At 64.3% G+C, this 46,108-nt stretch carries 42 protein-coding genes and 1 other RNA gene; 22 read left to right on the forward strand and 21 right to left on the reverse strand.

Annotated elements, in window-relative coordinates:
* The 7 genes from F4Z81_12520 to F4Z81_12550 all read left to right on the forward strand — a co-directional run.
* The coding region (locus F4Z81_12520; protein MXW05871.1) for a GTP-binding protein at positions 1–421 on the forward strand (421 nt) is incomplete at its 5' end.
* Positions 422–461: 40 nt separating this feature from the next.
* The gene (locus F4Z81_12525; GenBank protein ID MXW05872.1) at positions 462–767 is read left to right on the forward strand and encodes a nitrate reductase; all 306 of its coding nucleotides are present in this window, start codon (positions 462–464) and stop codon (positions 765–767) included.
* A gap of 12 nt (positions 768–779) precedes the next feature.
* A complete protein-coding gene (locus F4Z81_12530; protein MXW05873.1) occupies positions 780–2,126 on the forward strand; it encodes a GTP-binding protein in 1,347 nt (448 codons plus the stop codon).
* Positions 2,114–3,160, forward strand: a complete 1,047-nt coding sequence (locus F4Z81_12535; protein ID MXW05874.1) for a PQQ-binding-like beta-propeller repeat protein — start codon at positions 2,114–2,116, stop codon at positions 3,158–3,160. Before F4Z81_12530 ends, F4Z81_12535 begins: the two co-directional genes overlap by 13 nt.
* 54 nt (positions 3,161–3,214) lie before the next feature.
* A complete protein-coding gene (locus F4Z81_12540) occupies positions 3,215–3,655 on the forward strand; it encodes a (2Fe-2S) ferredoxin domain-containing protein (GenBank protein ID MXW05875.1) in 441 nt (146 codons plus the stop codon).
* Between the two features lie 174 nt (positions 3,656–3,829).
* Complete coding sequence (locus F4Z81_12545) at positions 3,830–5,935, forward strand: hypothetical protein (protein ID MXW05876.1); 2,106 nt, start codon at positions 3,830–3,832, stop codon at positions 5,933–5,935.
* A 46-nt stretch (positions 5,936–5,981) separates the two neighbouring features.
* Positions 5,982–6,833, forward strand: coding sequence for a sulfurtransferase (locus F4Z81_12550; protein MXW05877.1), 852 nt, complete (start codon positions 5,982–5,984; stop codon positions 6,831–6,833).
* A gap of 10 nt (positions 6,834–6,843) precedes the next feature.
* Here the strand turns inward: F4Z81_12550 and F4Z81_12555 are convergent, their stop codons facing one another.
* Entirely contained in the window at positions 6,844–7,545 is a 702-nt protein-coding gene (locus F4Z81_12555; protein ID MXW05878.1) for a glycosyltransferase family 2 protein, read from the reverse strand.
* A gap of 227 nt (positions 7,546–7,772) precedes the next feature.
* On the opposite strand from F4Z81_12555, the gene smc reads away from it, so the two are divergent.
* On the forward strand, positions 7,773–11,411 hold the full coding sequence (gene smc, locus F4Z81_12560; protein ID MXW05879.1) for a chromosome segregation protein SMC: 3,639 nt from the start codon (positions 7,773–7,775) through the stop codon (positions 11,409–11,411).
* A gap of 7 nt (positions 11,412–11,418) precedes the next feature.
* A complete protein-coding gene (locus F4Z81_12565; protein MXW05880.1) occupies positions 11,419–12,009 on the forward strand; it encodes a dephospho-CoA kinase in 591 nt (196 codons plus the stop codon).
* 30 nt (positions 12,010–12,039) lie between these two features.
* Here the strand turns inward: F4Z81_12565 and F4Z81_12570 are convergent, their stop codons facing one another.
* The 10 genes from F4Z81_12570 to F4Z81_12615 all read right to left on the reverse strand — a co-directional run bounded on the left by F4Z81_12570 (position 12,040) and on the right by F4Z81_12615 (position 22,065).
* On the reverse strand, positions 12,040–12,900 hold the full coding sequence (locus F4Z81_12570; GenBank protein MXW05881.1) for a nicotinate-nucleotide adenylyltransferase: 861 nt from the start codon (positions 12,898–12,900) through the stop codon (positions 12,040–12,042).
* Complete coding sequence (bamD, locus tag F4Z81_12575) at positions 12,627–13,511, reverse strand: outer membrane protein assembly factor BamD (protein ID MXW05882.1); 885 nt, start codon at positions 13,509–13,511, stop codon at positions 12,627–12,629. The genes F4Z81_12570 and bamD overlap by 274 nt, the downstream gene beginning before the upstream one ends.
* Positions 13,508–14,950, reverse strand: a complete 1,443-nt coding sequence (gene rimO, locus F4Z81_12580; GenBank protein ID MXW05883.1) for a 30S ribosomal protein S12 methylthiotransferase RimO — start codon at positions 14,948–14,950, stop codon at positions 13,508–13,510. The genes bamD and rimO overlap by 4 nt, the downstream gene beginning before the upstream one ends.
* A gap of 66 nt (positions 14,951–15,016) precedes the next feature.
* Positions 15,017–15,766 (reverse strand): outer membrane lipoprotein carrier protein LolA, encoded by a 750-nt coding sequence (locus F4Z81_12585; GenBank protein MXW05884.1) that lies wholly within the window; start codon positions 15,764–15,766, stop codon positions 15,017–15,019.
* 245 nt (positions 15,767–16,011) lie between these two features.
* Positions 16,012–17,718, reverse strand: coding sequence for an amidohydrolase (locus tag F4Z81_12590; protein MXW05885.1), 1,707 nt, complete (start codon positions 17,716–17,718; stop codon positions 16,012–16,014).
* 35 nt (positions 17,719–17,753) lie between these two features.
* Entirely contained in the window at positions 17,754–18,170 is a 417-nt protein-coding gene (locus F4Z81_12595; GenBank protein ID MXW05886.1) for a cobalamin B12-binding domain-containing protein, read from the reverse strand.
* Between the two features lie 48 nt (positions 18,171–18,218).
* A complete protein-coding gene (gene meaB, locus F4Z81_12600) occupies positions 18,219–19,157 on the reverse strand; it encodes a methylmalonyl Co-A mutase-associated GTPase MeaB (GenBank protein ID MXW05887.1) in 939 nt (312 codons plus the stop codon).
* Positions 19,158–19,171: 14 nt separating this feature from the next.
* Positions 19,172–20,881, reverse strand: a complete 1,710-nt coding sequence (gene recJ, locus F4Z81_12605) for a single-stranded-DNA-specific exonuclease RecJ (protein MXW05888.1) — start codon at positions 20,879–20,881, stop codon at positions 19,172–19,174.
* A gap of 48 nt (positions 20,882–20,929) precedes the next feature.
* An RNA gene (gene rnpB / locus F4Z81_12610) (RNase P RNA component class A) lies at positions 20,930–21,306 on the reverse strand.
* A 42-nt stretch (positions 21,307–21,348) separates the two neighbouring features.
* Positions 21,349–22,065 (reverse strand): hypothetical protein, encoded by a 717-nt coding sequence (locus tag F4Z81_12615; protein MXW05889.1) that lies wholly within the window; start codon positions 22,063–22,065, stop codon positions 21,349–21,351.
* Positions 22,066–22,314: 249 nt separating this feature from the next.
* Here F4Z81_12615 and F4Z81_12620 point away from each other — a divergent pair, with 249 nt between their 5' ends.
* The gene (locus F4Z81_12620) at positions 22,315–22,833 is read left to right on the forward strand and encodes a hypothetical protein (protein ID MXW05890.1); all 519 of its coding nucleotides are present in this window, start codon (positions 22,315–22,317) and stop codon (positions 22,831–22,833) included.
* Positions 22,834–22,903: 70 nt separating this feature from the next.
* Complete coding sequence (locus F4Z81_12625; protein MXW05891.1) at positions 22,904–23,923, forward strand: Gfo/Idh/MocA family oxidoreductase; 1,020 nt, start codon at positions 22,904–22,906, stop codon at positions 23,921–23,923.
* Positions 23,924–23,958: 35 nt separating this feature from the next.
* Here F4Z81_12625 and F4Z81_12630 read toward each other — a convergent pair whose 3' ends face one another.
* On the reverse strand, positions 23,959–24,960 hold the full coding sequence (locus F4Z81_12630; protein MXW05892.1) for a tetratricopeptide repeat protein: 1,002 nt from the start codon (positions 24,958–24,960) through the stop codon (positions 23,959–23,961).
* A 153-nt stretch (positions 24,961–25,113) separates the two neighbouring features.
* Between F4Z81_12630 and F4Z81_12635 the strand changes: the two genes are divergently transcribed.
* The 4 genes from F4Z81_12635 (at position 25,114) to F4Z81_12650 (ending at position 30,477) form a co-directional block, all read left to right on the forward strand.
* Positions 25,114–25,620, forward strand: coding sequence for a ubiquinol-cytochrome c reductase iron-sulfur subunit (locus tag F4Z81_12635; GenBank protein MXW05893.1), 507 nt, complete (start codon positions 25,114–25,116; stop codon positions 25,618–25,620).
* Positions 25,621–25,706: 86 nt separating this feature from the next.
* Positions 25,707–26,906: a cytochrome bc complex cytochrome b subunit gene (locus tag F4Z81_12640; protein MXW05894.1), complete on the forward strand. Its 1,200-nt coding sequence runs from the start codon at positions 25,707–25,709 to the stop codon at positions 26,904–26,906.
* Positions 26,903–27,760 carry a hypothetical protein gene (locus tag F4Z81_12645; GenBank protein ID MXW05895.1) on the forward strand — a complete coding sequence of 286 codons (858 nt, stop codon included), beginning with the start codon at positions 26,903–26,905 and terminating at the stop codon, positions 27,758–27,760. Before F4Z81_12640 ends, F4Z81_12645 begins: the two co-directional genes overlap by 4 nt.
* Positions 27,761–27,807: 47 nt before the next feature.
* On the forward strand, positions 27,808–30,477 hold the full coding sequence (locus tag F4Z81_12650; GenBank protein MXW05896.1) for a PIG-L family deacetylase: 2,670 nt from the start codon (positions 27,808–27,810) through the stop codon (positions 30,475–30,477).
* Positions 30,478–30,496: 19 nt separating this feature from the next.
* Here the strand turns inward: F4Z81_12650 and F4Z81_12655 are convergent, their stop codons facing one another.
* Entirely contained in the window at positions 30,497–31,450 is a 954-nt protein-coding gene (locus tag F4Z81_12655) for a branched-chain amino acid transaminase (GenBank protein ID MXW05897.1), read from the reverse strand.
* A gap of 109 nt (positions 31,451–31,559) precedes the next feature.
* Complete coding sequence (locus F4Z81_12660; GenBank protein MXW05898.1) at positions 31,560–31,850, reverse strand: hypothetical protein; 291 nt, start codon at positions 31,848–31,850, stop codon at positions 31,560–31,562.
* A gap of 223 nt (positions 31,851–32,073) precedes the next feature.
* Between F4Z81_12660 and F4Z81_12665 the strand changes: the two genes are divergently transcribed.
* From F4Z81_12665 to F4Z81_12695, 7 genes are all read left to right on the forward strand, one after another.
* Positions 32,074–33,045, forward strand: a complete 972-nt coding sequence (locus F4Z81_12665) for an acetamidase (protein MXW05899.1) — start codon at positions 32,074–32,076, stop codon at positions 33,043–33,045.
* An 80-nt stretch (positions 33,046–33,125) separates the two neighbouring features.
* On the forward strand, positions 33,126–33,875 hold the full coding sequence (locus F4Z81_12670; GenBank protein MXW05900.1) for an SDR family oxidoreductase: 750 nt from the start codon (positions 33,126–33,128) through the stop codon (positions 33,873–33,875).
* 133 nt (positions 33,876–34,008) lie between these two features.
* Positions 34,009–35,664, forward strand: coding sequence for a sigma-54-dependent Fis family transcriptional regulator (locus tag F4Z81_12675; protein MXW05901.1), 1,656 nt, complete (start codon positions 34,009–34,011; stop codon positions 35,662–35,664).
* A 21-nt stretch (positions 35,665–35,685) separates the two neighbouring features.
* The gene (locus tag F4Z81_12680; protein ID MXW05902.1) at positions 35,686–37,296 is read left to right on the forward strand and encodes a sigma-54-dependent Fis family transcriptional regulator; all 1,611 of its coding nucleotides are present in this window, start codon (positions 35,686–35,688) and stop codon (positions 37,294–37,296) included.
* Between the two features lie 106 nt (positions 37,297–37,402).
* Entirely contained in the window at positions 37,403–37,726 is a 324-nt protein-coding gene (gene trxA, locus F4Z81_12685) for a thioredoxin (GenBank protein ID MXW05903.1), read from the forward strand.
* A gap of 237 nt (positions 37,727–37,963) precedes the next feature.
* Positions 37,964–38,875 (forward strand): signal recognition particle-docking protein FtsY, encoded by a 912-nt coding sequence (ftsY, locus tag F4Z81_12690; GenBank protein ID MXW05904.1) that lies wholly within the window; start codon positions 37,964–37,966, stop codon positions 38,873–38,875.
* A gap of 15 nt (positions 38,876–38,890) precedes the next feature.
* The gene (locus F4Z81_12695; protein MXW05905.1) at positions 38,891–40,123 is read left to right on the forward strand and encodes a DegT/DnrJ/EryC1/StrS family aminotransferase; all 1,233 of its coding nucleotides are present in this window, start codon (positions 38,891–38,893) and stop codon (positions 40,121–40,123) included.
* Here the strand turns inward: F4Z81_12695 and F4Z81_12700 are convergent, their stop codons facing one another.
* From F4Z81_12700 to F4Z81_12730, 7 genes are all read right to left on the reverse strand, one after another.
* Positions 40,124–41,233 carry an XdhC family protein gene (locus F4Z81_12700; protein MXW05906.1) on the reverse strand — a complete coding sequence of 370 codons (1,110 nt, stop codon included), beginning with the start codon at positions 41,231–41,233 and terminating at the stop codon, positions 40,124–40,126.
* 21 nt (positions 41,234–41,254) lie between these two features.
* Entirely contained in the window at positions 41,255–41,806 is a 552-nt protein-coding gene (locus F4Z81_12705; GenBank protein ID MXW05907.1) for a hypothetical protein, read from the reverse strand.
* On the reverse strand, positions 41,806–42,630 hold the full coding sequence (locus F4Z81_12710; protein ID MXW05908.1) for an Mrp/NBP35 family ATP-binding protein: 825 nt from the start codon (positions 42,628–42,630) through the stop codon (positions 41,806–41,808). Before F4Z81_12710 ends, F4Z81_12705 begins: the two co-directional genes overlap by 1 nt.
* An 81-nt stretch (positions 42,631–42,711) precedes the next feature.
* Positions 42,712–43,035 carry an iron-sulfur cluster insertion protein ErpA gene (erpA, locus tag F4Z81_12715; GenBank protein ID MXW05909.1) on the reverse strand — a complete coding sequence of 108 codons (324 nt, stop codon included), beginning with the start codon at positions 43,033–43,035 and terminating at the stop codon, positions 42,712–42,714.
* Positions 43,036–43,203: 168 nt separating this feature from the next.
* Positions 43,204–45,297 carry a S8 family serine peptidase gene (locus F4Z81_12720; protein MXW05910.1) on the reverse strand — a complete coding sequence of 698 codons (2,094 nt, stop codon included), beginning with the start codon at positions 45,295–45,297 and terminating at the stop codon, positions 43,204–43,206.
* Positions 45,294–45,866 (reverse strand): hypothetical protein, encoded by a 573-nt coding sequence (locus tag F4Z81_12725; protein ID MXW05911.1) that lies wholly within the window; start codon positions 45,864–45,866, stop codon positions 45,294–45,296. The genes F4Z81_12720 and F4Z81_12725 overlap by 4 nt, the downstream gene beginning before the upstream one ends.
* 22 nt (positions 45,867–45,888) lie before the next feature.
* On the reverse strand, positions 45,889–46,108 hold a 220-nt coding region (locus tag F4Z81_12730), incomplete at its 5' end, for a phosphoribosylformylglycinamidine synthase subunit PurQ (protein ID MXW05912.1).

Below are 46,108 nucleotides of genomic sequence, written 5' to 3' on the forward strand. Positions count from 1 at the left end.
GCAGCCCTTCGACGCCGAGAAGCTGTGGGCGTTCCTGCACGACGACGAGAACTGGTCCGGCGTGCTCCGCTCGAAGGGCTTCTTCTGGGTCGCCGCGGACCATCGGGTCGCCTACGAATGGGCGCAGGCCGGGGGCATCAGCAGCGTGAAGCCCCTCGGGATGTGGTGGGCGGCCGTACCACGCGAACACTGGGGGCACCCGGAGGATCAGCGACCCGACCGGCAGCCAGGTTGGCATGCCCGCTTCGGCGACCGCGCGCAGCAGCTCGTTTTCATCGGTCAGCAGATGCACGAAGCGGCGATACGCGCTCGCCTCGACGCGTGCCTGCTCGAAGAGGACCTCGCCGCCGCCGACAGCAAAACCTGGGCAGAGGCCCGGAACCCCTTTCCGGAACTTCAGATGGCCGAGGAGTCCGCATGACCGTAACGGCCTCACCCCTGTCGCAGGAAAAGGAGAGCACATGTTGATCAACACGTCACCCCGTCGCCCGGACCGCGAACGGGTCCGAAACATCAAAGAGGCATTGCGCGAAGCACTGAGCCTTTCCGATGACATGACGGTCACGGTCACCGAACTGACGTGTCTCGAAGAAGGTTGCGCGCCTGTCGAAACGGTGATCGGCCTGCTTCGGCCCGATGCGCCACAGCTTCAGTGCAAGCTGCACAAGTCCATTGAATCCGTTGACGCCGAAGACCTGGTCCAGGTCTGCAAGGCGTGGGGCTTTGACGCCCCGAAGACCGTCCTCGAATACCCAGCAAACCCTTAAAGGAGAAACCAGATGATCTCGCCGCAAAAAGTACCTGTTTCCATCCTCACCGGCTTCCTCGGATCCGGGAAGACGACCCTGCTCAACCGGATCCTGACCGAGGAGCACGGCAAGCGGATCGCCGTGATCGAGAACGAATATGGGGAGGTCGGCATCGATCAGGCCCTCGTCATCGACGCAGACGAAGAAATCTTCGAGATGTCAAACGGCTGTATCTGCTGCACGGTGCGCGGAGACCTCATTCGCGTGCTCAGCAATCTCATGAAGCGACGCGACAAGTTCGACTATGTGCTGGTGGAGACCACGGGGCTCGCCGATCCCGGTCCGGTGGCCCAGACCTTCTTCATGGATGACGAAATCCGCGACGAGTACGCCCTTGACGGGATCGTCACGCTCGTCGATGCCGCCCACATCGAGCAGCAGCTCGGTCGTAGCGACGAAAGCACCGAGCAAATCGCCTTCGCGGACGTCCTGGTGCTCAACAAGACGGACCTTGTCAACGACGAAGTACTCGACCGGCTCGAAGCGCGGCTCCGGGAAATGAACCGAATGGCCAAAGTCGTGCGCAGCGAACGGGCAGAGGTTCCCGTCGACACGGTGCTCAACCTCGAAGCCTTCGACCTGGACGATGTACTCGAGCGTCGTCCCACTTTCCTCGAGCCCGAATACCCCTTTGAATGGACCGGCGTCTATTCACTCGATGCCGGCCGTTACGAACTCAGCCTCGCCGATGGACCCGATCCGGAGATGTCACTCGTCGTCGTGCCGGAGCAGGGCACGGATGACGCCGCCCTTCGTGAGGGCGCGGAGTGGTGTGTGCGAAGGTACGCCGAAACCGCGAAGGACCTTGGCCCGGGCGATGAGATTCCTGTTGGGAAGCATGTGAATCTTCAACTCGACTCCACGGGGCGCAAGTCCTTCTTCCTGAAGGTTGGCAGGCAGACGCGGGTCGGCCTCTATGCCCAGCACACCGCAGATGAATTCGATATCCAGTTGAGGAACGCAGACGAAGAGACCATCGCGCATGAGGTCGAGCGCACCTGGGTCGCGCAGCATGAGCACGACGACGAAGTGGGCTCGATCGCCATCGAACATGAGGGCGATGTCGATCCCGACCGGCTCAACAGGTGGCTTAGTACACTGCTCATGGAACGCGGGGTGGACATCTTCCGCATGAAAGGCTTCATCAGCCTCGCGGGCGAGTCCCGTCGCTTCGTCTTCCAGGGAGTCCACATGCTCTTCGACGGGCAGCCGGATCGCGAATGGGGGGACGATCCCCGCCACAACCAACTCGTTTTCATCGGCCGCAACCTCGATGAGCAGGACATGCGGCAAGGGTTCAATGCATGTCTGGTTTGAACGTCGACGCCCCGAGCGGCGTTATCCGCCAGGGTTGGTCCGCGTCGGTCGGTGATTACCCCATCGCCGGGGGCTGGATCCTGCGCGGTGAGGCGCTGGTGATCGGTGACACCGCGGGTAGCGTCTACGCCTTCGACGGCAAGTCCGGCGCGACCGCATGGGCGCATCACGAGGTTCATGAGGGCGGCGTGCTCGCGGCGGCGATCCATCCGGGCGGAACCGCCTTCGCCACGGCCGGGCAGGACGGCCGCGCCTTGATCTGGCAGGCTGCCGGCGGCCAGGTAAGCCAGGCGATCGACGTCGGAAACAGTTGGGTAGAAAACGTGGCGTGGTCGCCGGACGGCCAGTGGCTGGCAATATCCTGCTCCAGGCACGTTTACGTATATACCGTGGACGGCACGGAGGTCTGGCGATCGGACGCCCATCCGAGCACCGTCAGCGCGGTCGCTTGGTCTGGCGCGGCAGAGCTGGCGACGGCCTGTTACGGTCGTGTGACGTTCTTCGACGCGATCACCGGCGAGCCTCGACAGAAGTTGGAATGGCAGGGGTCCCTGGTGTCGATGGTGCTGAGCCCGGACGGGGGCATCGTGGCCTGCGGCAGCCAGGACAACTCGGTGCACTTCTGGCGTCGAGACACGGGAAAGGACTCCATGATGTCCGGATATCCGGGCAAACCGTCTGCCCTCGCTTTCGATGACACCGGTACCCTCCTGGCCACCGGCGGCGGGGAGGCGGTTACGGTCTGGAGCTTCGAGGGCAGGGGGCCCGAAGGCACGCGGCCCGGCGTCCTGGATTATCATGCCCAGTTCATCACCGTGCTTTCCTTCGCGCCCGGCGCGATACACCTGGCATCGGGAGGCCGCGATGGGACCGTGGCTGCGTGGTCGCTGCAGCGAGATGGAGAAGGAGATCTGATCGGGTCCGGGGACGTGGCGGATGTCGTCGCCGGGTTGCACTGGCGGCCGGACGGGGGTGCCCTCGCCGCGCTCGATGCGCAGGGCGGCGTGACGGTCTGGAGAGTGAAGAACTGGTGATCGTGCTGTGCGGCGCCTGCTTCGCATCCGAAAACGTTATCGCGCGAATAAAGCATGAATGCTCAGACCCAACGCATCCGCGAATCACTCCGCAGACACGACGCATTGGCTACGGGCCGAGGCCGCGTTCTTGGCCAGGTCGTGTGCTGCGAAGGCTGTAGCTGCGGTCAGACAGACAAGGGGTTCCCGCCCTTTCCCCGCGACTGGCTCAAGCAGCAGTGGAAAGAAGAAAAACTGAACAGGTCGGTGCAATTGACGATCTCCGGATGCCTTGGTCCGTGCGACCTGGCCAATGTCTTCTGCGTCATCTCGCCCGAGGGAATGCAGTGGTTTGGCGGCCTCCAGGAACAGTGGCATTACGACTTGCTCCTGGCATGGGCCAAAGCCTCCCGGGATGCGGGTGTGCTGCTCGAATTGCCTGCCGAAATGAACCTCCACCGATTTGAACGGTTCGCCATTTCCCAATACCATGAGAATGGAGTTGACCCGGTTTAGTGGACTTGTATAACTTCCTGTGTCTATAGGAATGCCACTATTGCGGATGCCATGGCACTTTACGGCGGCCTTCCACGGCAGAATGTCGACCTCGTTCGCTCCGGCCACAAGTAAGTAAATCACTGAATTCGCAGTGCAAGCATCGCTCGTTTGCCATCAAGTGGGAATGAACCCTTGATCCTCCAGGACTACCTCGCTGCCCTGCCCATGGACGACCTTAAATCCATGGCCGTCACCCTCGGCGTGCAGCCCGGAATGATCTCCCGCGCTCGGCTGATCCGCGAAATTACGGACCAGATCTTTCAGCCGGGGTACATCGATCAGTGCGTGGACGATCTGAGCGAAGAGGCCCGGGAGATCCTGCTGGCCGTGCTTTCCGCCGGAGAGGCGGGACGGGTCTACGACACGAGGAATCCCTCCAACGACGGGTTGATCGAACAACTCCACGGACTGCTGAACCGGGGGCTCGTGATCGGCCGGCGACCGGCGTACCGCACGGTCGACTTCACCGTTCCGGAAGACCTCCGGGACATGCTGATCCGCAATTTCACGGACCGGCTGGCGGGGATTTTCTCGACGAAAGCAGGGAAATCGGAAGACGACGAAAGCCGGGATCTCACCGCGGTCCGAAACGTCTTCGCCCTCGTAAACGGGCTTCGGCACAACCCGGCGCGGCTCACGGACCGGGGCCTGCCGTACAAACGGGCGCTCGATGCCATGGTGGAACGGCAGGAAGCCGCGATGAACGGCCTGCCGGAATCAGCGGAGGAGATCACCGGGCAGATGCGCTTCGTCATGGACTATGCGCAGTGGCGCGGACTGACGCGCATAGAAGACGGCCGCCTTCGCGCCGACCGCGAATTCGAATCGTGGCTTGAGCTGCCCACCACCGATAAACTGGCGAACCTGTTGTCCTTCTGGCACGCACGGGACCGGGCGCGTTCCCCTGCGATAGCCGCGTTGCCGGGCATCCTTCAACTGTGTGTGGGTTTCGCCCAGGTGGACCTGGACCAGATCCTGCGCTGCGTGCTGACCTGTTCGTCTCCCCACGTACGGACGGATGCCTTCAGTGACGAGGAGAGAGCGGAGATTCTCGCGGCTCTGCGCGAGCTCGAATGGATCGGTCTCTTGCGTCAGTATGACGGCAAGAACGGGGCCGGAGGCGGCCTGGTGATCACGCCGGCGGGACGGCACGTTTTCGGCGGGGAGGACTGGCCGGACGAGCAGGCCTGGAGCACGCGATTCGTCGTCCAGCCCACCTTCGAGATCATCGCGCCCCGGGACCTGGACTTGAACATCCGTGAAAAACTCGAACGCTTCGCCGACCTCGAAAAGGTCGATCTCACCCTGACCTACCGGGTTACCCGCGATACCATCTACCGGGCCGCCAACACGGACATGTCCGGCGCGGACGTCAACGGGTTCCTGGCGGACCATTCCGAGAAGGACGTGCCCCAGAACGTCGCGTACTCGATCCAGTCGTGGGGCGATGCGTACGGCCAGGTGTACTTCATGGAGACCTTCCTCCTCCGGACCGCCAGCGCAGAAATCGCCAGCCACATCAAGGCCCACGGGGAACTCGCGCCATATATCAAGGGCGAGGTAGCGCCCGACGCGCTTATCGTGGAACGCAAGATGTACCGGGAGCTGATGGACCTGCTTCAGAAACAGGGTTACATGCCGAGATCGGGGATCGTCGGACCCGCGGAGGCCGTTTCGGGTCCCAACGCCGGAGATGCGGCCCAGCGTGCCCGGTCCGGCAATGGGAACGGACCGAGGACAGACCCGAATGAATCACGGGAGCGAAGCAGTCATTCCGACCGAGGTGGTCATCCCGGGCGAAGCGTTCATTCCGACCGAAACGATCCTCCCACGGACGATACACAGCCTACACCCCCTGAATCCGAACGAAAACCAGTCCTCGGATTCGGGGACTGCCTGCCCGGCTATCAACTGCACCGGGGATCGGGCGGGGCCGACCGGAACGCCCCGCACATCGAGCAGGCTGCCAACCTGCAGTACCTGTCTCCCGGGCAGACCGAAGAACTCCTGGAAATGGCGGTGAAGAACAACCACCGGGCCGTCATCGAATACTACCTGGGCAACCGTAGCCGCAGCTTCCTGCACCGGATCAAGCCCATCCGCATCGAACGGACCCGGGGCACGCCCTTCATCGAGGCGCACCGCATACCGGAAGGCGACGTGCACGCCTTCAAGATCGCGAACATCCGGGCGATCCGGATCGTATACGAGCACGAGGAACAGGCAGGCGGCAACTGAACATCCCTGGTCGCCCCTGAACGACCCGCCGAGCGGAGGACCGACCATGTACACCACGCTGATCGATGTACACACGCTGAACCGGCATCACCAGGACCCGGACTGGCGCGTGATCGACGCCCGGTTCTCCCTGGCCGACGCGGGCCAGGGCGCCCGTGAGTACGGCGAGGGCCATGTGCCCGGTGCTCTGTACGCCCACCTGGACGACGACCTCTCCGGACCCATCATCCGCGGTGAAACGGGACGCCATCCGCTGCCATCCGTGGAACGGGCCGTAGAAGTGTTCTCACGGTTCGGGATCGACGGAAGCGTGCAGGTCGCGGTCTACGACGGGGCGGGCGGTTCTGTGGCCGGCCGGGTGTGGTGGATGCTCCGCTGGTTGGGTCACGACGCCGTAGCCGTACTGGACGGCGGCTGGCCGGCCTGGACCGGAGCGGGACTGCCGGTCACGCAAGAAGTAGGGGAAGTAGCGCCGCGCACCTTCGTGCCCAACGTTCGAGCACACCTGGTCACTGACGTGGACGGCGTCGACCGACACCGGAAGGACGCGGACTGGGCCGTCCTGGACGCCCGCACGGCGGAGCGTTTCCGCGGCGAACAGGAGCCCATCGATCCCGTAGCCGGCCATATCCCGGGCGCAATTTGCGCGACGTTTGATGCGAACCTGGGAGAAGATGGTTGCTTTCGGTCGCCGGAGGAGTTGAGGCGGAGATTCGAGGGGTTGTTCGGCGGCGTACCGGTCGACCGCGCCATAAACTACTGCGGTTCGGGCGTCTCGGCCTGCCACAACCTCCTCGCTATCGCCCACGCGGGCCTGGGGGACGCCGTGCTCTTCCCGGGTTCCTGGAGTGAATGGATTACCGACGAGGAGCGGCCGATCGGGACGGGGGAGGGGTGAGGTTCATCCCTCACTTCCCAAACGCATACCTGAACGTCACCCACAGGATCTTCACGCCTGCCCGGACCGCCCCGGACAGCGTGCCCGTAATCTTCGAAACGCCGACGCGCTTCCGGTAGCGCACCGGGACGTCGAGCGTCCGGTATCCCTTCTGCGCCGCCTTGATCTGCATCTCCACGGTCCAGCCGAAGTTCTGATCCGCCATTTCCAGCTCGAGCAGCCGGTCGTAGCGTACCGCCCGGAACGGCCCGAGATCGGTGTACCGATGGCCGTAGAGCCACCGGATGATCCGCGGTACGAGGACGTTCCCGATGACGGCTTGGACCGGCATGGACCCCGGCGCGCGGCGGCCCAGCATCCGCGACCCGATCACCAGGTCGCAGCCGTCCTCCATGATCGGCCGCACCAGGTCCGCCATTTCTTCCGGGTAGTCGCTGTAGTCGCCGTCCAGGAACACGATGACGTCCGGAGCGAACCGGGCGGCCTCGGCCATGCCGCGCAGGCAGGCCGCCCCATAGCCGCGCCGGGGCTCCCGCACAACGACGGCGCCGCCCTCCGCGGCCACGACTGCCGTCCGGTCCGTCGACCCGTTGTCCACCACGATCACGGCCGCGGCCATGTCCTCTGGAATGTGCGCCAGGACCAGCCCGATCGAATCCTCCTCGTTCAGGACCGGTATGATGACAACGATGGTCCGACCGTCCACCGGCATCGCCCTATCCGGCATCGCCATATCTGGCCCCTCAATATCCCTTTCGATCCGTGTTTACAGTGGTTTCCTGCGATCCGGGCCCGCCGTACATAATGTATAATTCGCTTGACAAGCCCCCTACATATACTAATATATCCCCTTAATAGTCTCCTGAAACCCATTTTCAACCCGATCTGACTTTACCGTATTTCAAAACCGGCTGTATTCGCCATCAGGATCCGTGCCCGATGCGTCTCTCCCATCTTGAAATGATCGGTTTCAAGTCATTCTCCACCCGGCTGAAGGTGAAGTTCAGCGACGGTATCACGGCCGTAGTCGGTCCCAACGGCTGCGGCAAGTCCAATATCGTCGACGCCATTCGCTGGGCGCTGGGGGAGCACCGCGCGACCTCGCTGCGGGGCGACCGGATGGAAGACATCATCTTCAACGGCACGGCCGCCCGCAAGCCCCTCGGCATGGCGGAGGTGTCGCTGACGATCGACAACAGCGAGCAGATGCTGCCCGTCGAATACAGCGAAGTCACGATCACGCGCCGCTATTTCCGCTCGGGCGCGAGCGAGTACCAGATCAACAAGGTGCCCTGCCGCCTCAAGGACATCACCAACCTCCTGCTGGACACGGGCATGGGCGCCCACGCCTACTCCATCATCGAGCAGGGCATGGTGGAATCGGTGGTGAACGGCAGCCCGCTCGAACGACGCCAACTCATCGAGGAAGCCGCCGGCATCAACAAGTACAAGACGCGGCGGCGACTGGCGCAGCGCAAGCTCGAAGGCACCGAGCACGACCTGGTCCGCATCGCCGACCTCCTGGACGAGGTCGAACGGAGCGTGAGTACGCTGCGGCGGCAGGTGCGAAAGTACGAGCGGTACGAGCGGCTGATGCAGCAGATGAAGGACGTGGAGATCGTGGTCGCCTGTCACGCCTTCCAGGACCTGCGGAGACAAACCGAGCCCGTCCGGGAACGGATCCGGCAGTTCGCGGAGCGGAAGGAAGCCGTTCAGACCCGCATACGGACCGCCGAGGCGGAGGTCGAGAAGAGCAAGGCCGTCCAGCTGGAAAAGGAAGAGAAACTCCAGCAGCGGCAGGACGCCGTCAACCAGATCGACGACCAGATCAGGGCGCTGGAAGAGGAACTCCTGGTCAGCAAGGAGCGCCGGACGGGCCTTGAGCAGCGGGCCCGTTCCGCGTCGGGGGAAGCCGAACAGGCGGAGACCGAACTGGAAGGCATCCGGTCCCAGCTTGCCCGGATCGGAGACGACCGTAAAACGCTGGAGACGGCGCTGGATCAGGCGCGCGCCACCTTCGCGGAGCGGGACGAGACGTCCCGGACCTTCGCCGGCCGGATCGCGACACAGAAAGAAGCCACCCAGGCGCTGCGGGACCGCAGCATGAAGGCGATCCAGCAGCACTCGAGCGAGCTGGCGGCGATCAGTTCCCTTGAAGCCCGCGAAGCGTCCCTGCGCGGCCGAAGCGCCGAGGTGGAGACCGCCCGGAAGAAACTCGCCGAGGAACTGGCATCGAAGAAGGCGGCCGTCGAGGCCGTGCAGAAGGAACTGCGCGCCGTCCGGGGCGTGGTGGAAGAGAACGCGTCGCTGCACGCGAACCTTACGGAATCCGTCCAGGACGCGCAGCAGTGCATCGAGTCGGCCCGGGACGAGCTGTCTGGTCTCGAAACGACCATCACGACGGCGGAAAAGGAATGGACGCTCCTAGATCGCATGCACCGGCAGTACGAAGGATACGGCCAGGGCGTCCGGACGCTGCTCACCAACGGTGCGGACGTCGACGGACTTAACGGCGTGCTGGCGGACGGTATCACGATCGACAAGGCCTACGAAACGGTGATCGCGGCCTACCTGGACGACATGCTGCAGTACGTCGTGGCCGGCCGCACAAAAGATGCCGAGGCGGGCCTGGCCTACCTCCGGGAGCAGGAGACCGGCCGGGCTTCCTTCATCCTCCTGGACCGGATGAAGTCCCGCCCCGCGCCCGCGGACCTGCCCTTTGAGGACGACGGCATCATCGGCCGCGCGAGCACCATGGTCAAGTCCGACAAGGCGCTGGCTCCGGCGGTGACCCACCTGCTCTCCAGGGTCGTGCTCGTGAAAGACGTCGAAACGGCCCTGCGCCTTTCCCCCTTGTTCGACACCGACCAGGATTGGAAACTGCTGACGGCCGGCGGCGAGGTCGTGGACCCGGCCGGCGTACTGATGGGCGGTTCGTCCGGATCTTCCGAGGCAGGCGAGTCGGACCTCCTGCGCCGTGCGGAGCGGATCACGGAGATCGAAGGGGAACTGGAGGAAGACCGGGCACAACGGGATAAGATCGCCGGCGAACTGGAAGGCCTGGAGACGGAACTGGCCGCGCTGTCCGAACGGCAGGCCTCCGTCGAAACGGTACTCGGCGAGTCCCGGCGCAAGTTGATGGAAACGGAGTCCAAAGAACGGCAGCTGGATTTCGAGCGGACCAGGATGGCGGAACAGGACGAAGAACTCGCGCGTGAAGCGGATTCCCTGGCCGCGGACGCGAAGGCTGCGGCCGGGGAGCGCGAGCAGCGCAAAAAAGCGATGGAGACGCTGGCCCGCGACCGGGTATCGGCCGAAGCAGAAGAACGGACCAACCAGCAGACCCTGGACGAGATGGAGGAGGAACGCCAGCACCTGGCCGAAGCGGCCAACGAAGCCCGGGTCGCCCTCGTGTCCATGGAAAGCCGGAGCAACGAGCTGAGCACCACCGATGAATTCCTTACCCAGGAGAACGAGCGCCTGGCCAATCTCCTGACGCAGCGAAAGACCGAGGCGGTGGAAGCCGGCAGCCAGTCCACGGAACTGGAGAAGAGCCAGAAAGAAAACGAGAAGCAGCTGGAGGCGCACTACGCTTCCCGGCGGGAGCGCGCGGTGGACCGCGACGCCGTCCTCGAAGAGCACCAGAACCTGCAGGAAGCCGAACGCCAGCTGCAGCAGCACCTCGGCGAGAACCGGAACGAACTGACCCAGGTGCAGGAGCAGGTCCACCAGGCGGAACTGGAAGACGCCGAGTTGTACATGAAGAGCAACGAGATCCGCCGGCAGTTGATGGACCGGCACGACACCGACCCCGAGGGCATGGACGAACTGCCACGGATCGAGGAACTGGACGAATACTCGCCCGACGCCGCCCAGACCCTGCGGGACAGCATCCAGCGCAAGGTGGACGACCTGGGTCCCATCAACATGGCGGCGGTGGAAGAGTACCGCGCGGGCAAGGAGCGGCTCGACTTCCTCCAGCAGCAGCAGAACGACCTCATCGAGGCCAAGGACAACCTGGAGAAGACCATCATCAAGATGAACAAGGCCGCCCGGTCCCGCTTCATGACCACCTTCGAAGAGGTCCGGACCAACTTCATGACCACCTTCCAGACGCTGTTCGAAGGCGGCGAGGCCGACCTCATGCTCGAAGAAGGGGACCCGCTCGAAGCGGGCATCGAGATCATGGCGCGGCCGGGAGGGAAGCGGCTGCAGAGCCTGGCCCTGCTGTCCGGCGGCGAGACGGCCCTCACGGCCATCGCCCTGCTCTTCGCCATCTACCTCGTGAAGCCCAGCCCCTTCTGCGTGTTCGACGAGGTGGACGCGCCGCTGGACGACGCCAACGTCCGGCGCTTCGCCAGCGCCCTGCGCCAGTTTACCAGCGACACGCAGTTCCTGGTGGTCACCCACAACAAGCGGACCATGGAAGCCGCCGATTACCTCTACGGCATTACCATGGAAGAACCCGGCCTGTCCAAGATGGTCTCCGTGCGCCTCGAGGATGCCGAATCGGAGGCGCTGGAACCCGCGGCCGCTCCGGGCGAAGAGGCCAACGGCGCCGGAACGGTCGGGGTATAGGTGAGACTTGATCGTCATCGGAGTAGCCGGCGGCATCGCCTCGGGTAAGTCCACGGCGGCCCGGGTTTTCGAGCAGCACGGCGCCCGCGTTCTGGACGCCGATGCCATCGGCCACGACCTGCTGCGGACCGAGGGGATGCGCGCAGAAATCCGGTCGGCCTTCGGCGAGGACGTCCTGACGGCCGAAGGAGACGTGGACCGGCGGGCCCTCGGCCGCGTGGTCTTCGGCGACGAGCAGGCCCGGCAGCGGCTGAACCGCCTGGTACGGCCCGCCATCCGCGCGGAAATACGGCGCCGGATCGCCGGGATCCGAAGCGAGGGCTACGACGGGGTGGTCGTGGTGGACGCGCCCCTGCTGGTCGACACCGGACCCACCGACCTGGCCGACCGGGTCATCCTGGTCACCGCACCCGCCTCCACGCGGAAAGAACGGATCCTCCTTCGCGGCCTGACCGGACCCGAGGCCGAAGCGCGTATCGCCGCCCAGGAGCCCGACGCGAAACAGGCCCGGTGGGCGGACTATTTCCTGGAAAACGACGGTACGCGGGACGAACTGATCGAGAAGACCGAAGCGCTCTGGAAGCGCATCGTTTCCTGAAGCTGGCACGCCCGGGCCGCCAGGGCCTCTTTACCTGTAAAGACCGCGTTCTTCGATATAGTCCGCCACTTCCTCCGGGACAAGGTGGGTGACGGGAAGCCCTGCTTTGACGCGACGGCGGATGTCCGTGGAAGAGATGTCGATCTCGGGAAGCTGGAGGGAGACGACCCGGTCCCGCCAGTGGGGATCCAGACCGGAGAGGTCTTTGCCGGGCCGGGGAACCGTCACGACCGTCGCCAGTTCGAATACCCGGTCCGGTGCATGCCAGGTGTCGATCTCGAGCAGGCTGTCGGCCCCGATGACGAGGTGGAATGCACTGGACTCGCCGTAGATCTCCCGCAGCGCCTCCAGCGTGTCCACGGTATAGGATAGGCCGGGCCGGTTGATCTCCGCGTCCGACACCTCGAACCGGGGATCGTTCCGCGCGGCCAGCCGCGTCATGCGATACCGGTCATCCGGCGAGGCGACGGCGTGCCCCCGCTTGTGCGGAGGGCGGGCGGACGGGATGAACAGGAGCCGGTCGAGGGCGCAGTGTTCGACCACGCCCCGGGCAATGACCAGGTGGCCGGTGTGAATCGGGTCGAACGTGCCCCCGTAAACACCGAGCCGTTGGATGCTCACGGTGAGTTGCCGCTCTCGGATTCGGCCGGTGACGATCCGTCCGTGGAAGCCGGATCGTCCGTGTAAGACGTGTCGTCCATGGGGCCGTCCTCGGCCAGGGATGGCGCTACGTAACTGTTTCTCAGTTCGGAAAGTCGCTTTCCGGCCTCCGCCGACCGTTCGTTTTCGGGATAGCTCTGGATGAAAATCTCGAACTGCTCGATGGCTTCCCGGTATTTCCCCTCCCTCGCGTAGCTGTCGGCGATTTCGTATTGCGCCCGGGAAGCCCAGTTGCTCATGGGGTAGGTTTCCAGTAGTTCACCGAAATAGAGACGGGCCGCTTCCCAGTCCTTCAACTTGTAGTAGAGGTTGCCGATCCGATAATCCTTCTCGGCCACCTTGTCGAAACACTGCTGCAGCAGTTCGTGGACTTCCGCGCTCCATTCGCTGTCGGGATACTCCTGGAGGAAGAACTGGAGTTCGCGGATGGCTTCGAAGGTCTTGTCTTGCGTGAGGTGGGGCGGATTGGACTGGAGAAACGTAGCATAGGCCAGCTTGTACTGGCTCTCGTCGCTGTACGGGCTCTGGGGAAAATCGCTGATCAGCCGCCGGAACACGAGCGTGGCCAGGGGGTATTCTTCCATGTTGATGTGCATTTCCCCCTGGTGGTAAAGGGCGTCGTCCACGATATCGCTGCCGGAGTGGCCGAGGGTGATGGCCCGGAAGGCGTCCAGGGCATTCAGCCAGTCCTCCTGCTCCACGCGCTCCATGGCGTAGTCGTAGAGTTCCTCCGCGGTCCAGTCGGACTCGAATCCGGGCGGGCTGCACGCCGGAAGCACGAGCAGGGCGAGAAATATCCCCGTGACGGTGATCCTGTAGCGGCGTAAGGGCGGGATGATCATGCCGGTGTTCCGAATTGGGCGGGAAACGTCTGCGGGTTTGGTCCTCGCTTCGGGTTTGGCCCTCGCTGCGAGTTCGGTCCGCCGGGTGTGGAGACCCCTCTCGAGACCGCGCCGACCAGGTCGTACTCCATGGCATCGGTGATGTCCACGGAGACGAATTCTCCGGGGGCCAGACCGTCCTCGGCCGCCAGGCCTTCGCCGGTGACCAGCACCTCGTTGTCGACCTCCGGTGCATCCGCGGCGGTCCGCCCGGTGTAGTGCCCTTCATCGGCTCGTTCGTCGATCAGCACGTCGACCGTCTTGCCCACGAAGGACCGGTTGCGTTCGAGTGATATTTCGCGTTGCAGCGCCATGAGCCGGTCGTGCCGCTCCTGCTTGACGGGCTCGGGGATCTGGCCGTCGTACCGTGCGGCCGGCGTCTGCTCCTCCTGCGAATACATGAACACGCCCATGCGGTCGAACCGCGTTTCTTCGACGAAATCGTAGAGCTCGTCGAAATCCTCCTTGGTCTCTCCTGGAAAGCCCACGATGAAAGTAGTCCTCAGCGTCGCGTCCGGCATCCGGTCGCGGATCCGCTTCAGGAGCGCGCGCGTCTTTCTCGAAGTCGTCTCGCGGTTCATGCGGTCGAGCATGGGATCCGATATGTGCTGCAGCGGCATGTCGATGTAGTCGCAGACCCGTTCCAGGTCGGCGAAGGCATGGATCAGCGTGTCGTTGAACCGCACGGGGTGATTGTACAGCGCCCGGATCCATCGCACGCCCTCCACGCCGTTCAGCGCGGTGAGCAGTTCCTCCAGCCGTGCCGGCTGCTCAAGGTCCTTGCCGTACCAGGTGGTGTCCTGCGAGATCAGGTTCAGCTCGACGGCTCCCTGGCCGGCCAGCGTCCGGGCCTCTTCCAAGAGTGAATCCACGGTGCGGCTACGCTGGCCGCCCCGGATGGCCGGGATGATGCAGAACGTGCACCGGCGGTCGCACCCCTCGGCGATCTTGAGGTAGACGGAATGGCGGGGCGTGGTGATGACCCTCGGGTAGGAATAGTCGGTGGGCAGGGGCTGCCTGCGTATCTCCCGCAGGGTCTCGCGCCGGTCGCGCAGGCGGTCCAGCAGCTGGACGATGCGCGGGTATTGATGCACGCCGATCACGGCGTCCACTTCCGGCATTTCGGCGACCAGGCCGTGGGCGTACCGCTGCGCCATGCATCCCGTGACGACGAGCGAATCGCACCGGCCGTCCTCCTTGAACCGCGCGAGGTCAAGGATGGTCTCGATGGACTCCTCTTTGGCCGGACCGATGAACGCGCAGGTGTTCACGATGATGACGTCCGCGTCGCCGTGGTCGGCCACTACGTTGTATCCGGCCCGGGTGAGCTGGCCCAGCATGACTTCGGAATCCACCAGGTTCTTCGAACAACCCAGGCTGGCGAGACTGATGTTGGGCACGGTCTTTCTCCGCTTGCTGCGCTTTCTCCGCTTGCTGCGCTTTCTTCGCTTGCTGCGCGGCGCCTTTCAGCGCAGGTCAACCCATTCGACCCCCTCGGGCACCGTCATTTCGAACAGCCCGGGAGCGAGTTTCTCGTTTAGTCGGTAATCCATGAAACGCAGGGTGGTTTCAGACCCCATGTCGTCCGTATACGTCACTTTCCGAGTAAGCCAGTTTTCCTCGTCCACCCAGATGCGCAGATCCGGAAGGCCGTCGGCCGGTTCGACGGCGGTGAGCCTGAGCCGGGAACACGGCATGCCATCGACCGGTTCCCTGCCCTCCAGCGCATACAGGTAACGGTTCGAGTAGTTGAATATGAAGTCGTCCGGTCGGCCTGGCCGGCTCGTACGCCCGGGTCCGGATTCCGTCCCTTCTTCTCCCGCCGGCGACACGATGACCTGGCGGTTTCCGGGCACGTAAGTCCACAGCGTCTCGCCGTCTGAAACGATGGTCTGGCCGGCCTCTTCCAGGCGCAGGCGGTTCCGGTCCCTCTGCAGATAGAGTTTCCCCTCGGTCTCACTCCGGCTTTCGAGCACGGCCGCGAACGTCGTAACGGTATACCGGGCCGCCAGCGACCGCACGCCGTCGAGGCGCTGGCGCATCTTTCCGGTGACGATCTCCGCCGTATGAGGCTGCTCCGGCGCTACAAAGCCCCGCAGCGGTCCGACGTCCTCCGGCGATCCGACGTCTTCCGGCATCCGGACGCTTCCCGGTGCTCCAACGCCCTGCATCACGAACAGCCCGGTCAACAGGCCGACCCAGAGATGCGCGGCCATGCCGTCTCCTCTCGCGGAATAATCGTGCGAATCTCTTCCTACGCAAGCCTGGAAATATGCATCCTGAGTGCGCCTGCGTCAAGTGCTGCAGTGGATGGATTCCCTGATATAAAGAACGGGGAAAGCCCCCGTGGGTTCCCTCCCCGTTACTTCCACTGCCGGTTGTACTTCGACGCGCAGCTGGCCTCCCTCGGCGCGCTGCCTGGTCTTACGGCGCGCTGCCTGGCCCACTTCGGCCGGTCCCATCACGGAATCGCGGGCCGCCCTCGCTCGTACCGAACCTTCCCGTCCACGATGGTATACACGACTTCCGTGTCCAGGATTTCGTTCTCGGGCACGGTCATGATGTCCTTCGACAGCACCGTGAAATCGGCGAGCTTGCCTTGCTCGATGGACCCGAGCAGGTCTTCGTGAAACGAGCCGTAGGCGGCGTCCAGGGTATAGGACCTGAGCGCCTCCTGGCGCGACATGCGCTGGTCGCCGAACATCCCGCCTTCGGGCGTACCGTCGGGCCGCTCACGGGTTACGCTGGCGTAGAAGGAGGCGATGGGACTGACGTCTTCCACCGGCGCGTCGGTCCCGTTGATGATCTTCACGCCATGCTGCAGCAGCTTCTGCCAGACATAGCCGCCCTCCGCCGTGCGGGCGCTACCGAGCCGGTCCGGCGCCCAGGGAAGGTCCGAGGTCGCATGTATGCCCTGCATCGACGCGATCACGCCCAGCTGGGCGAACCGGGGGATGTCCGCCTCGTCCAGGATCTGGGTATGCTCGTCGCGGAACCGGTGGTCCTTCACGTGGGGGAATTCCTCCATCGCCTTCTCGTACATGTCGAGCATCATGCGGTTTCCGCGGTCGCCGATGGCGTGGGTGCAAACCTGCCAGCCATGCTCCAGGGCGAAACGGGCGGCGTCGTAGATCATGTCGGGCGGGGTCGTGGGGAATCCGGAATTCCCCGGATCGTCCTCGTAGGGCTCCAGCAGCCAGGCGCCCCGCGAACCGAGCGCTCCGTCTCCGTACATCTTGACGGCCCGGACGGTGAGAAACCCATCGGGGTGAGACCACGGTTTCTGCAGGGCGACCATGGTGTGCAGATTCGAGGCCATCACGTAGACGCGCATGTCCAGCTTGCCCGCGTCCGCGTACTCCTTGTACAGGTCGATCCCGTCCTCGCCGACCCCGGCGTCGTCGAACATGGTGATACCGTTGGCCAGGCATTCCTGAATGCCGAGTTCAAGGGCCTGTCGCCGCTGGTTTTCGGTGAAGCCGGGAACGCTCACCAGTCCCATGGCCTTGTCCACCAGGATACCCGTGGGGTTGCCGTCGGCATCCTTGATGATATCGCCGCCTTCAGGAGACCGCGTGTTCCGGTCTATACCCATGAGTTCCATAGCCCGGGCGTTGGCAAAGGCGGCATGGCCGTCGGCCCGTCGCACGTATACCGGGATATCGGGCACGGCCTCGCTCAGTCTGTGGTGGGTCATGAACCCGCGGACCGTGAGCGAACTGCGGTCCGTCCACTTCTCCTCGTGCCATCCGCGGCCGGTGATCCACTCGCCTTCCCCCACACCCTCGGCCGCCGCGAGCACCCGTTCGATGAGTTCGTCATAACCCGAAATGCCCACCAGGTCGACCGTCATCTTGGCAATCCCTATGCCCATGAGGTGGCCGTGGCTCTCTTTCAACCCGGGCACCAGGGTCTGGCCCTGGAGATCGATCACCCGGGTATCCGGACCGATGAAGGGGTCCACGTCCGCATCGACGCCCACGACGGCAATCCGGTTGCCGATGACGGCCACGGCCTGCGCCTTGGGACGATTGGCGTCCATCGTGTAGACTATGCCGTTTTTAAGTACCAGGTCCGCGGTGGACCGGCGTACCTGGGCTTCTCCGCCGGCGGTCCATACCAGGGACATCAGTCCCGCTATGGTCGCTGCAATCACTGACTGTCGCATGTCTACCTCCTCATAACCTGGCTTGGCGCCACGGTCTAAATCTCGTCCGCCACACGCCGGCGACCCACTTCCTCATTGATGTAGGCGATGATGTCCCGCGTCGATGTGCCCGGGCCGAACAGCTTCCCCACGCCGATCTTTGCGAGTTCCTCCCCGTCGGACTTCGGGATAATGCCGCCGCCGGTGAGGAGCATGTGCTGGACGCCCTTTTCCCGCAGCAGGTCCATGACGCGGGGGAAGATGGTCATATGGGCGCCCGAGAGGATGCTCAGCGCGACCACGTCCACGTCCTCCTGCACGGCCGCCTCCACGATCATTTCGGGCGTCTGCCGGAGCCCGGTGTAGATCACTTCCATGCCGGCGTCGCGCAAGGCCGCGGCCACCACCTTGGCGCCCCTGTCATGGCCGTCCAGGCCCGGTTTGGCGACGAGAACCCGAATATTTTCCGCCATGATCGCCTGTTCTCTCATTCCGCGCCGCCGCGGGACGGCACCGCGACGTCAATCCGTCATCCCTTCCATCATCTCCCGGGCGGCCGCCAGGGGGCTCAACTCCCTGCGGGCTACCCGTTCGGAAAGGCGGTCCATTGCGTCCCCGGCCTCCCGAAGTACCGTCAGGCGGCCCTGCCACCACTCGCCGAGCGCTTTCTCGATGGCCGAGCGCCCCTGGCGCATCCGGCGCGCCTGCAACCTGCCTTCTTCGGCGAGATGGTCCCGGTGGGCGTCCAGGCGCTCACACAGGTCGTCGATACCGGTATCATCCCGCGCGCTTGCGCTGAGGACGGGCGGTTTCCAGCCTTCCTCCCACCGCCCCATGTCCACGATCATCTTCAGTTCCGAGGTGAACCGGTCCGCGCCTTCGCGGTCGGACTTGTTCACGACCAGCACGTCGGCGATCTCCATCAGGCCGGCCTTCATGGCCTGGATGCTGTCACCCGATTCCGGCGTGAGCAGGACGACGGTCGTATCGCTGACATCGGAGACATCAAGGGTGGACTGGCCTACGCCTACGGTCTCCACAATGATAACATCTTTGCCGAAGGCGTCAAGGGCCGTCATCGCGTGCGGCGTCGCCTCCGAAAGCCCGCCGGTATGGCTCCGGTCGGCCTGGCTGCGCATGAACACCTGCGGGTCGTCCCACGAGCCCTGCATGCGGAGCCGGTCGCCAAGCAGCGCGCCGCCGGTGAAGGGGCTCGTCGGGTCCACCGCGATGATGCCTACCGTGCGGCCGCTTTTTCGCAGCCGGGCGGTGAGACGGTCTGCAAGGGTGCTCTTGCCGGAACCGGGCGGCCCCGTGATCCCTATGCGGCGGGCCTTGCCGGAACGGGGATACAGCACGTCCAGCAAGGCGGAGCGCCGGTCTCTGTCGTTTTCAAGGAGGGTGATGACGCGGGACAGGGCGGTCCGGTCGCCGGCAAGAAAACGGTCGAGTAGTTTCATAGCGGGATCGGAGGCTATACCGTGCCGAGTTGTATGTCTTTTATTCTCATCTGGAGGCTGGTTTCGCCCCGAAAGGTGTTTTCCTCGAGGGTGTAGGCCAGGTCCAGGCGGTCCCGGCTGTCGTTCAGGCGATCGGCGAAATGCGCCATGCCGAAACCGATCGCGTCCATGGTGCGGCCTTTCTGCCTGACCCTGAACCTCAGATGTTTCTTTTCCATCCCGATGGTCCGGAGTTTTCCGACGACGCTCAGGTTGCGGGACACAAGTACGGGGTGGTGGTTCGCCGGACCGAAGGGCCCGATCATCTTCATCAGCTTGACCATGCGCGGGGTCACCTCGTCGAGTTCGATTTCCGAGTCGATTTCGAGCTTGGGGATGAAATCGGCCGGCGTCGCGCGCGCCGCGACCACGTCGTTGAAACGCTGCCGGAATTCGTCGATGCGGTCCTTTTCGATGGACAGGCCCGCCGCGTGGTGGTGGCCGCCGAACTGGATCAGCAGGTCGGAGCATTCCTTGATGGCGTTGTACAGGTGGAAATCGCCCACGGTCCGCGCCGAGCCGCGGCCCTTCTCCCCCGCGGTCGAGATCATCACGACCGGCCGGTTGAAAGCCTCCACCATGCGGGACGCCACGATGCCGATGATGCCGGGGTGCCAGGTGTCCGAAGCGAGCACGAGGCCTTTCGACTCCCTGAGGACCGGGTCCTTCTCCACGAGGTCCCGGGCGGCTTCGAAGGTGAGCGTATCCTCCTTGCGCCGCCGCTTGTTCTCCACGTTCAGCTCTTCGGCCAGTTGCGCCGCTTTTGTCTGGTCTTCGGTGATCAGGAGATCGACCACGCGCGTGGCGTCGCCCATGCGGCCGGCGGCGTTTATCCGGGGCGCCAGCAGGAAGAGCATGTGGCCCGTGGACAGTTCCTTCTCCCGCAGCCCCGCGACGTCCAGCAGGGCCTGCAGGCCCGATTTGTGCGTCTGCTGCATCATGTCCAGGCCGTACTTGGTCAGCACCCGGTTCTCGTCGCGCAGGGGGACGATGTCCGCCGTGGTACCCAGGGCCACGAGGTCCATGTGCGTATACACCGTGTTTTCCGGCAGTCCCACGTGTTCGGCCAGCGCCTGTGCCACTTTGTACGCCAGGCCGACGCCGCAGAGCTCCTTGAAGGGGTATTCGCAGTCGTCCCGCTTGGGATTCAGAATGGCCACGCTGTTCGGAAGGGTATCGCCCGGCACATGGTGATCGATGATGACGACGTCGATGCCCATTTCACGTGCCTGTTCCACTTCGGCGTTCGCGGTAATCCCGCAGTCGACGGCCAGGATCAGCGTGACGCCGCGGCTCCTGGCTTCCTCCAGGCCTTCGATGGACAGTCCGTAACCGTCGGTCATGCGGTTGGGTATGTAGGAGGAGATCCGGTCCGTCAGCAACTTGATGGTCAGGTACAGCAGCGTGGTCGCCGTCGTGCCGTCCACGTCGTAATCGCCGAAGACCATGATGTGTTCCCCGCCCTGGATGGCGTCGTGAATCCGTTCCACGGCCAGATCCATGTCCGCCATGAGAAAGGGGCTGTGCAGGTCTTCAAGGGTGGGCTTCAGGAAATAACGGGCGTCGTCAAAAGTCGAAACGCCCCGGTTGAGCAGGATCTGCGCGATCACGCGCGGGACGTTGATCAGCTCCATCATCTGGGGAACCTGGGGATGTTCGTCTAGTAGGACCCAGCGGCTGTTCATGTAGATTGTCGGATATTGAGGGTGATCGTATTGCCAGGTACTGTAAAACGTCCAAGCCGACCGTAAGCCGAGTTCTGTGCCTTCGCAGTGAAGGTGGCGATCATCTATCTGGGACGGCTGTCGCCAGCCGCCTCGTGCGACCTAACCCGAGAGTCTCCGGTTTCCCGGCGGTCGAGACGGGCCGTCTCTCCTCTCCTATTCGGTCTTGCACCAGATGGGGTTTGTCCTGCCGGACCGGTTACCCGGACCGCGGTGAGCTCTTACCTCGCCTTTTCACCTTTGCCTCCCCGAAGGGATCGGCCGTGTGTTTTCTGTGACACTTTCCGTGGCATCACTGCCCCCTGCCGTTAGCAGGCATCCCGCCCTGCGGTGCTCGGACTTTCCTCGTCCGCCTGGACGGCGAACGCGATCGCCTGGTCGACTTGGGACGTTTTACCTGTACAATATAACACAGGACGCTGCGCGGTTCAATACTCCAGCCCTTCTTCCAGGATCAGGATCCGGCCGCAACTCTCACAGGATATAAGCCTCCGCCCCTGGCGGATCTGCATGATGACCTGTAGCGGGATCACGTGGAAACAGCCGGAGCAGGCCCCCTTCTTCAGCGGTACGACGGTCATCCCCCGCAGGTTCCGCCGGATCCGGTCGTATACCTTCAGGACCTGGTTCTCCACGCGCATGGCCATCCGCTTCCGCTCGTCCATTTTGACGGCGACGTCCTCGTCCACCGCCGAAAGCCTGGACTCGAGGGCCGTGCGCTCCTCGCCGAAGCGTTCGATGAGCGATTCGGTCTCGCCGCGTATGGTCTCCAGGGTCTCCTGTTCGGTCTCGGCCTCGGAGATCAACTGCAGAATCGCGTCCTCGAGTTCGGAGATGCGGTTCTTCTGCGCCTGGATCTCCGCCTGGAGGGCGTCGTACTCCTTGTTGGTCTTTACGCTGTACAGCTGTCCCTGGTACTTCTTGACCTGTTCCTGCGCGGCCTGCAGGTCCCGTTCGTGCTGACGCCGGTCCTTCTCGATGTCCTCGACTTTCGTTTCCTGGTCCGAGAGCCTGGTCTCCGCCTCGGACTGGGCCGTCTCCATCGTCTCCAGCTGGTTAGGTATGTCTACCTTGAATTGTTCGAGTTCGTGCAAGTCCTGATCCGTCTTCTGCAATTCCAACAGCGCTCTCAAGCTCTCCTGCATGCGGCCTCAGCCCTCCATGGAGATGAAAAGGCGGACAAAAAAAAATGCACGCTGACCGTGCATTTCCCTTCGCTTCAATCTGGTGTTGCCGCGCCCCGGGTCCGAAGAGGCAACTGCAGTCGGACCAGACAGACAATCGGGCACGAAGACCTATCCATCCTTTTCCCAATACTACTTGATTTTTCGATCATAGTCAATAAAGATAATGCCGTAGGCATGTAGTGTCAACCAAAATCAGGGGAGGTTATCATGGGCCCGCCCATACGACTCGGGGTGGTCAGGAAGGAAGAAAGCTTCGAGTTTAACATCGTGATTTCCAGGTGGCTGTTCGCCGGCCTCACGGCGCTGCTCGTCGCCGCCGTTTCGCTGGGGTACGCCGTCATGCCCGCCCAGTCGCAGGACGACCGGGGCCGCAAGGCGGTCAACCCGGGCCCGAACTACAGCGAGGCTATCGAGGCGGGCGATTTCGTGTTCCTGTCCGGAAAGATCGCGGCCGTCCGGGGCCGGATCATCCCCGGCGGTATCGAGGCGGAAACGAAAATGGTCATGGACAACCTGCAGAGAGCCCTGGCCAAGTCCGATCTGACGATGGACGACGTGGTCAAGGCCACGGTGTTTCTCAACGACCTGAATGACTTCTCCGCTATGAACGAAGTGTACCGGTCCTACTACACGGGCGATCCGCCGGCCCGGTCCACCATACAGTCCGGTGTCGTGCTGAATGCCGGCATCGAGATCGACCTGATCGCCTACCGCGGCGGCAAGTAGCCGGCAAGTAGTCGGCGAGCAGTCGGTAACTGGCCGGCAATTTGTCGACGGATCTTTCCAATATAGGCGAATGAACGAGAAAACGACCGCCGGCGTGATCGGACTGGGGCTGGGACGGGCCCATCTCGCCGGTTATCTCGCGGACGAACGGGTGGAAGTCGTCGGGCTGGCCGACCTGGACGTGGGGCTGGCCGAGCGGACCGCGTCGGAACACGGCGTGCCTCACGCGTTTTCCGCCTACCGGGACCTGCTCGCCCTCGGCCCCGATCTCGTCAGCGTCTGCCTTCCGAATTTCCTGCACGCGCCCGTGACCATCGACGGCCTGGACGCCGGCGTCCACGTGCTGTGCGAGAAGCCCATGGCGCTGAACGCGGCCCAGGCGCGCGACATGGCCGCCGCCGCCCGGCGCAACGGCCGCTACCTCATGATCGCCCTGAACAACCGGTTCCGCGCCGAGACGCAGATCCTGAAGAAGCTGGTCGAGCAGGACGTACTGGGCGAGATCTACTACGCGAAGACCGGGTGGTTGAGGCGAAGCGGCATACCGGGCGCCGGGACCTGGTTTACGCGCAAGGCCCAGGCCGGCGGCGGGCCCTTGATCGACCTGGGCGTCCACATGATCGATCTGACGCGCTGGCTCATGGGCAATCCGCGGCCCGTGTCCGTGGTGGGCGCCACCTACGCCCGGCTGAGCGATTCGGTGGAAGGCGTCTTCGACGTGGAAGACCTCGCCGCGGCATTCATCCGGTTCGAGGGCGATGCCACGCTCGTCGCGGAGACGAGCTGGGCCTCCCACGTGCCTTCGGAAGGCTCCTACGTCAAGCTCATGGGCACCCGGGGCGGCGCCGAGATCACGGGCAACGATTTAACCGTCTATACCGACCTGCACGGCGAACAGGTGGATATCACGCCCGCCTACGCGCCGCGGGAATGGTCGGACTGCATCGCGGCCGAGATCGCCCATTTCGTGGACTGCATCCGGGCCGGTCGAACGCCCATGTCTACGGGCGAGCAGGGCGTCGAGATCATGCAGATCCTGGATGGTGTCTACGAATCGGCCGCGGGCAACCGGATGGTCCGGATCGACTAGTGGTCCTCGGGATGGTCCGGCTCGACTGGCAGTGACTAGTGGCCCTCTGGGAGTCCGAATGCCCGGCTGTTGACCTGGATCGTGCGGTCGCCGGGCCTCGATGAGAGGGCGCTTCGGTAGGCTGCCGCGGCATCATTCAGACGGCCGGACCTTTCGTAGGCAATCGCCAGGTTGTTCCACGCTTCCGCGTTGTTCGGGTCCACTTCCACGAGGCCTTCCCAGATCGCCACAGCCCCGGACCAGTTTCCATCCCTTGCCGCCGATATCCCCCCACGATTCCCGGCAGGGACCAGCCGCCGCGTGACCTGGATTTCCTCCCGGACGATGGAGGCCATCAGGCGGCCCACGATGCGCCTGGCGATCACCTCGGTCAGCATCGGCGAAACGATCTCGACGGAGACGGCCCCCTCCGGCGGCGACTCGACGGGATCGGGCAGCACCGTGCGGTAGGATTCGGTTTCCGTGACGGAAAAGCTCCCGAGCAGTTCGTTCGAACCGACGTCATAGGCCCTGAGCGTAGCCGTCATGACCGCCGTCTGATCGATATGCGGCACGATATAGGACTTGTTTACGATCTTGATATCGGTTCGTCCGAGTCCTACCTCCATGGCTTCCTCCTCCCGAAAGACCTTTACCTCCCCGTACGCTTCCGTGTAAGCCCTTTCGAGATCGCCGACGAGCGTGATATCGGCGTTGATTTCCCTTCCAACGATCAACGCGAGAGAATCGGGGATCCGGCCGGCCTCGTGAGGGTGGCGGGACAGCGTCCGGAGCACCGGTCTCATTTCGATGGCCGTCAGCGTGGAATCCGAAACGAGGGCGCGGGCGAACAGGAACCCGGTCAGGTTGTTCAGGGCCAGGTCGGTGCCGTTGAAACCGAGCAGGGCGATCGATTCTTCTTCGCCGGGGAGGCCGAGCAGGGGCGATCGGTAGACATCGAACCGGACGGAGAGCGAAGAAGCCGCGCATCCGGGGACATGCGCCAGGAATGCCGCGGCAAGGAGCGGCAGGACCGTCCTGTAGAATGAAGCGGCCATGGTACCTGCATAGGTACGCCCTTTTATCCCGGTGTGTCAAGGCGATTCGGGTCGGTCGCGCGTCCGCCGGAACCCCCGGAAAGAGGTTGACAACCGGCCCGGCGGTCCTTAATCTACGCATGACCAGAAATCACGTCATTACGGGTAATTTACATGTCCTCGTCTCAGAAGCCGCCCGGGCCTGCCGCACCCGGCGAGAAGTCCGGCAAGACCCCCGGTAAGACCCCCGGGAAGACGCGTCCCGACCCGGTCCGCCGCCGCCGATTCCTGCAGAGATGCCTCGGCGCGCTGGGCGGCATCGGCTCCCTGATGGCCGTCTATCCGCTCATCCGTTACATCGAACCACCCCCCGAAGCCGAAGGCGCCAACCGGGTCGAAATCGACCGCGCGTCCCTGCCTCCCGGCACGTCCAGGACGGTGATCTACCGGGGCCGGCCGACCATCGTGGTCAACACCTCCGACGGTTTCATCGCCTACAACGCCGTTTGTCCCCACCTGGGTTGCGTCGTCAAGTGGGAGGTGGGTACGCAGAACCTGATCTGTCCCTGTCACGGCGGGGTTTTCGGCACGGACGGCAGCGTCCTGGGCGGCCCGATACCCGGCCCCCTGTCCGCGGTCGAACTGTCCGTCACCGAGGACAAGATCATCGTCGGCGTGTAACCGCCGGTGCCCGGACAACCGCCGGTGCCCGGACAACCGCCGGTGCCCGGACGGTCCTTTCTTCGCGGAGCACGAAACCAGCCACCATGATCAGACGCCTGTCCAACGAGGTGTACAACTGGCTCGATGATCGTACGGAAATCTCGGTCATCATCGATTTCTGCCGCCGCCAGCTGACCAAGCCCGTGCCCCGCCATCTCAACTGGCTGTTCTCCTTCGGAACGGTCACCCTGATGTTCTTCCTTTCCCAGGCCGTCTCGGGCGTCTTCCTGATGATCTACTACGAGGCGTCGGCCGATACGGCCTACGAGAGCGTGAAGTACATCATGGAGCAGGTGCGCTTCGGCTGGCTCATGCGGCAGGTGCATACCTACGGCGCCAATTTCATGATCGCCTTCCTGCTGCTGCACTCGGTCCGCGTGTTCTTCTACGGCGGTTACAAGAAACCCCGGGAGCTTACCTGGCTCTTCGGGTTCGGCCTGCTGGTCGTGACCCTGGGCTTCGGCTTTACGGGCTATCTCCTGCCCTGGGACCAGCTTTCCTACTGGGGCACGACGGTGGGTACGGAGATCGCCGCCGCGACTCCGCTCATCGGGGAGTATCTGCTGATTCTCATGCGGGGCGGCGAAATCATCTCCGACGTGACCCTTACCCGCTTCTTCGTGCTGCACGTGGTGCTGCTGCCGTGGGCCTTCATCGCCCTGGTGACCGTGCACCTGGTCCTCATACGCTACAAGGGCATCTCGCCGCTCGAAGGAACGGACGTGCCGGAGAAGACGCCGGAAGAACTGACGAAAGCCGGCGGCAAGCCTTTCTATCCTCAGCACGTGATGAAAGAAGCCATCGTGGTCCTGCTGGTCCTGGCGTCGATGATCTTCATGATCATATACTACCCCCTGCCGCTCCACGAAAAGGCCGATCCCTTCAACACGCCGGTGGGCGTCAAGCCGGAATGGTATTTCCTATCCTCCTACCAGGCGCTGAAATACCTCCCGAAAACCATCGGCATCATCGGGTCCGGCCTGGTGGTCCTGGCCATCTGCCTGCTGCCCTTCTGGGACCGGACGCCGGCCCGCACGCCCGCACGGCGACCCCTCGCGACGTCCCTCGGCATCCTGTTCATCGTGCTGAACATCGCCCTCGCCCTGCTTGGCAAGATCTCGGAAACGGAGATGACCTTCATGGGCACGAGGTATCATTTCGACATCTACGGCTGGCCCCATGCCATCGGGACGGTCGAGGAACCGGCTGTCCTGCCGGACACGGGCGGCGAGGGAACCGAATGAGCAGACCAGCGGCATACCCGGCGCGGGCGGCCCTCCCGGCGCGGGCGGCCCTTATCCTCCTTCCGCTGCTGATCCTTACCTGGACGACAACAGATTCCGCGGAAGCGCAACAGTCCGCTGCGTCCAATAATTGCGTCAGCTGCCATGCCGGCCTGGACGATGAAGACATGAGCCTGCCGGTGGCCGAATGGCAGCGTAGCGCACACCGTCCTGCGGACATCTACTGCCAGGACTGTCACGGCGGGAACGCCGCCACGATGGTGGAAGACGAAGCGCACGACGTCGAAATGGACTTTGTGGGCCTGCCCGACCCCTACATCGTCCATGAACTGTGCGGCGAGTGCCACCAGGTCCAGATGACCAACTACGTGCCCAGTCCCCACGGCCTCGAGGGAGATTTCTGGCCCAACTGCGTGGACTGCCACTCAAACCACGAAATAGTCCAACCCCAGGCGTCCCTGATCTCCATACCCGACAACTGCGAGGACTGTCACGAGCAGGCGATCATGGACGATTACATCGCCCTGACCGACCGGGGACTCGAGCCCATCGTCGAGTTCCGGCAGGCCGCGGAGGAGATCCGTTCGGCCGGGGTCCCGGTCGACCTGATCCTGGACCAGGCCAACCTGGCACGAAACGCTTATGTCGAGCGGGCCTCCCACGTCTTCGTACTCGAGAAAATGGTCGCCGTCGTCGATTCGCTGGAACAGGTCTACCCAAGCATCAGAAAATCAGTGGATGCCGCGCGCACCGAAGTCGATACCCGGCGCAGGTTCGGCTGGATGTTCATCGGCCTCTTCCTCGTGGCGGCGGGTGTGATCTGGCTGTACCGGCGGTCGCTGTCGGACGCCTGATCTAACCGCAGGCCGCTGCCGGACGCCCGATCGTACCGGAGCCCATCATGCACACTCGATTTCTCCTCTGTCTCCTGCTCGCTTTCTTCGCGCCGCCCGTCGCGGCTACCACGGCCGTCACGGCCGGCGACATCCGTCCGGTGCCCGACGGCAAGGGGACGTCCACCCTGGCCCAGGCCGTGCTTCGCCTGCCCGTCGTGGCCAGCATGCTGCACACCGGCGCCCATCCCGACGACGAGAACAGCGCCCTGGTCGCCTACGTGAGCCGCGGGTTGCACGCCCGTACCGCCTACCTTTCCCTTAACCGCGGCGAAGGCGGACAGAACCTCATCGGCCCCGAGCTCTACGACGCCATCGGCGTGATCCGGACGGAAGAGCTGCTGACAGCCCGGCGTTTCGACGGCGCGGAGCAGTTCTTTACGCGGACGTACGACTTCGGGTTTTCCAAGTCGGCCGAGGAAACCCTGGAATACTGGAATCACGATGAAATGCTGCTTTCGGACGTGGTGCGCGTCATCCGCCGCTTTCGTCCCGACGTGATCGTATCCGTATTCGCCGATTCTCCCCGCGACGGCCACGGGCATCACCAGGCCGCCGGGAGGATCACCCGCGAAGCCTTTTTCGTCGCGGCCGATCCGGAACGCTTTCCCGAACACCTGCGGGACGGCCTGCGTCCCTGGCAGGCCCGCAAGCTGTACATCAACAACACGCGGGCTTCTTTCGACAGCATCGACTCCCTGGTGGTGGACGTAGGCGCCTACAGTCCCGTGCTGGACCGGTCGTACCGCGAACTCGGCCTGGCGGGCCGCAGCATGCACCGCTCCCAGGACATGGGGACCCTGCAGCCGAAGGGTCCGGCGACCACGAAGATCAAGCTGGTCGCGCGTGAGGGCATGGCGGACGCGGACGGAGACGCCCACCTGTTCGACGGCCTGGACACAACTTTCATGCGGTTCCATGCCATGGCCGGACCGGACGCCGGGAAGATCCCCGGACTCGCCGGCCGGCTAGAGCGGATGGACGCGTTGGCCCGCGAGGCCGTGGACGCCTACCGGCCGCTGGACCCTCCCGCCGTGCTGGACCCCGTGCTGGAGGGCCTGCGGATGATCCGGGCGCTGCGGAGCGACCTTGAACAGGGCGGCCTGCCGGCCGGCGTCCTCGCGGATATGCTCTTTCTGCTCGATCAGAAGGAGGAAGACTTCGCCAATGCGGCGGTCCTGGCCCTCGGCATGGCCTTCGAAGTGCTCACCAGCGACGACCGGGTCGTCCCGGGCAACCTGCTCGGCGTCCATTTGGTGTTGCTGAACCGCAGTGCGCGGTCCGTCCGCGTCACCAACCTGGCGCTGGACGTTCCGGAGGGTTGGACCGCGGCTCCCGATCCGGTCCCGGCCAGACCGGCCAGGCAGACCGAAGACATCGGCTACAACGAAAGCTTTGCGGAAAACTGGCGGGTCGAAGTACCGCCCGACGCCGGCCTCACCCGGCCCTACTGGCACCGCCACTCCCTGAATGACCCGAGGGTCGTGGTGGACGACACGGCATTGATCGGGCTCCCCTGGCGCCCGCAGCCCGTAATCGGACGGGCCCGGTTTCTCGTGGACGGCGTCGAGATCGAAATCCGCCGGCCCGCGCAGTACCGCTTCGCCGACCGGGCCTTCGGAGAAATCCGCCGCGAACTCCAGGTCGTGCCCGCGCTGTCGGTCACCATGGACCCGCAGGTGGTGGTCGCCCCGTCGGGACGGGAAAGCCCCCTGCGGTTCAGCGTGTCCGTGATCAGCAACGTGGACGGCGGGATCGAAGGCGGATTGTCCCTCGAGGCGCCGGAAGGGTGGGAAGTCTCGCCCGGAGAAGTACCCCTGTCGTTCTCGGGAAGAGGACAGGCCGCCACGTACAATTACTCGGTAGTCCCGGCACGGGACGCCCGGGACGGGGCTTACGATGTGCGGGTGGTGGCCAAGGCCGGCGGGAACGAATACCGCGAAGGATACGAGGTGATCGCCTATCCCCATATCGAACCGAGGCACCTGTACCGCGGTTCGGCATCCGTCGTGCAGGTGGCCCCGGTCGATCTGCCGGACGATCTGCGGGTGGGTTACATCATGGGATCGGGCGACCAGGTCCCGCTCGTGCTGGAGCAGATGGGCCTGCAGGTGCGGTTGCTGACGGGGGAAGACCTAGCTACGGCCGACCTGGACGCCTTCGACCTGATCATCGCGGGCATCCGCGCCTACGAGGTCCGCGAGGATCTCATTGCCGTGAACCAGCGGCTCCTGGACTACGTGGAGGACGGGGGCGTCTATATCGTGCAGTATAACAAGTACGCCTTCAACCTCGACCAGTACGGACCCTTCCCCTTCCAGATCAACCGCCCCCATGACCGGGTGACCCGGGAGGACGCGCCGGTGGACATCCTGGTACCGGATCATCCCGTCTTCAACCGGCCCAACCGGATCACCGACGCGGACTTCGAAGGGTGGGTGCAGGAACGCGGCCTGTACTTCCAGGGCGAATGGGACCCCCGCTACACGCCGCTCATGGCCTCGCAGGACCCGGGTGAGCCGCCCAGGGGCGGCGGGCTTCTGGAAGCCCGTTACGGCAAGGGGCGCTATATCTACACGGGCTACGCGTGGTTCCGGCAGCTTCCCGCGGGCGTGCCGGGCGCCGTGCGGCTCTTCGCCAACCTGATCGGCCTGGCGGCCGAAAACCGGGCCCGATAGAGAATCTCAACGGCCCGCGCTACGCGGGCTGCAGCGGCACGTCGGTGCGCCACTCGGGGAAGCGTTCGTCGATCCCCCGGATGAGACCGTTGTAGGCCTCACGGAACTGCTGCGTGCACGGACCAATGGATCCGTCCCCGATGTCGTAATTGTCGATCGATGCGACCGGCGTGACTTCCGCGCCCGTTCCGCACAGGAAAACCTCGTCGGCCGTATACAGTTCCGTGCGGTCGATCTCCCGCTCCACGACCGGCATCTCAAGTGCGTCCCGTCCGATCCTCAATATGGTATCCCGGGTGACGCTCACCAGGATATCGGCCGTCACCGGCGGCGTGATGAGGACGCCGTCCTGGATCATCATCAGGCAGGCGCCGGGCGCTTCGCAGACCTTGCCGCGGTTGTTCAGCATGATGGTTTCGTCGAAGCCCTTGAGTGTGGCGTCGGTCCACGCGATGGCGCTGTTGCGGTAGTTGGCCCAGCACTTGATGCGGGCCGGGAGCGTGTTGTCCGAAATGCGCGTCCAGGAGCTGACCGAGCACCGGGCGCCGTCCTTTCTGCGCAGGTTGGAGCCGTAGGCAAAGGTGTGGACGTAGACGTGGGCCGGACCCGCCATCTTGTTGAGATACACGTCCGGCGAGAAGTACACGGTCGGGAATATGTAGACGTCCTCCCGGTACCCGTGGACCCGGCACAGTTCGAGGGAGCCGTTCCACACGTCCTCCAGCGTGTAAGGCGTTTCCATGCGCATCAACTTGATCGACCGGTACAGGCGATCCAGGTGTTCCTTGAAACGGAAGACGAAGAGTTTCTCCCGGTCGTCGTTCCAGTAGGCCCGGATCCCCTCGAAAATGGCGTGGGCGAATATATGTCCCTGCGTGACATGCACCGTACCCTGGTCCCAGGGGATCTGTTCCCCGTCCAGCCAGATGTATTTTGAATGATCCTCGCCCCACATTTTCGTCTTCTTGCCCATGCCCGTACTCCCTGTAAATGGTCGAACAATCGATTCGTGATCCGGTGACTCCGCGATTCCGCGTCCCGCTACTACCGCCCGCGACCGGTCCAGTGTGCCGCGTCAAACGCTACACCCTGTCTGGTCCGGGCCGGTCCCGCACCTCTGCATTCCGAATCTCGTCCAGGCGCGCCCGCCAGGCGTATTCCTCCGGGCCGAGGACTTCCACCTGCCGGCACGACATGCACCACTGCAGAATCACCGGCTCGTCATCCCGGGATACTGTGCGTATGGCCACCCAGAACTCGACGCCGTGAGGGCAGCCCGTCTGGGTCCGCTGGAATTCGGGCAGGATGTGATGGATCTTGTCGCCCGCCGGCGTCAGGCCGACCAGGGTCTCGTCATAGGGGCGGATAGGCATGCTCGGTGGTCCGGAATCGGTGCAAATCGGACGTGGACGCTGTGTACGTGAACGCTGTGTTATTTATGGATTTTGGCCGCGGTCCTGTCAAGGGATATCCCGTCGAGGAGTTGCGGCGTGAAAACAGCCGGATTCATCTTGACCGTAGGCGCCGCCCATCGTTATTCTAACCGGCGGAACCAGGCCTCAGAACCGTTTCGTGCAGCACGGAAATCCGGGAGTGATCATGGTCCACCACTTCGAGCCCGCTCACTACCATACGACCATGGGTTCCCATGAACCCGCCCTGCGCGTGAAGGACGGGGATACCGTCGTCACGTCGACGGTCGACGCCCGGGGAAAGGACCGCACCGACAAGCCCGTGACGCCTCCGGGCAATCCACAGACGGGCCCCTTTCACGTCGAAGGCGCCGAACCGGGCGACACGCTCGCCGTACACCTGGACCGGCTCACGCCCAACCGCCCCTTCGGCTGGACCCGTCCGCTCGTGGCGCCCAATGTGCTCGATCCCGATTACGTGCGGGAGACCGCGGGGGAGATCGAAAGCCGGGACGACCTCTGCCGCTGGGAAGTCGATCTGGACCGGAGGACGGTCACGCTGGTCGATCCGGACGACACCCGGCTCGGACGGATGACCCTGCCCCTGGCGCCCATGACGGGATGTTTCGGCGTGGCGCCGGACAAGGGCCAGGCGATCTCGACGGCCACGTCCGCCAGCCACGGGGGGAACATGGACTACCGGGGATTCGTGGAAGGCGTCACCGCGTACTTCCCCGTGTTCGCGCCCGGCGCCCTGTTCCACATCGGCGACGGCCACGCGGTGCAGGGTGACGGAGAGATCGTCGGCACGGGCGTCGAGATCTCCTTCGACGTGCGATTCACCTTCAGGGTGCTCAAGGGAAAGCAAAGCGCCTGGCCCCGCGGCGAGAACGCGGAATACCTTTTCACGGCGGGCAACGCCCGGCCCCTCGACCAGTGCGTCCAGCACGCGACCACCGAAATGCTGCGCTGGCTGCAGGCCGACTACGGTCTCGATCCCAGGGCGGCGCACACGCTGCTCGGACAGTGCGTCGAATACGACATGGGGAATGTGTTCGATCCCGCCTATACCATGGTGTGCAAGGTCAGGAAAGACCTGCTTCGCGGCCTGGACATCGACACCCGGTCGGTACACGACGAACTCGCGGAAGCCTGACCGGCTCGGCCGATCGACCGGATAACTCACCGGCCGCGGCAGGCAGGGGCGCCGGCTCATCACTTAGAACGGAGCGCGACATGAACAGACTTGAGGGACAGGTGGCCTGGATCACCGGCGCGGGATCCGGCATCGGACGCGGCATCGCGCTGGCCCTGGCCCGGGAAGGCGCGGACGTGATCCTTTCCAGCCGGCGGCGCGAGCCCCTTGCAACCGTCGCCAGAGAGGTGGAGGCCGCGGGGCGGCGTGCGGTTATCGCCCCCACGGACGTGACCGACCGGGATCAGATCGACACGGCGATTGCCCCAGCCGTCGATCAATTGGGCCCCGTATCGATCCTGGTGAACAACGCGGGCGTCAATACGCCCCTGCGCACGGCAACCGAAATGTCGCTGGAAGACTGGGACCGCGTGGTGGACATCAATCTCACGGGCGCGTTCAACTGTTTCCGCGCGGTATACGAACCCATGAAGGCACGGGGTGAAGGCACCGTCATCAATGTCGCGTCCATGGCCGGACGCCAGGTGTCCCTCCTCGGCGGAGCCGCCTACTGCGCGTCCAAGCACGGCATGGTGTCGCTGACCCATTCGATCAACCTGGAAGCTGCCGAATTCGGGCTCCGCGCCAGCGCCATCCTGCCCGGCGAGGTGAAGACGCCCATCCTCAAGAACCGTCCCCAACCCGTGTCGGAGAAGCGCCTGTCCCTGATGCTCACTCCCGAAGACATCGCGGACACCGTTGTATTCGTGCTATGCCAGCCCGCCCGCGTGGTCATACCCGAAATGTGGGTCATGCCCGCCTACCAGGTATCGGCCCAGCCGCTTCCCTGATACCGCCCTGACGCCCGGTTTAACGTTTGACAGCGTCCGGGCCCTGGCGTAATTTCGAGTGGACGCCGAATCGGAAGCGGCCGCCCGGCTTGAAGCTCCGTCAACCTGACCTTTTCCTCCCGATCCGAATACCATGAATAGTCCGACAGAATCGGTCATCCTGCTGGTTGAAGGTTCCTCCCGCAACCGGGACGAGAAACACTACGGCCTGACCCAGCTGGATCACCGCGTAATCGCCGTGGAGAACAGCGACCAGGCGCTCAACGTCCTGGCGGCTGAATCCCCAAGCATCATCATCTCGGACCTGAATGCCCCCGGAATCGACGGACTGCGCCTGATGGGCGTCGCCCTGGGCAGGAACCCCGAGGTGGGCGTTATCCTGATGACGGACCCCGGCTCCATGGGCCTGGCCGTGGCCGCCATGAAGGAGGGGGCGTACGACGTACTCGAAAAGCCCGTGTACGTGGAGAAGCTCGCGGCGGAAATCGAGAAGATCCTGGACCGCCAGCGTATCGTGCAGGAAAATCAGGAGTTGCTGCACCAGCTCGACACCCGGTACGGATTCGAGAACATCGTGGGGCGGTCCGCGTCCATGCAGCGCATCCGGGAGCAGATCCTCCAGATCGCCGATACCCAGTCCACGGTACTCATCTTCGGCGAGAGCGGCACGGGCAAGGAACTGGTGGCCCACGCCCTCCACCGCGCGAGTTCCCGGAGGAACAGGTCCTTCGTGCCCGTCTTCTGCAACGCCCTGTCGGAAGGGGTGATCGAGAGCGAACTGTTCGGCCATGAGAAAGGCGCTTTCACGAACGCGGTCAAGACCTACAGGGGCCGGTTCGAACTGGCCGACGGGGGCACGCTCTTCCTCGACGAGGTGGGTGAACTCGCGCCTTCCACCCAGGTGAAACTGCTGCGCGTCCTCCAGGAACGCAAGTTCCAGCGGGTGGGCAGCGGAAACTGGCTAAAGACGGACACCCGGGTCATCGCGGCGACGAACCGCGACCTCGAAGCCGAGATAGAAAGCGGACGCTTCCGGGAAGACCTCTATTACCGGCTGCGCGTGGTGACCCTCTCCCTGCCGCCCCTGCGGGAACGGAAAGAGGATCTTCCGCTGCTGATCGACCACTGCATCCGCCGGTTCGGCGAACGGGAGAATAAGCCGATCGAGCGTATCGACCCGCAGGCCCTGGAACTGCTGTCCACCTACCACTGGCCCGGGAACGTGCGCCAACTGGAGAACTGCATCGAGGGCATGATCGTCATGGGTACGGGAAAGACCCTGACCGTGGCGGACGTCCCGGAATTCATACGGCATACCCGGCCGGAATCGACGGCGGTCCCGCTGAACGAAGTACCGGACCGGCCGGACGACCTGTCACCGGACTTCATCCGCTACCTGGCCGGGAAAATCGCCGAACAGCGCCACGTGCCCGTCCGGCCTGTCACCGACCGGGCCCTGGCCGTACTGGCCGCCGTCGACTGGTCGGCGGACGGCGCGTCGCTGAGACGGTGCCTGGAAACCATGGTATTGCTCGCCGACGGGGACGGGCTGGACGTGGAGGATATCCCGGCGGAATTCCTGCCCGAACGGTCCGGCCAATCCGCCGCGGAAGGCGAGGACGATGACGGGGTGGACATCCGGGTGGGCATGACGATGAAGGAAGGCGAACGGAGACTGATCGCCGCGACCCTGGCCGCCTGCGGACGGAACAAGGCGCGGACCGCCCGGGTCCTGCGGATCGGACAGCGCACCCTCTTTCGGAAAATAAAGGCCTATCACCTGGAGTAGCGTCAGCCAAGGAGTTCCGGTTTGGAAGGTCGGTCGATTCTGATCGTCGACGGTGAAGAGGACAGCCGGCGTCACGCGGCGAGCATCCTGCGCAGTGCGGGTTACGACGTGCTGGAGACCGGCGCCGCGGCCGAGGCATTGCGCACGGCGAGAACGGACCCGCCGGGTGTCGTCCTCGTCGATCTCGCCCTGAGCGACGCCGATCCGGAGCAGCTGATACGCACCCTTTCGGCGAAGCACCCCGACACCGATATCATGCTCACCACCCGTCAGCACGAGCCGCCCCGGCAGTTCCGCCAACTGGACGTCAGCGACTATATCGAGAAGCCCGTCGACGCCGAAGATCTGCTCACGAAAATGCGCATGCTGGACCTCCGGCGGGAGTTCCACCAGCGGTTCCAGCTACTGGGCAGGAACGAGCGCTTCATCGCCGCCATGGATTCGGTGCTCCAGGTGGCGCCCACGGGGATCCAGGTCCTGCTTACGGGAGAAAGCGGCACCGGCAAGGAGGGATTCGCCCGGGCGATCCATCATTACAGCGACCGGCGCGACGGCCCTTTCATTCCCATCAACTGCGGCGCCATCGCCGAAGGGGTGCTGGAAAGCGAACTGTTCGGTCACGAAAAAGGCGCGTTCACGGACGCCAAGGGCCAACGGAAGGGGTACTTCGAACAGGCGCACGGCGGCACGCTGCTCCTCGATGAAATCGGCGACATGCCCCGTTCGACACAGGTAAAGCTGCTACGCGTCCTGGAGCAGCAGGAGTTCATCCGCGTCGGCGGCTCGACGCCGGTGAAGACCGACGTCCGCCTCATCGCGTCGACCAACCGGGACCTCTCCGGGGATATCCACGACGGGACGTTCCGCCAGGACCTGTACTACCGGCTCAACGCCGTGCACATCCATCTGCCCGCCCTGCGGGAACGCCGCGACGACATCCCCAGGTTGATCGGCCACTTCATGCGGCACGCCCCCGGGAAGCCCGGCGCGCCTCCTCCCGTCTTCACGGAGGAAGCCCTGGCAGCCCTCTCCGACTACGATTGGCCGGGCAACATACGGGAACTGCGACACCTCGTCGAATCGCTGGTGGTGACTTCCGGCAAGGCCAGGCTCGACGCGGAAGACCTGCCGGACAGTATCTACACGCCGCCCATGGCGAACCGGGCCCTGCCGGTCCCGCAGAACCGCAACCCGCAGGACATGGACCGCGAGATGTTCTACAAGATCCTCTGGCAGATCCTTACCGCCATCCACGAACTCCCGGCCAAGATCACCTCCGCCCTCGGCCGGGGTCCGGAACAGCTTCCCGAACGTTTTCAGCTGCCGCCCCCCACGGAAGCGGAGCGGGGCCTCGAAAAGCCTCCCTCGGAATCGGCACAGTACGTCGAACCGGTCCAAGACGACGCGGGGCCTGGTTTCGAACGGCCGGCCGAGGTGGTCCCGGCCGAGGCGGTCCCGGCCGATGAAGGACTGGACCGGTTGCGTTCCATGGAAGACTGGGAGCGGGAGGCCATACGCCGCGCGCTCGAGCGAAACGAGGGGCACCGGGGCCGGGCCGCGCGGGAGCTTGGCATCAGCGAGCGGTCCATCTACCGCAAGATCAGGGACTACGGCCTGGACGAATACGCCTGATCCCATCCGGTGATTCGCGGTGCGAAAATGCTTGACAAATCGCCCGTGAAACACCGAATTTGGCTGGGAGCGATTTACATACATCACCGTGAAAGGAGCAGCGAAAGTGGCACAGCCAACAGCAATAACGGACGATCAATTCGAATCCGAGGTCATTGAAAGCAGCACGCCCGTACTGGTCGATTTCTGGGCGGAGTGGTGCGGGCCCTGCAAGGCCGTCGCCCCCACGCTGGTGGAACTCGCGGGCGATTACGACGGACGCCTGAAAGTCGTCAAGGTCGACGTGGACGAGAACCGGGAAGCGGCCACCCGCTTCGGCATTCGGAGCATACCGAGCCTCCTGATCTTCAAGGACGGCGCCGAGGTGGACCGGATCATCGGCGCGCTCCCCAAGCAGCAACTCGCCGAAAAGATCGACGGCCACCTGTAATCAAGCGCGGCCGATACAGCAAGGCGCGGCCGATGCAGCCGGGCGCGGCCGATGCAGCCAGGCGCGGCTCGATAAACGTGGGACCGTTATTCAACGAAAGCCGGGAAGGCCGATCGACGCACTCCCGGTTTTTTGTTTGCGGTACGGCCGGTCGGACGGCTGGACGGACGAACGACTGGCCGGACGGACGGCTGGACGGACATCAGGTCAGCACCAGGGGAAACCGGAGACCAGGGCATGCTGAGTGTCGTACGCAGACTGAGAGACGGATTGGCCAAGACACGGGACGGGTTGGCGCGCCGGATCCACCAGGCCGTGGGCCGGTACGACCGGATCGACGAGGACCTGCTGGAGGAGATCGAAGCCATCCTGCTGCAGACCGACGTGGGCGTGGAAACGACCGTGCGGATCATCGACGGGCTCAGGGACCGCGCGGTCGACCGCCGGACCCGGAATCCCGATGACCTCATGGGCCTGCTGCGCGAGGAGATGACGGACATCCTAGGCGATGTGCCGGACCCCGAATGGGACCAGCGGCCCCGGGTCATCATGATCGTGGGGGTCAATGGTTCGGGCAAGACCACGACCGCCGGGAAGATGGCGGCCCGTTACGCCGGGGAAGGGAAGAAGGTCCTGATCGCCGCAGCCGATACCTTTCGGGCGGCGGCCATCGACCAGCTGGAAGTCTGGGCGCGCCGCGCGAAGGCGGACTTCATCCGGCACCAGCACGGATCCGACCCCTCGGCCGTAGTCTACGACGCCATGCAGGCCGCCGCAGCCCGGGATGCGGACGTAGTGATTATCGACACGGCGGGCCGGCTGCACACCAGGGACAACCTGATGGAAGAACTGAAGAAGATCAAGCGCACCGCGGGCAAGCAGATGGACGGCGCACCCCACGAGGTGCTGCTCGTGCTCGACGGGACCACGGGCCAGAACGCCCTCTCCCAGGCCCGCGTCTTCAGCGAAGCCCTGGGCGGCCTGACGGGTATCGCACTGACGAAACTGGACGGGACCGCACGGGGCGGCATCGTGTTCGCCATCGGCGTGCACCTGGGGATCCCCGTCAAACTCATCGGCGTGGGCGAACAAATCGAGGACCTGCAGGATTTCGACGCGCCGGCCTTCGTGGACGCCCTCTTCAACTGATTACGGGAGAATTCCATGCCCCGATTGGCGATAAACGGCGCGGCGCCGGTACGGACCGAACCCTTTCCGGCCTGGCCCATGAACCTGGACGCGAGCGCCCGCGCCGCCGGCGAAACCGTGCGCTCCGGCCGGTGGGGAAGCATCCAGGGCGAGCGGGTGCGCAGCCTCGAACAGCGCTTCGCATCCTTCCAGCACGCCGCCCACGGCATTGCCGTCTGCAACGGCACCACGGCCCTCTGCCTCGCGCTGCAGGCGGTCGGCATCGAACCCGGTGACGAGGTCATCGTGCCGGCCTATACCTTCATCGCATCGGCCAGCTCGATCGTGATGTCGAACGCCGTGCCCGTGTTCGTCGACATCGATCCCCTTACCTACAACCTGGACCCCGATCGGGTCGAGGAAGCGATCACACCGCGGACCCGGGCCGTCGTGGCCGTACATTTCGCGGGCCTGCCCGCGGACATGGACCGGCTCGGTGAAATCGCCGGCCGCCACGGCCTTTCGGTGATCGAGGACGCGGCACAGGCCCACGGCGCGCGGTGGGGAGACCGGGGCGTGGGCGCCATCGGTTCGATCGGCGCCTTCAGCTTCCAGTCCTCCAAAAACCTCAACGCCGGCGAGGGGGGCATCATGCTCACCAACGACGACGAGTTGGCGGCGGCGGCGCGTTCCCTAGCCGACTGCGGGCACGTCGCGCCGGGACCCCGTTACAACCACTTCCGCATAGCCGGCAACAACCGGATGACCGAGGTACAGGGCACCCTGCTCATGGTCCAGATGGATCACCTGGAGGCCCAGGCCGACCTGCGTCACGCGAACGGCGAGTATCTGACCGAACGCCTCGGGGCGATTCCGGGCATCGTCCCGGTGGCCAGGCCCGCGAAGGCTGACCGCCACGCGCGGCATATCTACATGTTCAGGTACAACGAAGCATCCTTCGGTGGCGTCCCGAAGACACGGTTCATCGAGGCCCTGTGCGCCGAGGGAATCCCCGCCAGTCCGGGCTACTCCATACCCCTGTACAAACAACCGGTTTTCACGGAACGGAACTATGGCATATACCGGAGCCAGGCGCTGTCCGCCGTTGACTATGGCGCGATGAATCTGCCGGTAACGGAGCGGGCCTGCCGTTCGGAGGCCGTATGGTTCTCGCAGAATGTGCTGCTGGGGGACAGGGACGACATGGATGACATCGTCCGGGCGGTCGTGAGGATCGTGGAACATCGCGACGAGCTGGGGGAAGCTTAGTCAGCCCGCACCCGCCGTTCCGGCCGCGTCCTTCAGCGTGGAAACCAGGTGGGCCGGCTTTCCGCCGGACCGGCGGAATTCGATCAGCTCGGCCATGATACTGACCGCGATCTCTTCGGGGGTATCGGCGCCGATCTCCTTGCCGATCGGCGCGTGCACCTGCTCGAGCAGGTGCCGGGGCACGCCTTTTCCTTCCAGGTTCTTCCACATCAGGGCGATCTTGCGCCGGCTGCCGATCATGCCGATATAGGCGGCGTCGGTCCACACCGCCTGCTCGATGACGGGCTGGTCCCACTGGTGTCCGCGGGTCACCGCGACCAGGTAGGACGAACCGTCGATGGGCAGCTTGCCCACGACCTCGTCGAAGGCGTCCACGACCACCTCGTCGGCTTCGGGAAACCGCTCATGGTTCGCGAAGGCGGGCCGGTCGTCCACCACGATGATGCGGAACCCGACGGTATCGGCAAGCCGGGCAATGGCCCTGGCCACGTGACCGCCGCCGAAAAGGAAAAGCTGCGGAGCCGGCCAGATGGACTCCAGGAAGATCCTGGTCTCCACGCCTTCGTGCTCCAGCGTGACCACCCGCAAAAGGTTTTCGGTGATTTCCAGGTCCGCATCCAGTCGTATCCGGTCGTCCAGGGCGGGGTCTCCGAGCGTGCCGACGGTCTCGCCGGTATCCGTGAGCAGCATCTTGCCGGCTTCCGTTCCGGCCCGGCCCGACACCAGCGTGGCCAGGAGCCCGATGCCCCGCGCGTCGTGAAGCCCGCGGATCGCCTCGAAGATCTCCTGCATGGGGCCCGTCCGGATCGGCTCCGTGAAGATCTCCACGTTGCCGCCGCAGTTCAGTCCCTCGTCGCCGGCGTGCTTCTCGGTCAGGATGAAGTGCTGCAGCCTGGGGGCGGAACGATCCATGACTTCGCGGGCCTCAGCCCAGACGTCGGCTTCCAGGCAACCGCCGCCCACCGTTCCGGTGAACGAGCCGTCCCCCTTGACGAGCATTTTCGCCTTCTTGCTCATCGGCAGCGAGCCCTTGCTCGACACGATGGTGGAAAGCGCCGCCTTTTCGCCCCGCGACAGGACGTTCACGACCTCGTCGAAAACCTCTTTCATGCGTATATCCCTGCTTAAGGATTAAACCAGTTCCAAGGGCAACTCCTCGAAACCCGTCTCATCGTCTACCCATCGGAACATCTTGATATCGCTTACGGCGTCCTTCGTGACGGAAAGGACCAGGTAGCCGGGTTCCGGGTCCAGCCAGCCGGTCAGGGCGTCCATCCGGTCCTTCTCCGAGAAATACGCCGGCGCGTCCGGATGGGAATGATAGAAACCCTGGACCCGCGCGCCCGGAGGGTCGAACTCCCCGAAGAACAGCCGCTCCATGTCCGCCCGGCTGAACGCGTAGGCGGTCCGGGCGTCCCGGGGATGTTCCGCCGGGTCTTTCGCGTGCAACTCGTCCTGGATGTTCCTGCACCGGTGCACCCGCCAGGACTCCGGGTCTATCGATTCGACCGGGTCTACCTGGTCCGCCGGTTCGGTCGGGTCCCCCGGTTTGGTCGTTTCAGCCGGGCCGCCTGGACCGTCCAGACCGCCTGTACCGGTCAGGAACCCGCAGCACTCCCGTGGATACTCCGCCACGGCGTGGGCCGCCATGCCTTCGTAGACGGTCCGGGGAAGCCGCAGCATCAGGTACGGACCGGACCGGGCAGCGGCGCCGGCTGGTTCTCGATCTCGACCTCGACGGCCGTCCGGACGCCCTTGAAGGCTGCCGTTTCGACGGCGTTCCCGTGATCGAGGAAGATCGGTTCTCCCGCGTCACCTCCCGCGCAGACGGCCGGCGAAAGGGGAATCTCACCCAGGAAGGGCAGGCCCAGTTCATCGCTCAACGCAGCGCCTCCGCCCCGGCCGAAGATGTGGGTCCGTTCACCCGTCGCGGCGTTGAGGAAGTAACTCATGTTTTCGACGATGCCCAGTACGGGGACCCGCAACCGCTGGAACATGGCGATCGCCTTGCGCACGTCAGACAGGGCAACCTGCTGGGGGGTCGTGACGATGACGGCCCCGGTGAGTTCGACCGACTGGGCCAGGGTCAGCGACGCGTCGCCGGTGCCGGGCGGCAGATCGACCACCAGGTAGTCCAGTTCCCCCCATGAAACATTGCCGAGGAAACTCTTCACCATCTTGCCGACCAGGGGACCCCGGTAGATCACCGCATCGGACGGCCCCGCGACGAAACCGACGGAGACCAGCCGGATACCATGCTTGACAACGGGTTTGATGCTGCCGGAAGGATCTTTCTCGAGGGACCCGGAAACGCCCATCATCTGGGGCACGTTCGGGCCGTAAATGTCCGCGTCGAGCAGGCCGACCGCATGGCCCGCTTCCGCGAGGGCGAGGGACAGATTGACGCTTACCGTCGACTTGCCCACGCCGCCCTTGCCGCTGGCCACGGCGATGACGTGGCGGATACCGGTCAGCGCGTCACGGGGGATTTCGGTTTCCGCAGCCAAAGTGCTCGATCCGCGTTTACGGACTGCCTGGGCCGTCCGGACCGCCTGGGATGCGCGGGGCCGTACCCGCGCCTGTCGGACCTATACGTAAAACGACTCGCCGCAGCCGCAGGTGCCCTTGGCATTGGGATTGCTAACCTTGAACCCGGCGCCCATCAGCCCTTCCACATAGTCCAGTTCCGCACCCATCAGGTAGATGGCGCTCTTGTTGTCGACGAAAACCTTGATGCCGTTCTGCTCGATAATCTGGTCGTTGTCGGTCGCGTTCTTGTCGAAAGCAAGCTTGTACTGAAAACCGGAACATCCCCCGCCGGAGATCATGACGCGCAGTCCGAGATCCGGATTTTCCTGGTCCTCGATCATGGTTTTGATCTTGTCGGCGGCAACGTCCGTCACGGTGACCATGATGTCCAACCCCCTTGCGAATGAATGGCGTAAGTTGCTTTGTTTGCGCTGACTTGTATCCGTCTTGCACGACCGGAAACATGTACCTTTTGTCGCTTAGGCTATATAAACCAGAACCCGCCTGGATGTCAACCTCTTTATCGAAGATCAACGAGCCGCGCGCCGCCCCTAACGCAGCAGCAGCATCTTCCCATTCTGCTCGATCCCGCCCGCGGCCATGCGGTACAGGTACACGCCGCTGGGTACGGCGCGGCCGTCGCCGTCCATGCCGTTCCAGGTCGGCGCGTATCTGCCCGGTCCGTGAGTTCCATCGACCAGCACCCGTATCCTCCTCCCGAGCAGGTTGTATATCGTCAAGGTGACATGGACCGGCTCCGACAATTCGAAGCGTATGCGCGTACTGGAGGCAAAGGGATTCGGTGCGTTCGGGTAGAGGACGGCCGCCAGCCCACCGGAGGTGCCGGACTCGTAATCGATGCGTATAACGACCGGTTCCGCCGTCAACGCCAGTCCCGCGCGGCCCACGGGCTGCAACCGGTACTCGTAGGACGTTCCCGGTTGCGCGGACGTATCCGTGTAACTGTAGGTATTCGAATGCTGAGAAGTGTCCGTGGACCGGGTCACGGGTACCGAGGTCAGCACTTCGAATGACCCATCGGGGTAGTCCCTGCGTTCGATCCGGTAGGACTGAAGGTTGATCTCCAGCCCCGCGGTCCAGGAGAGAAACACGCCGCTCAGTCCGCTCTCGGCGGTGAAGGACCGCACGACCCCCCGCGATTCGGTCATCAGGGCGTTCAGCGCGTGGACGATGCCATACCCGTTCAGGGTATCCGGAGCGGCGGCCTGGCCGGCCGTCCGGCGGAGTACGCTTTGCACCTTCCCGGGCGTCCAGTGGGGGTAGGTTTCCAACAGCAGCGCGGCGACCCCCGCCACCAGGGGCGCGGAGAAGGATGTGCCATTGAGGCGCAGGTAATCATCGATGATGAACGGATGTACCGTGTAAGTGTCTTCCCCCATGGCCATCACGTCCGGCTTGATGCGACCGTCGAAGGTCGGACCTATGGAGGAGAACGCCGCGCGCCTGCCCGTGGCATCGACACCGCCTACGGAAATCACGCCTTCCGCGTCGGCGGGCGCCGCCATCTTCTGATAAGGGGTGTCGCCCTCGTTGCCCATGCTGTTTACGACTACGATTCCGCGACGCACCGCCATCGTGGCCGCGCGCGTGATGACGGCCGTCTCTCCGTCCATGTCGGCATAAGTGTACCAGTCGAGGTATCCGAGTGAACTGCTGATGATGTCCGCGCCCAGACTATCGGCCCATTCCATGCCGGCCACCCAGAAGTCCTCCTCGACTTCTCTCTCGAAGGCCACGACCTCCGTGCTTGCGAGCAGGTAGCGGGCGCCGAAAGCCGGACCGATCAACTCACCCGGCGCGTATCCGCCGATCGTGCCGAGCACCGCCGTACCGTGACCGGTGTCCTCCAGATCGGTGAACCCGGTTTCGTCGCTAAGGAAGTTACGGCGGGCTTCCACCCGGGTTCTGAGGCTGTCGAAGGCCACGTGATCCAGGCTGAATCCCGTGTCGAAGAGCGCCACAAGCACGCCTTTTCCGGTGAGTCCCAGGTCATGGAGTTCCGGCACGTGCATTTGGTTCAGCTGGATGAAGGAAGGACCGTAGTCGAGGCGGTTGGACTGAACCGCCCTGAGCCTCGCGTCCGTTTCCTGGCGATCGGAGCGTTGCGCCGGGACGGGGCGCGGAAGACGGAGTCTGGCGACCGCGTCGATGCTCAGCACGAAGGGCTGGCCTGCCAGGCTGTCGATATCTCCGGCCGGGATGTACACGCTCGCCGCGTTCAACCAGCGGGATACCTGGAGGATCCTGCCCCCCAACGCTTCGATGCGCTCCAGGTAGGGGACGTGGACCGGGATGTCCTCCCATCCCGCCAGCCGGTCGCTTCTGGTCGACAGCCGGCGGCGGGTGCGGGGCGTCAGGCGGTCTTCGGCGGCCGCCAGCGCGGCGTCGTATCCTGCCCCGGGGTCGAGTCCTTTGTCCACCAGGTAAACCCATACCTTCACCACCTCGTCGGTCGGCCGCGTGGCGAGCTCGTTCCGAAGGCGGCCGGAAACCCCGGGTTCGACGCTGGAAATCCCCGGTTCACTGCCGGGGACGGTCCCCCGCACCGGTTGCTGATCGGGCCGTGGGCTGCCGAAAGCAAAGGAAGAAAAGAGGACAAGCAGAAACGGCAAGCATCGCTTCATGATGGCTTACTTCCCGGTTGACGGGAACGCAGCTGGAGGGCGCTTAGTCTTCTTCGTCTGATCAGGCTGAAATACAACATGGCCACCAGGACAACCAGGAACAAGGCGCCGCCCAGTATCACTGATCGGTCCACGCCCAACGCACCCGCCATCTGGCCGCCCAGGTAGAACCCCAGTACCCCGCCTATCCTGAACCTGAGGGACTCGGGAAGTACTGGAATCAGACTCCCCGTGGAAACCCCGGCTACTACGAGCACCAAGAGCCAGGCGGCCTGAACGAGCAGTCTCACCGGATGCTGTCCCCGGATCCGATTCCAGGCCAGAAGTCCGATGAGGACGGGGACGACGTATCCCCCGTATCCCAGGACGAGCATCACGCCGTAGGATACCAGGGCGCCGGGCAGGCCGCCCAGGTTGGTGACTTCACTCGGATTCCGGCTCGAATTGGGGTAGTCGGTTTCGGCGTGGGTCGCGAGACTGAGCAGCACGAAGACCGCGACGGGGACCAGGAGGATCCCGATCACGTACATGCGGCGTTCGATGGCTCGGGTGAACGGAGGGAAGCTCATTCAAGGGCGCTCCCTTCGGCAGCTACAGGACACCGCGGACATAGTTCACGGCGTTCCGGAAGATATGCAGGCCGTCCGGTTCCCTGCATCCCTCCCGGGTCCACCGGGGATGATGGGTCGGGTGAGTGTAACGCTCCGGATGAGGCATGAGCCCGAAGATCCGTCCCGTGGCGTCGCAGATCCCGGCGATGGCGTCCACCGAGCCGTTGGGACTCCAGGGATAGGCCGTCTCTGCCGTTCCC

Source organism: Gemmatimonadota bacterium (assembly GCA_009835325.1).
In the GTDB taxonomy this organism is placed as follows: Bacteria; JAAXHH01; JAAXHH01; order JAAXHH01; family JAAXHH01; genus JAAXHH01.

What these genes read in the sequence shown, in the direction of transcription:
- F4Z81_12640 (MXW05894.1), top strand. Translation starts at nt 25,707, where the DNA reads ATGATCAGACGCCTGTCCAACGAGGTGTACAACTGGCTCGATGATCGT.
- F4Z81_12675 (MXW05901.1), top strand. Translation starts at nt 34,009, where the DNA reads ATGAATAGTCCGACAGAATCGGTCATCCTGCTGGTTGAAGGTTCCTCC.
- F4Z81_12660 (MXW05898.1), bottom strand. Translation starts at nt 31,850, where the DNA reads ATGCCTATCCGCCCCTATGACGAGACCCTGGTCGGCCTGACGCCGGCG.
- F4Z81_12705 (MXW05907.1), bottom strand. Translation starts at nt 41,806, where the DNA reads ATGCTGCGGCTTCCCCGGACCGTCTACGAAGGCATGGCGGCCCACGCC.
- F4Z81_12620 (MXW05890.1), top strand. Translation starts at nt 22,315, where the DNA reads ATGGGCCCGCCCATACGACTCGGGGTGGTCAGGAAGGAAGAAAGCTTC.
- F4Z81_12645 (MXW05895.1), top strand. Translation starts at nt 26,903, where the DNA reads ATGAGCAGACCAGCGGCATACCCGGCGCGGGCGGCCCTCCCGGCGCGG.
- F4Z81_12720 (MXW05910.1), bottom strand. Translation starts at nt 45,297, where the DNA reads ATGAAGCGATGCTTGCCGTTTCTGCTTGTCCTCTTTTCTTCCTTTGCT.
- F4Z81_12630 (MXW05892.1), bottom strand. Translation starts at nt 24,960, where the DNA reads ATGGCCGCTTCATTCTACAGGACGGTCCTGCCGCTCCTTGCCGCGGCA.
- F4Z81_12615 (MXW05889.1), bottom strand. Translation starts at nt 22,065, where the DNA reads ATGCAGGAGAGCTTGAGAGCGCTGTTGGAATTGCAGAAGACGGATCAG.
- F4Z81_12625 (MXW05891.1), top strand. Translation starts at nt 22,904, where the DNA reads ATGAACGAGAAAACGACCGCCGGCGTGATCGGACTGGGGCTGGGACGG.
- recJ (MXW05888.1), bottom strand. Translation starts at nt 20,881, where the DNA reads ATGAACAGCCGCTGGGTCCTACTAGACGAACATCCCCAGGTTCCCCAG.
- F4Z81_12585 (MXW05884.1), bottom strand. Translation starts at nt 15,766, where the DNA reads ATGGCCGCGCATCTCTGGGTCGGCCTGTTGACCGGGCTGTTCGTGATG.
- F4Z81_12530 (MXW05873.1), top strand. Translation starts at nt 780, where the DNA reads ATGATCTCGCCGCAAAAAGTACCTGTTTCCATCCTCACCGGCTTCCTC.
- F4Z81_12650 (MXW05896.1), top strand. Translation starts at nt 27,808, where the DNA reads ATGCACACTCGATTTCTCCTCTGTCTCCTGCTCGCTTTCTTCGCGCCG.
- F4Z81_12550 (MXW05877.1), top strand. Translation starts at nt 5,982, where the DNA reads ATGTACACCACGCTGATCGATGTACACACGCTGAACCGGCATCACCAG.
- erpA (MXW05909.1), bottom strand. Translation starts at nt 43,035, where the DNA reads ATGGTCACCGTGACGGACGTTGCCGCCGACAAGATCAAAACCATGATC.
- F4Z81_12700 (MXW05906.1), bottom strand. Translation starts at nt 41,233, where the DNA reads ATGAAAGAGGTTTTCGACGAGGTCGTGAACGTCCTGTCGCGGGGCGAA.
- smc (MXW05879.1), top strand. Translation starts at nt 7,773, where the DNA reads ATGCGTCTCTCCCATCTTGAAATGATCGGTTTCAAGTCATTCTCCACC.
- F4Z81_12635 (MXW05893.1), top strand. Translation starts at nt 25,114, where the DNA reads ATGTCCTCGTCTCAGAAGCCGCCCGGGCCTGCCGCACCCGGCGAGAAG.
- F4Z81_12595 (MXW05886.1), bottom strand. Translation starts at nt 18,170, where the DNA reads ATGGCGGAAAATATTCGGGTTCTCGTCGCCAAACCGGGCCTGGACGGC.
- F4Z81_12695 (MXW05905.1), top strand. Translation starts at nt 38,891, where the DNA reads ATGCCCCGATTGGCGATAAACGGCGCGGCGCCGGTACGGACCGAACCC.
- F4Z81_12725 (MXW05911.1), bottom strand. Translation starts at nt 45,866, where the DNA reads ATGAGCTTCCCTCCGTTCACCCGAGCCATCGAACGCCGCATGTACGTG.
- bamD (MXW05882.1), bottom strand. Translation starts at nt 13,511, where the DNA reads ATGATCATCCCGCCCTTACGCCGCTACAGGATCACCGTCACGGGGATA.
- F4Z81_12540 (MXW05875.1), top strand. Translation starts at nt 3,215, where the DNA reads ATGAATGCTCAGACCCAACGCATCCGCGAATCACTCCGCAGACACGAC.
- F4Z81_12555 (MXW05878.1), bottom strand. Translation starts at nt 7,545, where the DNA reads ATGCCGGTGGACGGTCGGACCATCGTTGTCATCATACCGGTCCTGAAC.
- F4Z81_12535 (MXW05874.1), top strand. Translation starts at nt 2,114, where the DNA reads ATGTCTGGTTTGAACGTCGACGCCCCGAGCGGCGTTATCCGCCAGGGT.
- F4Z81_12590 (MXW05885.1), bottom strand. Translation starts at nt 17,718, where the DNA reads ATGCGACAGTCAGTGATTGCAGCGACCATAGCGGGACTGATGTCCCTG.
- meaB (MXW05887.1), bottom strand. Translation starts at nt 19,157, where the DNA reads ATGAAACTACTCGACCGTTTTCTTGCCGGCGACCGGACCGCCCTGTCC.
- ftsY (MXW05904.1), top strand. Translation starts at nt 37,964, where the DNA reads ATGCTGAGTGTCGTACGCAGACTGAGAGACGGATTGGCCAAGACACGG.
- F4Z81_12670 (MXW05900.1), top strand. Translation starts at nt 33,126, where the DNA reads ATGAACAGACTTGAGGGACAGGTGGCCTGGATCACCGGCGCGGGATCC.
- F4Z81_12655 (MXW05897.1), bottom strand. Translation starts at nt 31,450, where the DNA reads ATGGGCAAGAAGACGAAAATGTGGGGCGAGGATCATTCAAAATACATC.
- F4Z81_12525 (MXW05872.1), top strand. Translation starts at nt 462, where the DNA reads ATGTTGATCAACACGTCACCCCGTCGCCCGGACCGCGAACGGGTCCGA.